Origin of the sequence: Mesorhizobium sp. B2-3-13, assembly GCF_006442195.1 — a bacterium.
GTDB classification, from domain to species: Bacteria; Pseudomonadota; Alphaproteobacteria; order Rhizobiales; family Rhizobiaceae; genus Mesorhizobium; species Mesorhizobium salmacidum.
In genome coordinates this window covers 112462-167154 of sequence record NZ_VFVQ01000012.1, presented here as the reverse complement: position 1 = coordinate 167154, position 54693 = coordinate 112462, and the positions used below count along the sequence as shown (strand labels likewise).

The following is a 54693-nucleotide window of genomic DNA, read 5'->3' as shown; positions in this document are numbered from 1 at the left end:
TTGTTCGGCCCAGATAGGGCCACCTGGGCTAAATACCAGACTGCACTCAGCCGACTATGGTGCGATCGCGGAAGACGCTTTCGGGTTGAGCCGGATGCGGGTCTGCCAAATATACGATCGCCGCCGGAATTGCTCTATCCCAGCAACAGCTTGCTCAGCCTGGCGCACTGGACGCGGATATCGGGAATGGCGTCGATCTCGAAGAAGGTGCCGCGCGTCAGCGGCCCGACGGCGAGGATTTTTCGCGAGACGGTGCCGTCGGCGGCGATAATCTCGCAATTGGCCGAGACGTCGAGGCCGATGCGCAGCGGATCGGGACGCGCCAGGCCGCGGTCGACCAGCGAGCGCACCACGCTGTTCGACGAGGTCGAGATGTCGCGCACGATGCCGGAGCAATCATAGATGCGGGCGACGTCGAATGTTTCGAGACGCTGTGTGTGGCGCGACTGGACCTCGACCGCGAAGCCGTCGCCCGGCGTGACGCCGACGACGCGCCCGGCGATCGGCCGGATGCGTCCCGATTGCACGGCCTCCGTCACCCTGGCGTAGACCTCGGGTGCCATGCGATGGCGATGGATGTCCCACCAGGCCTTGGTGTGTTCGACGAAGCGGCGCTTGGCCGAGGCGGGCCAGTTCTGCCAGATCTTCTGGTTGAAGGGGCGCAGGCCGTCGACGACGTCGCGCCAGTCGACGCCGGCCTTCTGGTTCTCGCGGATGAGGTCGCGGAACCAGCCGACGAAATAGGAGAGCTGGGTGCCGAGCGGGATATCGGCGACGTCGAGCTTGATCGGATTGCCCTTGCGGTGCGGCGAGGGCAGCAGGCCGCGCCGCGACACCGCGATGATGTCGCCGCGATGGCCGCGCTGCTCCAGGGAAAGGAAGGCATCGACCATGCTGAGCCCGGTGCCCAGCACCACGATCCGGCTGTCCGGATCGAGCGCGGTATCGGCCTCCGAGCCCAGCCGGATCGCATGGCCCTGCGCGGGCTGTTCGTCATGGCCGGTGGCGAGCACAGCAAGATGGGCAACCACGCTGGTGCCGTTGGCGAGCGCCACCTCGACGCCGGATCCGGTGGGCGAAATCGACAGGCTCTCCTCGCGGATCAGGCGCAGCCGGCCCGTCTCGCGCTCGCGCGTCTCCAGATCGTCGAGCAATTCCTTGAGATAGCGCGCATAGAGGCTGCGCGGCGCGTAGACCGGAGCCTGCTCCGGTGTCGCCAGCCCCCGTTCCAGCAGCCAGCGCCAGAAATTGCCGGGATCGTCGGCATAGGCGCTCATGCCGGCCGCACTGACATTCAGCACATGCGCCGACAGCAGCGTCGAATAGGCGATGCCCTGGCCGAAATGCGGGCGCTTTTCGATCAGTGTGACGCGCAGGTCCGGATTGGGCGATTTGAGCAGATGGGCGGCCAGCACGACGCCGCTGGCGCCGCCGCCGACGATGATGATGGAACTGGGGGTGATGGAAACGGTCTGCCCGGTCATGCGCAAGCGAGCCCCGTGCCAAGCGCCGGCTTCAGGCCTTGACCTTCACCACGACCGGCAGGTCGTTCCGCGCGACCGGGAGGTCGCTCATGCCCAACGCGATCGTAAGATCGTCGGCGTCCGACGCGATCGTAAGATCGTCGGCGTCCCTCGCGATCGTAAGATCGTCGGCGATGTCGCGCATCTCGGCGAGGCTGCGCTGGTCGAGCACCTCGGCGATCGCCTGCCGGACCTCGAGCATCAGATGTCGGACTTGGCATGTCGCCTCGTTGCAGTCTTCACAGCGCTGATATTGTGTGCGGCTGGCGCAGGGGATCGGGGCCAGCGGCCCGTCGAGGACGCGCACGACGTGGCCGACCCTGATCTCGTCGGCGGGCCGCGCCAGGCGGTAGCCGCCCTCCTTGCCCTTGCGGCTCTGGACGAAGCCGGCATTGCGCAACTCGCCGAGAATGGCGTCGAGAAACTTCTTCGGGATGTTGTTGCCGGTCGCGATATCGCCGACGAAGGCGAGCTGTCCGGCCGGCATCCGCGCGAGATGGACGAGCGCCTTGAGGCCGTACTTGCCTTTTTTGGTGAGCATGAACCGAACGTTTCTCTGTCATGCGATGGCCCTAGGCCATCCGTTGCGAAACGCCTGGCGTGCCTCCCCGCCGCGCCGAAGCATCCATAACACATAAATTCTAGTGACATGATATACAAGCTAATTGCGGTTGATCTTGCTTGGTTTTCAAGCCGTTGCGGTGACTTTAGGCCCGCCTTGTGACGCCAGGGACACAGAAGCGTGGCTTGCCTGCACGGAGGCTTGCAGCCGGGATCCGACGACGCCAGCAATTGCCCGATAGGCGGGGTGTGGCCTGTCATCGTCGATCACTCCTATGTCGATAAGGTTACTATACTTAATCATCGGCGCGCGGAACCTGATTCTGAATTCTCCCATATTTGAAGCATCGATTTGCTGGAGGAGGTGCCAAATCGGAATTCTCGTTCAGGTCGGGTTGACCGGCATCGCTTCCGGCTCGGAAGCAAGGCAACGCGCGCTCGGCATTCTAGGCGAGGTTGGCCTCGCCGACCGAGCCGATGAATGGCCCTCGGTGCTGTCCGGCGGCCAGAAGCAGCGCGTGGCGCTGGCCCGCGCTGGTCGGTCCCCCGCAGGTCCTGGCGCTCGACGAGCCGCTCGGGGCGCTCGACGCGCTGACCCGTATCGAGATGCAGCAATTGCTTGAGCGTATCTGGATTGCCCAGAAATTCACCGCCGTGCTGGTCACGCATGATGTTGCCGAAGCGGTTGCGCTCGCCGACCGGGTGGTGGTGGTCAGCGGCGGCAAGATCGCGCTCGATCTGGATGTGCCGGTGGAACGGCCGCGCCGCCGCGGTTCCGCCGAGCTTGCGCGTCTCGAAGGCAGGATTCTCGACCAGCTGTTCGGTTAAGGTCATTTCGGAAAAGTATGAAACGACTTTTCCGTCGGGATCGCGCCAAACAAGAATTTCAGGGCGAACGGTTCGCCCACACCAGCCCGGCCAGGCCGGCCAGCATGGCGGCGAGACCGATATAGAGCCATTGCGACTGGCCGGTCATGAAGCTGCCGCCGACCAAGCCGCTGCCTTGCAGAGACCACAGGGCGCCCATGGCCAGAACGATCATGGCCAGCAGATTTTTGGTCAGTCTCATTGTTGGATCCCGTTTTTCAAGTCGATCGATTGCGGCGCTATCGCCGTGATGAAAGAGCCGAAGGAAGTGGCCAGATCGTGCAGACTTCTATTTGGAGATCAACGCTGGATCTTGTCATAAAAGTCCTTCGTGCCGATCAAAACATGATCGAAACTGGTTTCGGCGCGCCAAAAAGTCCCTGACAGACTGTTACCCGATGACTCCAAACGTGTGATCTTGCCATGGAACCGCCAAATCACCGCCGCATTTCGTGCCTTATTCTTTTCCTAACGGCTGGGGTCTGTCAAAAAACGGAGCCATCCCCCAAATATGAAGACCCCAAAACAGACTGCGCTTGTCGCGGTAACGATCGCTGTTGGCCTGATGGTCGGCGCCTCCGCCACTTCGGCAACCGCCGCCACCGGTCAGTGTGGCCGCGCTTCCTGGTACGCGCTGCACTCGAAAACCGCATCGGGCGAGCGTATGAACCCCTCGGGGCTGACCGCCGCCCATCGCACGCTGCCTTTCGGCACCAAATTGCGGGTCACCAACAAGAACAACGGCCGCAGCGTCGTGGTGCGCATCAACGATCGTGGTCCCTTCATCAAGGGCCGCGTGCTCGACCTGTCGAAGGGCGCCGCCGGCCAGCTCGGCTTCATCGGCTCCGGTCAGACTTCCGTCTGCATGGCGCGCGTCTGATCTGATCTTCTCCTGACCATGATCTCTCCCGCACCGCGGGCCAGCGGAGCAAAACGGGAACTCTCGGGATCATGGTCGGTATCCGGTGCGAAGGCCTGACACATATCCTACACATTTCGGCACTGCACATTGAGCCGGCTGTGCCGTCTGGCGCCGGTTTTCAAGGCTTTGGACGAAATTAGCATTAGTCACGCCACGTGACGTATTGCATCGCAGCAATTAGTTGTTAACTTCCCCGCGAGACATCTAGGGATCGGCGCTGTTCGTCATCTCTTCGGTCGCGGGGTAACGGATGTTCTACCAGCTCTACGAAATGAACCATGCCGCCCTGCAGCCGGCGCGGCTCTATGCCGACGCGGTCCGGTTGTTCTATTCCAATCCGCTCAACCCGGTTTCGCATACGCATTGGGGCCGTTCGGTCGCGGCAGGCGCCGAACTGTTCGAGCGCACCACGCGCCGCTACAGCAAGCCGCAATTCGGCCTGGACAAGACCGTGGTCGACTGGAAGAGCGTCGCTGTCACCGAAAAGACAGTCTGGTCGAAGCCGTTCTGCAATCTCGTCCGTTTCGAGCGCGCCGTTCCAGCCGGACGCAAGGCCGACCCGAAGCTTTTGATCGTGGCGCCGATGTCGGGCCATTACGCGACGCTGCTGCGCGGCACGGTCGAGGCGATGCTGCCCTATGCCGATGTCCATATCACCGACTGGGTCGATGCCCGCATGGTGCCGCTGGCCGATGGCAGCTTCGATCTCGACGACTATATCGACTACGTCATCGACATGCTGCACACGCTGGGTCCGGACACGCATGTGATGGCCGTGTGCCAGCCTTCCGTGCCGGTGCTTGCGGCTGTGGCGCTGATGGAGGCGAAGGGCGACCCTTTCGTCCCTTCGACGATGACCCTGATGGGCGGGCCGATCGACACCCGCCGCAACCCGACCGCCGTCAATCTGCTGGCCAAGGAAAAGGGCATCGACTGGTTCCGCGACAACGTCGTCATGCGCGCGCCTTGGCCGGTGCCGGGCTTCGGCCGCGAGGTTTATCCCGGTTTCCTGCAGCTTTCGGGTTTCATGAGCATGAATCTCGACCGCCACATCATCGCTCACAAGGAGTTCTTCATGCACCTTGTGAAGCACGATGGCGACAACGCCGAAAAGCACCGTGACTTCTATGACGAATATCTGGCGGTGATGGACCTGACGGCGGAGTTCTACCTGCAGACCGTCGACACCGTCTTCGTGCGCCATGCCCTGCCCAAGGGCGAGATGACGCATCGCGGCACCAGGATCGATCCGTCGGTTATCCGCAACGTCGCCCTGTTCACGGTCGAGGGCGAGAACGACGACATTTCGGGCCTTGGCCAGACCAAGGCGGCGCAGGACCTGTGCGTCAACATCCCCGCCGACAAGAAGGCGCACTATGTGCAGCCGGCGGTCGGCCATTACGGCGTCTTCAACGGCTCGCGCTTCCGCTCGGAGATCGTGCCGCGCATCGTCGACTTCATCACCAGCTATGGCCGCCAGACCCGGGTGGCGGTGAAGCCAAAACTGGTCCGCACCGCCAAGCGGTAGGCGTTTTGAAACAGGGCCGGCCGCGGATCCGATTCTGTTGCGTAAGTGCCGCTGTCGCTCCCCGCGGGTAACCATGCCGCAAATCAACTCGATGTCTTAATTGACACGGAGTGTAAATCGCCCTTAACGTTTCGTTAACAACAGGGCGAGCGGGGACAATGAATTCCTCAATCACGCGAAGGCTGCGCGTATGCGCGGCAGCCGGGCTGGCGTTAACGGGGGGCTGGATGACACCGGCCCGGGCTTCGGACGCGATGGCGACCGGGGGCCTCACCTCGCAGCCGATCGGCCATTACGATTTCTGCAAGCAGCGGCCAGGCGAATGCTCGATCCGCCCGGCCAATCTCGCGCCGGCGGTCCTGACCGACGGGTTGATGCGCAAGCTGGTCAACGTCACCGCCAGGGTCAATGCCGCCGTCAAGCCGATGAGCGACATGGACATCTACGGCAAGGACGAGGTCTGGGCCTATCCCGACAAGGGCGTCGGCGACTGCGAGGATTACGTGCTGGAGAAGCGGCGCCAGCTGTCCCGCATGGGCATGTCGCTCGCCGATCTCTTGATGACCGTGGTGCGCAAGCCCGACGGGGAAGGCCACGCCGTGCTGACCGTGCGCACCGACGGCGGCGACTATGTGCTCGACAATCTGACCGACAAGGTCAAGCTCTGGGACGAGACCGGCTACCGCTTCCTCAAGCGCCAGGCGATCGACAACACCGGCCGCTGGGTCTCGATCCGCGGCGGCCAGCAGGTTCTGGTGGGCTCGCTACAGTAGGGGAAAGCCGCCCGGTTAGGGCTGCGCACTCTCAGCGCTTCGTCATCCTCGGGTCTACGCGTCCGCTTCGCTCCCGCTCCGCCCGTGGATGACGAAGACGAGGAGGCTCCGCCGCGCACCTCCGTCCAAAAAATTCGCACCTCTCCGTGAACCATTTCCGTTCGCCCGGCGACACACAGCCGTGGACGATAGAAACCCAACCATGGAGACCTCGAATGACTGCTTTTCTGCGCAACCCCCTTCTCGCCGCCGCTGCCGTTTCGGCCCTGACCGGATCCGCTCTGGCCGGCCAGACCATTCCAACCTGCGCCAACACCAACCTCAACGACCTGTGGGCCGGCCGCTGTTGCGGCGTCGCCGGCGCATCGGACTGCCTGGGCGGCGGACATGGCGGCCAGAATCATGGCGATCATGGCCGTGGCGGCAATGGCGGCAGCACGGCCGGCAAGAAATGATCTCACCACGGCTGCCCGCCGGCTGCTCGCCGGCGGGCGCTGTTTGCTATCGGGCGATCGCCCGGCCGCCGTAAAGTCCGGGCGCAAACCCGCTTCTAGGATCGCCGGCCGAGTGCCGCGCGGATCGACGCGGTGATGCGCAGAAGCGCGGCCTCATCCAGCTTTTCGATGTTCTCGGCCAGAAGATTGGCAAGTTCGGTGGCGGCGGGGGAAAGACCCGACGTATCGAGTTTCACGCGCGGATGCGAGGTTTCGGCCAGCCGCGCCAGTTCCTCGGCGTCGTCCCAGATGATGTTGAAATAGCCGATGATCTTCTGGATCAGCGTCCAGGTCGGCGCGCCGCGCCTGCCATGCTCGAGCGCCGACAGATAGGCGGCGCTGACGCCGATCGCCGCCGCCATGTCTTTCTGGCTGACGCCGCGTTCGGCCCTCAGCGCGCGCAGCTTCTCGCCGAACGGCGTCATGCGCCCGGCCTCCTGAGAGCCCTCATGAGCGTGCCCGCCGCAGCCTGATATAGAGCGCGCCCGAGCCGCCATGGTTGCGGGCGGCATGGTCGTGGCTGGAGACCAGCGGCCGGAACGCCGGTGTCGACAGCCAGGCCGGCACGGCGCGCCGCAGGACGCCATCGCCGCCCGAGGACGACCCCTTGCCGGTGATGACCAGCACATAGCGGACGCCGCCGGCATGCGCCCGGTGCAGAAACGAGAACAGCAGCGAATAGGCCTCGTCCTGCGTCATGCCATGCAGGTCGACGCGGCCCTCGATCGGCAGCCGGCCTTTTTGCAACTTGTCCAGCGTCGGCTCGTCGAGCCGGTGCGTGACATGCTGGACCTTCGGCTTTGCCGCGCCCGACGCGTTGGCAACGGGCTGGGCCGGTTGCGAGGGCGTTGGCCTGGCATCGACGGCCAAATCTGGAATGTCGACGGCGGCGCGGCCCTTGAGCGGCTTGGCGGTGCGCGCCACCAGGCTCCACAGCACCCGGTCATCCTCGCTGAGTTTATCCGGGCGCTTGCTCATTTTGCGCCCCCGGCCAGCGCGCGTGGCACCAGCGCGTAAAAATCGGCGGCGTTGCGCACCACCCCCGCGATCTCGCCAGCGGCATCGCCCGAGCCGGCGAACAGGTCGCCGCGCGCCGGCCCGGTGATGGCCGAGCCGGTGTCCTGCGCGATCATCAGCCGCCGGAACGGGCTTTTGTCGAAGGCGGCAAGCGTCGGCGCGTCGATGTAAAAAGGCGTGCCGAATGTATGCAGCAGCCGGTCGACGGCCATCGAGCGGCCCGGCGTCAGCGGCACCTTGGCGGCCGCGATCGGCCCCAGCGCGGCGTCGTCCACCGCGGCCTCGCGAAAGAAGATATAGGAGCGGTTCTGCCACAGGATCTCGTCGACCCGCTCCGGATGCGCGTTGAACCAGGCGCGGATCGACTGCATCGTCACGTCGGCGAGCGGAATTTCGCGCAGCTCGCTCAGGATTTTGCCCGGCCCGGTGAAACGCTGGCCGGATTTGGCGGCGTAGGTGACGCGGCAAAGCCGGCCATCGGTCATGGCAAGCCGCGCCGCGCCTTGCACATGGATGAAGAAGGCGTCGACCTTGTCGGCCAGCCAGGCGATCTCCAGCCCCTGGCCGGCGAGCGCGCCGCGCTCGATCGCGCCACGGTCGGGATATTCGGTCAGCCCGTCGGCGGTCCGGCGGGCGAAGGCAAGGTAAGGATCCATCCCGGCGGACCGGTTGGCGTCGTCGACATCGACGAGGTCGGCCGGACGCGACAGCAGCGGCACGGCAAAATGCTCGCTCCGTACCGGCGAGGCCTCGACTTGAGGCTCGTAGAAGCCGGTGACGAGGCCGGCGCCGGTCTCCGGCCGGACCAGCATGGGCACGAAATGGCGTTCGAAGAAGGCGCGGGCCTCGGATCGGTTCGCCGGCGCGGCGCCGCGCGCTTGCGCATAGGCCTCGGCGAAGGCGCCGAAATCGACACCCAGCGCACCGCTGCGATAGGCTTTTACCGGCACATGGAAGGCGGAGCGGGCAAAGGCCTCGAAGGCCGGCAGATGGTCGTCGTCACCCCAACCGGGCAGGTCGCCGAAGGACCTTTCAACAAGGAGGGGCGACAGCGACACCGGAGCCCGCCTGTTCCGGACTCAGTCTTCTTCTTCGGTGGCGACGAGCTTCCAGTTCGGATCGCGTGAGCGCGTGTCGCGGGCGAAGGTCCAGACATCCTTGACCTCGGCCACCGTTTCGGGGTCGCCGTCGATGACCGTGCCGGCCTGGTCGCGCGTCGCCGAGATCAGTTCGCTGATGATGCGCAGCGTCACATGCGCCTCGCCGCCCTTCATCTCGGCCGAGACGATGTCGGCCTTGTCGATGCCGACGAAGGAGGACTGGATTTTTTCCGACTTGGCCTCGCGCTCGCCGATCGCAGCGACGAAGCCGTCATATACCTCGCGCGACAGAAGGTTCTTCAGCGTTTTGCGGTCGCCGTCGGCATAGGCCATGACGATCATCTCATAGGCCATCTTGGCGCCGTCGACGAACCCCTTGGGGTCGAAGGACGGATCATTGTCCTTGATCGCGCGCAGGCCTTTGTTGAGATCGGTGTCGGGCTTGGCGAAGGCGTCGATGGCCGTATAGGTGTCTGCCGGCACCGGCTCCCCGGGCGCCCGCTTGCGCGGCAGCGAAACCACGTTTTCGGGCTTCTGCGTGGCGTCCTTGTCGGTGCGCGCCGCCGTATATGGATCGAAGGGCGGCCGCTCGCTACCGGTCCGACGGCCCAGCACGTTGCGCAGCTGGAAGAAGATCACCACCGCCGCGATCAGGAAGAAAATCGTGCCGAAGTCGAAGAAGCCCATATTTTCCGCCAATCAATCCCTGCCTCTAGGCCGGACCGTCCCAGCCGGCAGGCCGCGGTCGCATAGCGTTCACCATTCAAAGCATATAGAACGCAAGGCGCAATCATTCAAATCAAAGGCAGGCATACCTATCTAACAGCCTCCGTGCCAGCGGCGATTGGTCGCCGGCGGGACAAAACAATCGAATGGTCGGTAAAGACTTGCGCATTTCGCTGCTTCCCTTCTTTCTCCTCGCGCTTCCGTTGCTGGAAATCGCCGGTTTCGTCGTCGTCGGCCGTGAGGTCGGCGCGCTGGCCACGGTCGGCCTGGTGCTGGCATCGAGCTTCGCCGGCGTGCTTTTGCTGCGCCACCAGGGTTTCGGCGTCATGACCCGCATCCGCGCCGAGATGGCTGCCGGCCGCGACCCCAGCGGCCAGCTCGCCCATGGCGCCATGATCGTGGTCGCGGCGATCCTTTTGATCATCCCCGGCTTCATCACCGACATCATCGGCCTGCTCCTGTTCCTGCCGCCGGTGCGCGACCTTGCCTGGAGCAGGCTGAAAGGCCGCATCGTCGTGGCCACCGATTTCTCCACCGGCGGCTTCCGTCGCCAGCGCGACAAGGTCATCGACCTCGAAGACGGCGACTATTCGCGCGAGGACGACCTGAAGCGCGGCCCGGACCACAACTCGCCGTGGCGGCGGCTGAAGGACGACTGAGGCTTCTCTTCGCCATCCTGGGGCGGAGCAAGGAGCGGAGCGACGCGGCGTAGACCCCAGGATCCATGCCGTGACATGGACGCGCTGCGACGGTGCAGAATTTTTGCTCTGCTTTAACTCGAAGTCCGTCGCAGCGAAGTCACTTGCAAGTTGTGCGTCGGCCATTCGGCTGCTTCGAGCCGCTGCATTCCTTGGCCGGTGTCGCGGCATGGATCCCAGGGTCTCCGCTACGCCGCTGCGCGCCTGCTTCGTCCGGGGATGACGACGCGACAAGCAAGGCGGCAAACCTTGTCTTGTCATGCCGGCCATGGTAGCGAACGCCCGATTTCAATTCGGTCAGCCCCGATTATTCGGTGAGCGAGACTGCACAGGGGAAAAAGGATATCGGCTCATGGCCAGCAATGATGACGCGCCGGTCGGCGCCAACGGCAACGGCAACGCGACGCAGCCCTCGCTCAACGTCCTGGCCCAGTATGTCAAGGACCTGTCCTTCGAAAGCCCCGGCGCGCCGAACTCGCTGCGCGGCCGCGACAAGGCGCCCGGCATCGCCATCAACGTCAACGTCAACGCCAACCCGCTCTCCGACAAGCAGTTCGACGTCAACCTGACGCTGAACGCCAAGGCTTCCTTCGACCAGGAAGTGCTGTTCAACGTCGAGCTGGTCTATGGCGGCGTCTTCGCCATTTCGGGCTTCCCGCAGGAGCACATGCTGCCGATCCTGTTCATCGAATGCCCGCGCCTTCTGTTCCCCTTCGCCCGCCAGATCATCGCCGAGGCGACGCGTAATGGCGGCTTCCCGCCGCTGATGCTCGACCCGATCGATTTCGCGCAGATGTTCCAGCAGAAGATCGCCGAGGACCAGGCCGCATCGCAGACCAAGGTGAGCTGAGGCTCGGCTTAAACGGATGTCTCGAAAAACCCGGCCTCGTGCCGGGTTTTTTGTTGGCGTAGGCTTGGCGTCGCCCTGGCGCCACCGCCTCTCTCTTCGTCATCCTATGGCGGAGCAAGGAGCGAAGCGACGCGGCGCAGACCATAGGATCCATGCCGGGACTCCCGAGCGTTGCCACGGTCCAGAAGCTGCTCCGCTGCACTCCACGGCTGAGGTCGCGGCATGGATCCTCGGGTCTGCGCGTCCGCTTCGCTACCGCTCCGCCCGTGGATGACGAAGGAGAGGCCGTGGAGCGTCCCCTGCCAGTCCTGCGGAGCGCCGCACAACTCCTGCGGATTCCAGAACATTTCCTCTCGTTACCCCGCTTTATCATTCCCTCTCGGCAATGGCGCCCCGGCGGTCGCAGCCGCCCCCGCATTGGCGAGCCTGTGATGACCGCCGGGCACTTGTGGGCGGCATGCACCAACAAAAGAGGGAACGACGATGAAATTCATGCTGACCGACCGCAAGCTTCACCCACGCGCCAAACCCGTCGCCGACGATTTCAGGACCGGCGGCATCAGCCGCCGCGAATATCTGGCGCTGATGGCCGGGCTCGGCGTCAGCGCCGCCGGCGCTTTTGCCCTCGGCGGCATCGCCGCGACCCCGGCCCGCGCCGCCGAGCCGAAGAAGGGCGGAACCTTGCGCGTCGCCATGAACGTCAAGGGTTTCAAGGACCCGCGCACCTTCGACGGCGTCGAAATGTCCAACGTCGCGCGCCACTGCAACGAATATCTGGTGCGCTGGAACACCGATTTTTCGTTCGAGCCCTGGCTGCTGGAAAAATGGGAGATGAGCGACGACGCCAGGACGCTGACGCTGCATGTGCGCAAGGGCGTCACCTGGTCGAACGGGGATGCCTTCAATGCCGACGATGTCGTCCACAACCTCACCCGCTGGTGCGAGGCCGGCGTTGCCGGCAATTCGGTCGCCGCGCGCATGGGCGCTTTGGTCAATGCCGACACCAAGAAGGTGGTCGATGGCGGCATCGAGAAGGTCGACGACTTCACCATAAAGCTCAATTTGCCAAAACCCGACATCTCGCTGATCGCCGGCATGGCCGACTATCCCGCGCTGATCATGCACCGCTCCTATGGTGGCGACGGCGACCCGATGAAGGCTCTGGCGATCACCACCGGTCCCTGCGAGCTGGTCAAATGGGACGCAGAGACGGGCGCCGAGGTGAAGCGCAAGGACAAGCCGTGGTGGAAGGGCGAATTCCACCTCGATGGCATCCAGTGGATTGACTACGGCTCCGACCCCAACGCCATGCTGTCGGCGTTCGAATCCGGCGAGATCGACACCGACCACGAGACCGCTTCCGACGCCGTCTCGCAGACCGACAAGATGGGGCTGAAGAACTCCGAGATCGCCACCGGCTCGACCATCGTCGCCCGCTTCAACGTCGGCAATGCGCCCTACGACGACATCAAGATCCGCCGCGCCGCCCAGCTCGCCGTCGACAATTCGGCCGTGCTGGCGCTCGGCCTCGGCGGCCGCGGCAAGCCCGCCGACAACCACCATGTCGGCCCCATGCACCCCGAATATGCCGATATCGGCCCGGCCAAGCGCGATGTGGAGCAGGCCAAGAAGCTGCTCGCCGAATCCGGCAAGGCGGACCATGAATACGAGCTGATCTCGGTCGACGTCGAATGGCAGAAGAACACGGGGGACGCCATCGCCGCGCAGATGCGCGAGGCCGGCCTGAAGATCAAGCGCACCGTGCTGCCCGCCGCCACCTTCTGGAACGACTGGAGCAAGTTCCCCTATTCCTGCACCGAATGGCTCGGCCGCCCGCTCGGCGTCCAGGTGCTGGCGCTGGCGTATAAATCCGGCGCCGCCTGGAACGAAAGCGCCTACGCCAGCAAGGAGTTCGACGAGCTGCTGGACAAGGCGCTGGCCATGCCCGACCCCAAGGCCCGCAAGGAAATCATGGCCAAGATCGAGAAGAATCTGCGCGACAGCGGCATCATCATCCAACCCTACTGGCGCTCGGTGTACCGCACCTACCGCAAAGGCATAGAAGGCTGCGAACAGCACCAGGCGCTCGAGCAGCACTTCGAGAAGGTGTGGATTGAAAGCTGAGGCGGGCGCGGCGCCAACCTTGGACGTCGCGCCGCCCCTCACTGTCCTGCCGGCGTTCGTCGCTCGAAAAGCCAAGCAGTTGGCTTTTCGTCCGCTATGCGGACCGCTCCTCAACTCCCAGTAAACGGGGCGAGAGGGGCTGGTCGCAACGCCGGCGCTATTTCTGCAAGCTTTGGCGATTGGCGAAAGCCGCGATGACAGCGTCCCTCGCCCCGTTTACGGGGAGAGGATGCCGGCAGGCAGGTGAGGGGCGGCGCCGACACTGTTCTTCCTGTCGCGGACGGGGGCTGATCTCGACGTACCAGCTGCCGCCTGGCCCTCGGCAGCGTCCAGATCCAACTGGCGCCAGATCCACTGGCGAAGGTCAGCACCGGGAATCCCGAGCGATGCGGAGCGCCCTTGGTTCACCTATCGTCCGGGGAAGATGGCCGGCGCGCATGCCGGTGAGACAATTGCCTGAGCCCCGCGCCGGCCACTAGCGACCTGATGAAGGTCCGCCGCCCGATTTGTGTACCGGGCCTATGCCGCGCGATCAACCGAGCCGGGCAGTTGGTATGAATTCGTACCAACCGGGATTTATCGCGCGACCGGCGGCGACAGGCTTACCCGTCCCGGGAAACGGCGAACGTCTTTAGTGTAGGCAGACCGACATTGGACACGCGACAGCCGTCACGGCCGAAAGCTTCTCGCGCTTGCTCAGCGCCCAATGGCGCGTGTGTGTAACTGATGTCAATACGGAGCGGACACGCTTCGTGGCGGTGAAGAGCGTTCTTCCCTTCTCCCCTTGTGGGGCCCGAAGGGCGGGCGAGGCCCGTGACTCGCCCAGGGCGGTGGCCTCGCGAAGCGAGGTCGGATGAGGGGTGTTCCAGCTTGGCGAGACGTCAAAGCCACTTAGTCAAAGCAGAAAAACACCACCCTCTCACTCGGTGCAGCACCCCTCAACCGTCTCGGCGCTGCGCGCCGATCCACCTTCCCCCACAAGGGGGAAGGAAGAGGCGCCGCGCCCGGTCCCGCTTACCGTTCAGGCTTCAGCAGCGTCCAGATCCAGCCGGCGAACGTCAGCACCAGGAACGGATAGCCTGCCGCCGGCAGCGGCGCCGAGGTCGGCAGGAAGGGCGCACCCCACAGCACCATGCCCACCGACACCAGGAACAGCACGGCGGCCACGAGCGCGGTCAGCCGCATCCACAGCGCGAAAGTGGTCGGAACGCTGACCATGATCAGCGCGGCCGCCCATAGCGAAATGCCGCCGACATAGGAAGGCACGCTGGCCTCGAGCCCCGCCGCATTGCCGGCCAAAAGCAGGCTCTCGCCGGCAAGGAAGGTCAGGAAGCCCGCGGCAACGCAATCATTGCCGAGACGCTGGTATTTCATGGTGAGCAGCGCGGTCGCCACCACCAGCGCCACGCCGTCGATCGCCCACAGCGTCTCGCGCAGCGCATCGCTCGCCACGAAGGTGCCAGCAAGGCCGAAGATGCCGCCGATGGCGAGGCCGAGAGCGGCGATGATGTCGGATGTGGTGCGTATCAAACCTCTCCCAAATCGCGCAAGAGTACGTCAAAATGGTATGTACTCAGAGTGAAACATGGAAGAGGGTTAGGTCGTGAACCCATAAATTGGGGATGACCGCGATGCTTGGCGAACTGCGATCAAGCTACAAGTATGTCGTCTAGCTCAACCGTCGCCACACCGTTGATCATTGTCACGGTGAGACGAAGCTCCAAATCGGATCGACCACCTTCATTTTGGCTCCAAAGCGGCGCTCGGACTGACCACTTCTCCTCGCCGACCGCTGTGTTGACAGCTATTACATCCCAAACGGCAAACGGCGGCGCAGAGAATGTTCGTCCATAATCCGATATAACGCGATCGACGTCGGCCGCTGAACAGTGCGACACATCCGCTTTGGTGACTGCACTCTGGCAGTCCCCTGCGGAGATGGAAATTATGATTTCACGGATCCTAGCTTCAGCGTCTGCGATTAGCATGGTGCCAAGGATGCAGCGTTGCCAAGCGATCCGTCAATATCTGCGGTTAAGCCGTTTTCCGACGGTCCACTTTCATGTCTCCACGAATTCTGATTCAGACTCTCTATGAGCCGATATGATTTGACCGACTTCGAGTGGCGCGTTATCGAACCGCTCTTGTCCAACAAGCCGCGAGGGGTGCCGCGCGTAGATGATCGGCGGGTGCTGAACGGCATCTTCTGGGTGCTGCGATCCGGTGCGCCATGGCGCGATCTGCCAGAGCGATACGGCCCACGCACCACCTGCTACAACCGCTTTGTCCGATGGCGGAGAGCAGGTGTGTGGGACCGCCTCATGGAGGCCATCACCAAATCCCACAACGGCAAGGTGCAGATGATCGACACCTCCATTGTTCGCGTCCATCAGCAGGGCGCGACGGCAAAAAGGGGGATCGAGATCACTGTCTCGGTCGCTCCCGAGGCGGATTAACAACCAAGATCCACGCACTTGTGGACGCCAAAGGCAGGCCGATCAAGCTGACGCTCACCGCGGGCGAGAAGAGCGACATCGCCTCGGCGCCGGACATGATCGCCGACTTGCCTGAGGGAGCCATGCTTCTGGCCGATAAGGGCTACGACGCCAACGCGCTACGCATGGCGGTCAAGGAACGAAAAGCATGGGCCAACATCCCGCCAAAAACCAACCGCAGGGACCCGATCTGCTTCAGCCCCTACCTCTACAAGGCACGCAATCTCGTCGAGCGCTTCTTTAACAAGGCCAAGCAGTTCCGCCGCATCGCCACCCGATACGAAAAGCTGGCCGAGAATTACCTCGCTGCCCTCAAGCTCGTCGCAATCCGCATCTGGCTACGCGATTATGAGTCTACGTCCTAGCAGAACCGCAGACGGGTTGCGGTCCCACATGCGAGCACTTCGCCGACCAACCGTTTCGCGCTCCCATGATGAGCAAGACTTCTTGCATTTCATTCGTGACATCGCTACGGAATCAATGACTGATGTTCCAAGCGTGTCCGTGTTTCCAGACACAGTTTCGTGGCGTATCAGATTTCCGAAACAATTGCGGGACAGTCATGACAATTGAATTGGATGCAAGATCGGCCGGTAAAATAACCGCGTTTATGGCCGATAAAGGCTATGGGTTTATATTTTCACCAGACCTGACCAATAGCTTATTCTTTCACATCAGCGCTGTCAGGTGTGACCCCATTATTAATTGTGAAGGGACTTTCCGTTACATTCTCAGTTGACAATTCTGGCGACAAGCCTCGCGCTCTTAATGTCGACCTCCTGCCAGAACTCAAGACAGCTAGCCCGCGAAAACGCCCAGTCAGCGTTCATTCGCCATACACTGGGCCAGCTTTCATTGTCGACAAAGATCAAACCATCAGAATCTTGAAGGAAATTAAAGACTGGAAGCTTGAAGCGAAGCTAGACGATATCAAACGATACTTTTTTAATATTAGACAACTTGATGAAATCGTCAGCGGCGACTCTTGTTATATAGTCGGACGCAAGGGCACCGGCAAGACTGCCCTTGTTCAATATATTTCAGAACTTGCCAGACCTCACAAATTTGCCACCAAACTCTCGTTTAAAAACTTTCCTTTTAATGAACTCTACAAACAAGAAAACTCTCAATTCACCCGCCCAAACCAATACATCACACTATGGAAGTTGATTATTTACTCATTCGTTTGCCGGATGATGGTCGCGGATGGATCACTCGACCCTCTGCTCCGAGATCGCATCCGGAAGGCATTCCCACCGGTCAATTCTGATAGTTTGAATGCCCTTATCGGACGATGGGTTGCTGGAGACGTCGGGATTTCCATATTTGGTACTGGGTTTAACTTTGGGAACTGGTTTCAAAAGAAAAATGCCTACTCGTTGGCGGATAAGGTGGAGAACCTTGAAGCGTTTCTTGAAAAAAACGTAGGAGATTCGTCATACTATGTTCTTTTTGACGAACTTGATGAAGACTACAAAAATATCTTTGAGGTCTATAAAGGTAGTGAATATATCGATCTGCTGACAAGTCTTTTCAAGGCAGTGCAGGATGTTAAGTCTCGCTTTGGGCATTCTACCCATGGAATACTTCCTATAATTTTCTTACGCGACGACATCTATGATATACTTCAGGACGCCGACAAAAATAAATGGAAAGATTTTGAGTTTGATCTCGAATGGAATAACTCTGACATACGGCAGATGCTAGCCTATCGCCTTTCGAAGGTCATAGGACAGGAGGAGACCGATTTCGAGAAGATTTGGTATTCGATCATGAGCAGGGACCCAGTCGAGTACGCAAACGGTCGCAAAAATGCACCGTCGTTTGAATACATATCTCGAAGCACTCATGGCCGCCCGAGAGACTACATCCGTTATCTCCAGGTGTGCGCTGAGATGCAACTTGATCGGGGAGGTGGAAATATCGAAGCGGACGTGATTCGAGACGCAGACAAGTCCTATTCAAACTACTTGAAGGACGAGCTTCTGGACGAGATCCACGGCCTCATTCCCGATATCAACACGATTTTTTCAATAATCTCTCAGATTCGAAAGTGGATTTTGGATGTCGATGAATTTAGGGGCGCTTATAGGAGCCATCTAAAATCGGGATCAGTGAAGACCAAGGATGTAAATTTCGTACTACAGACGTTGTTCTATTTCTCTGTGATTGGAAATGTTGCAAGGCAAGGGACGCATATATTTCGACACGCAAATCCCGACGCTAAACTGAATTTTACAGAAAAGATCGTTGTACACAGAGGGTTAATGAAGGCCCTGCAGATATTGTAGGGACCGACCTTAATCGCCCATCTTCAGCGCCTGAATAAACGCCTCCTGCGGAATATCCACCTTGCCGAACTGGCGCATCCGCTTCTTGCCCTCTTTCTGCTTGTCCAAGAGCTTGCGTTTGCGCGAGACGTCGCCGCCGTAGCATTTCGCCGTGACGTCCTTGCGCAAGGCCGAGATGGTTTCCCGCGCGATGACCTTGCCGCCGATGGCGGCCTGGATCGGGATCTTGAAGAGGTGGTGCGGGATCAGCTCCTTCAGCTTCTCGCACATCTGCCGGCCGCGCTTTTCCGCCGCCGTGCGGTGCACCAGCATCGACAGCGCGTCGACCGGCTCCTCGTTGACCAGGATCGACATCTTCACCAGGTCGCCCTCGCGGTAGTCGGTCAGGTGATAGTCGAACGAGGCGTAGCCCTTTGAGATCGACTTCAGCCGGTCGTAGAAATCGAAGACGACTTCGTTGAGCGGCAGGTCGTAGGTCAGCATGGCGCGTTTTCCGACATAGGAGAGGTCGGCCTGGATCCCGCGCCGGTCCTGGCAGAGCTTCAATATGCCGCCGAGATAGTCGTCGGGGGTCAGGATGGTGGCGCGGATCCATGGCTCCTCGATCGCGGAGATCTTCACCACGTCGGGCATGTCGGCCGGGTTGTGCAGCTCCTTCACCGAGCCGTCATTGAGGAGCAGCCGGTAGACGACCGATGGCGCGGTGGCGATCAGGTCGAGGTTGAACTCGCGCTCCAGCCGCTCCTGGATGATTTCCAGATGCAAGAGGCCCAGGAAGCCGCAGCGATAGCCGAAACCGAGCGCCGCACTGGTTTCCATTTCATAGGAGAAGGAGGCGTCGTTGAGGCGCAGTTTGCCGACGGCGGCGCGCAGGTCCTCGAAATCGGCGGCGTCGACCGGGAACAGGCCGCAGAACACCACCGGCTGCGCCGGCTTGAAGCCGGGCAGGGCATGCGCGGTCTGCCGCTTGTCCTCGGTGATGGTGTCGCCGACGCGGGTGTCGGCCACTTCCTTGATCGAGCCGGTGAAGAAGCCGAACTCGCCGGGGCCGAGCTCCTCGACATTGATGCGGGCGGGCGTGAACACGCCGGTGCGCTCGACCAGGTATTTGGCGCCCGTGCCCATCATGCGGATGGTCTGGCCCTTCTTCAGCACGCCGTCGATGATGCGCACCAGCACGATGACGCCGAGATAGGCGTCATACCAGCTGTCGACCAGCATCGCCTTCAGGGGGGCTGCGGCATCGCCCTCGCGCGGCGGCGGCAATTGGTGGACGATGGCTTCCAGCACGTCGGGAATGCCGAGGCCTGTCTTGGCCGAGATCAGCACGGCGCCCGAGGCGTCGATGCCGATCACCTCCTCGACCTGCTCGCGGATGCGCTCGGGCTCGGCGGCGGGCAGGTCGACCTTGTTCAGCACCACGACGATCTCGTGGTTGTTGTCGATCGCCTGGTAGACATTGGCGAGCGTCTGCGCCTCGACGCCCTGGGAGGCGTCGACGACCAGCAGCGAGCCCTCGCAGGCGGCGAGCGACCGCGACACTTCATAGGCGAAGTCGACATGGCCGGGCGTGTCGATCAGGTTGAGGATATAGTCCTCGCCATTGTTGGCGCGGTATTTTAGCCGCACCGTCTGCGCCTTGATGGTGATGCCGCGCTCGCGCTCGATGTCCATCGAGTCCAGCACCTGCTCCTTCATGTCGCGCAGCTCCAGCCCGCCGGTGGACTGGATCAGGCGGTCGGCAAGCGTGGATTTGCCATGGTCGATATGGGCGACGATGGAAAAATTGCGGATGTGGTCGAGGGGCGTGCTCATGCCGCGCGCTTTAGCAGGGGCGGCAATCGGCGGCAAGGCTTGCGGCGCAAGGGCTGCCTCGCGGGTCACAAAGCGGTGACATCGGCCAAAAAACCGGGAAAACCGGCCCGCGGGCGAAGAATGCGTAAACTTTGATCGATCACATTAGACCTTGGTTTGCCGCCTGTGTGGCAAATGCTCGAACGCTAATGTCTGTTGGGGGTCGGAATGTTCAGGGTTTTGCGCGGCTTTGCCCGCTCCCGCAGCGGGTCGATGATGCCGCTCTTCCTGGTGATGCTGATGCCGCTGATCGCGGCCGTCGGCTTCTCGGTCGACTATACAAGCGCGGTCCAGACCAAGTCCAACCAGCAGCAGGCGCTGGATGCCGCGATCCTGACGATCACCACCATGGACACCACGGCGACACTTTCGCAGCGCCAGACGATGCTGCAGGATTCCTTCATCGCCAATGGCGGACAAGGCACCGCGACGCTGACCAATTTCGCGGGTGGCACCGCCACCACCGCCACCACCGCGCGGGCCACGGCAAGTTTCGCCATGCCGACCGTCTTCATGACCATCGCCAGGATTGACACCGTACCGATCGCCGTGGCCTCGGCGGTCAGCAAGCCGCCGGCGCTGGTCAAGGCGGACTTCAAGGTCACCGGAGTGTCGGGTTACTGGAACAAGACGATGACGCTCTACGGGACGCAATTCGGCGCCACGGTGGCCAAGCCGCTGATGACGATCGACTACGTCTATGGCAAGACCGGAGACCCGAAGGGCTATGGCACCACCACCACCAGCATCCTTACGACTGATTCAACCGGCAAGACCGTCAGCACGGTGGCCCAGACGCAGGTCTGCAAGCTCGCCGGCTCCAACCCGCCCGCTGGTGCGGTGATCCAGACAGACAAGTTTCTGACGAAATTTTACTGTGTCGACACGATGTATCCCGCCAATGGCACCGGCGCGTCCATCGATGTCAGCCAGATGGGTGGCCTCAGTTTGCAGATGTATGTGCCATCAGGGAACCCGCAATACCTCAAGACGAATGATCCGGCCACCTCCAACCGGCTCTACAGCGGGATCAAGGATCCACAGACCGGCAATACCAACTACACAGAAACCGCGACCGGCCAGGTCGTCGACATCTTCGGCCTCGTACCTTGCGGCTCGACAGCCTATCAGGCCTGGGAAGACGGTGGCAACTCGGTTCCGGCGCCTGTCGGCAACGCCGACTTCTTCTACAACGTCACCGGCAAATGCGACTTCAACAAGCGCCCCTCGGACACTGCGCTGACGCAGTGATGTAGACGCGTCTTCCTTCTCACAGGGGGAGAAGGGAAAAAGCGCTGGCGCTCTTCAATCACAAAGCGGTGAGCGCTGTAACGAAGCTCGTGGTGGCGGCGAAGTGGGGACATGACGGGCGCATCGTGGCGCCGTCCCCACGGAGCACGCCGATGTCGCCAGTCATATCCAGCAGGTTTCTCGCACTGTCCGGCTTCGCCGCGCTGGCGCTCGCCGCCTCGCTCGGCGCGGCAGCCGCCCAGCCGCTCACCGTGGTCGAGCTGTTCACCAGCCAGGGCTGCTCATCCTGCCCGCCGGCCAATGCCAATCTCATCAAGGTCAAGGACCGGGCCGGCGTGCTGGCGCTGTCCTTCAACGTCACCTATTGGGACTATCTCGGCTGGAAGGACACGTTCGGCAAGCAGGAGTTCACCCAGCGCCAGGTTTCCTACGAGCGCCCGCTCGGCCATGACGGGCCGTTCACGCCGCAAGTGGTGGTCAACGGCCATGCCGATGTCGTCGGCGCCGCGCCCGGCCAGATCGAACATCTGATCGCCGCGACGGCCAAGACCGGCGGTCCCTCGCTGTCGCTCGAGGGCGGCAAGGTCGCGATCGGCGCCGGTGCGGCACCGGGCGGCAAGGCCGATGTCTGGCTGGTGCACTACACCAAGGGTGTCGTCGAGGTGCCGGTGGCGCGCGGCGAAAACACCGGCCGCACCTTGCCGCACGCCAATGTCGTGCATGCGCTGACAAAACTCGGCAGCTGGAGCGGCGAGGCCAAGACGCTCGATTTGCCGGCAGCCTCGGGCGGCCTCAGCACCGCCGTGCTGGTGCAGTCGCCCGGCGGCGGGCCGATCCTGGCCGCCGCCGCCAACTAGATCGCGTCCAAGTAGAGATTTGCCAAGCAGAAATTTGCGTCGCCGCACGGGCAGCGGCGCAAGAGCCCGGCCGCCCGGAAAGGGCGTGCCATCAACCCCGCAAGGAAGCCTATCATGACCAATTTCTCCCGCCTGACGCTGCCGGCGCTCGCGCTCGCCCTCTGCTCGACGGCGCTGTCTGCCGGCGGCATCGCGCGCGCCGATGACGCCACCAATGCGATGAAGCCCGCCGCCAACGCCATGGCGCCGGCCGCGGACGCCATGAAACCGGCAACCGATGCGATGAAGCCGGCCGACCCGATGGCCACCAACTCCATGAAGCCCGCCGCCGATGCCATGAAGCCCGCGACGGACGCGATGAAACCGGCGACCGATGCGATGAAGCCGGCAACGGATGCCACGGCCAATTGATAGCCAATTGAGATTGGCGCGTGGCCTTCTGTCCCTGGCGGGCTCCCTGTCCAGCCGGGGACAGTTGCCGGAGCAATCCCGGAAAGCTTGAAGCGGTTATGCGCCGGGAATGACGTCAAGGCAAAAAGTCCGGGCCGCACGCGAATGTGAGCTTCCGCCGCAACTCGCGCATCGCGCCACGGTAGCCGATCCAATAGACTGATCCCCAATGGACCGATCCCAGGGGAAGCCATGAGGAGTGCAACCATGACCAATATCAACAATCGTTCGACCGGCTTTGTCCGCGGCGGGCTCGCCGCACTCGCCCTTGCCGTCGCGGGCGCCGCCTTCTGGCTGACGCCGGCCATCTCCGCAGAGGACGCGGTGAAAATCCCGCCGCCGGCAATCGACGAAAAGGCGGCCCCAGGCAGCGAGAAGGCCATCTTCGCCGGCGGCTGCTTCTGGGGCGTGCAGGGCGTGTTCCAGCACGTCAAGGGCGTCAGCAAGGCGGTCTCGGGCTATACTGGCGGCGCCAAGGACGACGCCGTCTACGAGACGGTCGGCACCGGCCGAACCGGCCACGCCGAATCCGTCGAGATCACCTATGATCCGTCCAAGGTGACGTATGGCCAGCTGCTGCAGGTCTATTTCTCGGTCGCCCACAATCCGACCCAGCTCAACTACCAGGGTCCGGACTCGGGCACGCAGTACCGCTCGACGATCTTTGCCGAAAACGACGCCCAGAAGAAGATCGCGCAGAGCTATATCGCCCAGCTCGACAAGGCCAAGGTGTTTTCCGAACCCATCGTCACCACGCTGGAGACCGGCAAGACCTTCTACCCGGCCGAAAACTACCACCAGGATTTCCTGACGCTGAACCCGACCTACCCCTACATCGTCTACAACGACTTGCCCAAGGTGGCGAATTTGAAGACGCTGTTCCCGTCGCTGTACAGCGAAAAGCCGGTGCTGGTGCTGTCGGCTTCGAACTGACTTTGCCGCGACGTCCCGGGGGCGAGTGTCCCCCGGGACCAATCGGCTCCGGCCCGCCCCGCCTGGGTGGGCACTGGATGCCGCTACATGCCGTCGGCCTTCATTGCATCGCACGACACGTCAGGGTTCATGTCGGCAAAGGTCCCGGTCGGGTTCTTCTTCCACGCCCAGACATGCAGTTCGTAGAAAGCCCCCAAACCATAGCGGTTGGGAGCGCTGTTGAAGTTGAACAGCTGCCCTGCCAGCGAGGCTGGACCTTTCGAGGTGATGTATTCGACGGCAACAAGCCTGAGCTTGCCGTCGGCCGTCGGCTCGTACATCACCGCCTCCGGCTTGCCGACATCGACCGTGTCGTCTTTCAGATAGGCGGCATTGACGTAGTGGATGCCCATGGCGCCCCCGGTGATGCCACTGGCGCACGGGATCGGCGCATAGCCTTCGGCGGTCGCCATCGCCACATTCTCGAAGCGGCCATTGGCTGCCCGCACCTTCTCGTCCAGCGCGCCTGTATCATGGGCATTCGCCCCCGTGGCCGCGATCGACAGGATCGACAAGTTGATGAGATGTTTGGCCCATGGATGGATGTTCATATTCTCTCCTCGTTTTGATGTGCGCGGGAGCAGCCGCTCCTCGCAGCGAAGCCGGACGGCCGGACGTATCGGTGGCTATAGCCGGGTGAAGTCCCAGTAGTGGGGCAGCTCCTCGCGCTCCGGCAGGCCGATGTCGCGCCTCAGATAGTCGCCTTCCGGTGGCCGGCGCCTCCCCGGCAATTGCGCGGAAAGCGCCGACACGATCCGCCACAGGCGGCGGGGCAAGCCCCACGCCCGGCGGCCATCTCCCATGGCAGGTGTCGTGTCGCTGGCCGGCATGTCGGACATGTCGCCGTTGCGCTGGCTGATCGGACTTTCATGGGCGGTAAAAGTAAGGGTCAAGAACCCGTACCTCCGTGATCTTGTCGACAGGCAGGGAGTTCTTCTGGGCAGTGCTGCGGATCGCCTCCGGCGAAGGCGCGTCATAGATGCAGAAGCTCTGCTTCTTGTCGGGCGACACGAAGGACTGCACCCAGGTGACGCCCTTCTCCGCATTGCGCATGATCACTCCGGCCAGTGCATCGGCGCCGGCATCGTTCATCGGCACGCTGAGGCCGTCAGGAAATGTACGTTCAACCACATAGCGGGGCATATCGAGGTTCCCTTTTCCATTGGACACGCTCGAATTGAGCGCGGCTGGACATGATCACGCCCGTCAACGGCGCGCATCGGAACCTTTCCCTATGTTTGGCGGGACGATTCCCCATGTTAACGGCGTTTAGTCCAGGAGCCACACAGCAGATACCGAGCCCGGCTACCCTGGCGGCCGGGCTGGGCTGCGGCGGCCGCAGCCAGGATCACATGAGCCAATGACGATGCTTCTGGAACGGCAGGAACAGCTGGCGCAATTGGACGGCTTGCTGGCGCAGGCAGGTCGCGGCCGCGGTCACGTGGCGGCGTTGTCGGGCGAAGCGGGCGCCGGCAAGTCGGCCCTTGTCGAAGCCTTCATCGGCGAAACCGGTGCGCGGGCCCAGATCTTCCGCAGCGCCTGCGAAGACCTGTCGATTCCCGATCCGCTCGGGCCGCTCTACGACCTTGCACGCGAGGCGCAATGGGCAATGCCGCAGGCGGTCGACGCGCGGCGGGGAGAGCGGCTGCCGCTGTTTTCCGATGCACTGGATGTCTTCGAGGCGAGAACGGGCGCGACCCTTCTGGTGATCGAGGACCTGCACTGGGCCGATGACGCGACGCTCGACTTCGTCCGCTTTCTCGGCCGCCGCATCGCCAACACCCACATCCTGCTGCTGCTGACGGCGCGCACGGACCGCAGCGAGGGCCAGATGCGCGTGCGCCGCGCGCTGGGTGAAATCCCGGCCGCAAGCGTCGCACGCATCGACGTGCCGCTTTTGAGCGAAGCGGCGGTGCTGTCGCTCGCCGGTGCCGCCGGCCGAGACGGCGATGCCATCTACCGGGCGACCGCCGGCAACGCCTTTTTCGTCACCGAACTGTTGAGCTGCGAATGCGAAACGGCGCTGCCGGCCAGCGTGCGCGACGCGGTGCTCGCGCGCGCCGAACGTCTGTCGGCCGGTGCCCGTTCGATGCTTGACGCCGTCTCGGTATTTCCCCGGCGCGCCGACGCCTGGGCCCTGGCGGGCCTGTGCGGCGTGGCCAGCGCCGGCCAGCTGGCGGAATGCGTATCCAACGGTTTGCTGGACGATCTGGGCGACGCCTATGCGTTTCGCCACGAGATCGCCCGCCACGCCATCGAGACCATGCTGACGACCAGCCACCGGCGGGCGTTCAACCAGCGCGCTCTGTCGGCGCTGCTCGAAAGGGGCGACGTCGCCACCGCGCGGCTGGTCCATCACGCGGTGGAGGCACACAATCTTGAGACGGTGCGCGCACTGGCGCCGGTCGCCGCACGCGAGGCCTCCCGGGTTGGCGCTCATCGCGACGCCGCCGGCTATTACGAGGTCGCCTTGCGCCAGGCCGACACCTTGCCCGCGCAAGAGCGCGCCGGGCTTTACGAGCAGTATGCCTTCGAGTGCCATTTGATCGCGCGCATCGACGAGGCCATCAAGGCGCAGGAGCAGGCGCGCGCACTGCGGCAGGCGCTCGGCGATAGTCTGAAGGAAGGCGACAGCCTCAGATGGCTGTCCCGCTTCGCCTATCTCCTGGGCGACCGACAGGCCGCCGACCGGTTCGGCGCCCAGGCGGTCGCGTTGCTGGAGGCCGTTGGGCCCAGTGCCGAACTTGCCATGGCCTATTCCAACCTTTCGCAGCTGGCGATGCTGGCCGAAAGACTGCACGAGGCATTGTCGCTGGGCTCCAGGGCGATAGAGCTCGCCGAACGGTTGAACCGGCCGGATGTCGTCTGCCACGCGCTCAACAATGTCGGCGCCGCCGAGCAGTGGCTGGATCTGGCCAGCAGCCGGCGGCATCTTGCCCGCAGCCTCGAAATCGCGCTGCAGGAGAATTTTCAGGAGCACGCGGCACGCGCCTTCACCAATTGCGCTTGTGGCGGCATGAACCAGCTCGACTACCGCGAGGCTCAATCCTTCCTCGATCGCGGCATCGACTATTGCGTCGAGAACGATCTGGCGACATGGCGCGACTACATGCACGGCGTGCGCGCACAGTTGCGGCTGCGTCAGGGATGCTGGGATGAGGCGGCTTCCGAGGCGCTGGACGTGATCGGCAACGATCAGGCCACGGCCCTGGTGCGCTATCCCGCCTTGGTTGCGCTGGCCAAACTTCGCCTTCGGCGCGGCGACCCGTCGGCCGAGCCGCTTCTGGCGGAGATGAAGCGGTTTCTGGAAAAGGGGACCGAGCTGCAGCGGCTGCTGCCCTACGCGGCGGTGGTTGCCGAACAAGCCTGGCTCGGGCAGGCGGACAAGGAGGAGGCGCTGCGGTTCATCGGGCTTGCCGAAGGTCTGTCACCGACGCGGGCGGTCTTTGCCGAACTGGCCGTCTGGCGGCAGATGCTGGCGCCGGATGTCGATCCCGGAGACACGGCCAGCATGGCCTTGCCGTACAAGATGCTGCTCACCGGTGACTGGCGTGGCGCGGCCTCGGCCTGGGCCGAGCTCGACGCACCTTACGAACGGGCATTGGCGCTTGCCCAGGGCGACGAGGCCGCGCAGCGGATAGCACTGGAGACATTCGAGGCGCTCGGTGCCCGGCCGGTCGCCCAGCACGTGCGCGACATCATGCGCCGAAGCGGCGTCATTCACATCGCCCGTGGCCCGCGCCGCTCCACGCGCGCCAACCGCGCTGGCCTGACAGAGCGCCAGATGGAAGTGCTGCAGCTGATCGAGCGCGGCTTGTCCAACAAGCGCATCGCCGAGCATCTCGCCATTTCGCCCAAAACGGTCGACCACCATGTCTCGGCGGTGCTGGGCAAGCTCGAGGCCGTGTCGCGCGGTGAGGCCACCGCCGCCGCGCGAGACAGCGGGCTGATCTGAGCCGGCAGTTTGATCCGCCGCCCGTCCTACTCGTAGGTCAGAGCCTCAATCATACGTCAAATCCGTCGCCTTGCCGCCGAACACGCGGTAGGCGTAGAACGAATAGAAGATGATCACCGGCAGCACCACCACGGTGCCGGCCAGGATGATGGCCAGGCTTTCGGTCGCCGACGCCGCCTGCCAGATGGTCAGGCGATCGGGCACCACATAGGGATAGAACGACCAGGCAAGGCCGGCAAAGCCGAGCGCGAAGATGGCGGCGAGCGTCAGGAACGGCGTCAGCGAATGGCGGTCGTCGGGCCGCGGCAGGTGGAAGGTCTGCCGCCACAGCCAGAGGAACAGCAGCGCCGACAGGATCGGCAGCGGCGACAGATAGAGCATCCGCGGCCAATCGAACCATTTGGCGAAGATGCGCGGGCTGGCGAAGGGTGTCGCCAGCGACACGGCGGCCATGCCGAGCGCGGTCAGCACCAGCGCCGTGCGCAGCCAGAGCACCGCCTTCTTCTGCAACTCGCCCTCGGTCTTGTAGATCACCCAGGCAGCGCCCATCGCGGCATAAGCCGCGGCAAGACAGAACGCCACCAGCACGCCGAACGCCATGCCGCCCGGCCCGACATCGAGGCCGAGCACATAGACGCCCAGCATGTAGCCCTGCGCCAGCGAGGCGGTGAGCGAGCCCAGGAAGAAGATGCGGTTCCAGCGGTGCTTGCGGCCGGCCGGCACCTTGGCGCGGAAATCGAAGGCGACGCCGCGCAGGATCAGTCCGACCAGCAGCACGAAGACCGGAATGTAGAGCGCGGTGAGGATGACGCCATGCGCCAGCGGAAAGGCGACCAGCAGCAGGCCGACGGCCAGCACCAGCCAGGTCTCGTTGGCGTCCCAGAACGGGCCGATCGCGGCGATCATCGTGTCCTGCTCGGTGTCCTCGGCGGCGGCGAACAGCATGCCGATGCCGAGATCGAAGCCGTCGAGGATGACATAGATCAGAATGGCGAGGCCCATCAGGCCGGCGAAGATGAGGGGGAGCAGGGTTGGCCAGTCGTAGCTCATCTTTTCACTCCCCCGCCGCCGGTTGCGACATGGCCGTCTTCATCACACCCGGCAGCGGCGAGGTGTCGCCATCCTTGGCCGCCTTCAGCGCCAGGTGCACCAGCACGCCGAGATAGGCGATCAGCAAAAGCACGTAGAGGAGAAGGTAGACGGCGAGCGTCAGCGCGACATGGCCGCCTGCCACCGGACCGACGGCGTCGGCGGTCTTCAGCACGCCGGTCACCAGCCAGGGCTGGCGGCCGATCTCGGTCGTGTACCAGCCGGCCAGTGTCGCCAGCCAGCCCGACAGCGCCATCGGCACCATCAGCAGCGCGAGCGGCTTGGGCAGCGAATGCCGGCGCTTGAGGAAGAAGGCGGCCGACCACGAGACGGCGAGCATAAAAAGCCCGGTGCCGACCATGATGCGGAAACTCCAGAAGAGCGGAAAGACCGGCGGGTGGTTGCCCGGAAAATCGTTCAGCCCCGGCACGACACCGTCGATGCTGTGCCGCAGGATAAGACTGGCCCCATCTGGAATCGCGACCTCGAACTTGTTTTCCCTGGCCGCCTCGTCGGGCAGCGCGAACAGCACCAGCGGCACGTTGGGGCCGGTGTTCCAGTTGGCCTCCATGGCGGCGATCTTCTGCGGCTGGTGCTCCAGCGTGTTCAGCCCATGTTGGTCGCCGGCCAGGATCTGGATCGGGATCAGGATGGCGGCGGTGAAGACGCCGGTGCGCAGCGCCTTCCACATCGATTCCGAACGGTCGCCCTTGAGGTAGCGCAGCGCCGACAGGCCAGCGATCAGGAACGACACCGTCAGCCCCGAGGCGAGCAGCATGTGCACCAGACGGTAGGGCATGGACGGGTTGAAGACGATGGCCCACCAGTCGACGGCGTGCGCGACGCCGTCGCGCATTTCGAAACCCGCCGGGGTCTGCATCCAGGAATTGAGCGCGATGATCCAGAAGGCCGATAGGGTGGTGCCGCCGGCGACCAGCACCGTCGCCAGCGTGTGGACGCGGTTGGAAACGCGGCGGAAGCCGAACAGCATAATGCCGAGGAAGGCCGCTTCAAGGAAGAAGGCGGTGAGTATCTCGTAGGCGAGCAGCGGTCCCGCGATGTTGCCGACATGCTGCATATAGCCCGGCCAGTTGGTGCCGAACTGGAAGCTCATGGTGACGCCCGAAACCACGCCCATGGCAAAGGACAGCGCGAATACCTTCACCCAGGTGAAATAGGCGCGCATCCAGGCGGAATCATTGGTCGCGTTGTAGCGAAGCTTGAAGAACAGCAGCACCCAGCCAAGGGCAATGGTGATCGTCGGAAACAGGATATGGAACGAGATATTCGCGCCGAACTGCATGCGCGAGAGAATAAGCGGGTCCATGGCGGGCTCCGGCTGCTATTATTTATTTTGCCGCAATTCCCTAGGGAAAGCGTATGCGCCTTTCCCGGGAAAACCGCTTCACACTTTTCCTGGAATTGCTCCAATACTGGCGAAGGATAAGCCCGAAGCTGGGTCAGGTCAAAGCGGCGTCCCGCCGCGAGGCTGAACGCCACAGGACAATTTGACCGAATAGAAGCCACCCATTTCCAACCGGCCCCCGGCTTCAATGTCGAGAACTGGCAGCAGGGCATTGACTTGCAGTTGCACTGGGCGACAACAGGCCTATATCAAGTCACCTCTTTCAAGCAGCCGTTTTCAGCCATGCCCTCCATTCTTTCCATTTCCGGGGTCTCCAAGACCTACGCCACCGGCTTCACCGCGCTCAAGGAAGTCAGCCTCGACATAGCGCGCGGCGAGATCTTCGCGCTGCTCGGTCCCAACGGCGCCGGCAAGACGACGCTGATCTCGATCGTCTGCGGCATCGTCAACCGCTCGTCGGGCACCGTCACCGTCGACGGCCACGACATCAACAAGGACTATCGCGCCGCGCGCAGCCTGATCGGGCTGGTGCCGCAGGAACTCACCATCGACGCCTTCGAGAGCGTCTGGGCAACCGTCAATTACAGCCGCGGCCTGTTCGGCAGGCCGACCAATCCGGCCTTTGTCGAGAAGGTGCTGCGCGATCTGTCGCTGTGGGACAAGAAGGACGCCAAGGCGATCACGCTTTCGGGCGGCATGAAGCGGCGGCTGATGATCGCCAAGGCGCTGTCGCACGAGCCGCGCGTCCTGTTTCTTGACGAGCCGACCGCCGGCGTCGACGTCGAACTGCGCCAGGACATGTGGGCGATGGTGCGCCGGCTGCGCGAGGATGGCGTCACCATTATCCTCACCACGCACTATATCGAGGAAGCCGAGGCCATGGCCGACCGCGTCGGCGTCATCAACCGCGGCGAGATCATCCTGGTCGAGGACAAGGCCGAACTGATGCTCAAGCTCGGCCGCAAGGAGATGAGGCTGGAGCTGCGCGCGCCACTCGGCAGCGTGCCCGAGGGCCTCTCGAACTACGCGCTCGAACTGTCGCCGGACGGCAACCAGCTCACCTATACCTATGACAACCAGAGCGACCGGCCGGGCGTCGCCTCGCTGATCCGCGATCTCGAGGCGGCCGGTATTCAATTCCGCGATCTCGACACCAAGAACAGTTCGCTCGAAGAGATCTTCGTCAACCTCCTGAGGCAAGAGCCATGAACCCGCGCGCGGCCATGAATCTACGTGCGGTGTGGGCAATCTATCGGGTCGAGATGGCGCGTGCGTTCCGCACCGTGCTGCAGAGCATCATCTCGCCGGTCATCTCGACATCGCTTTATTTCGTCGTCTTCGGCTCGGCCATCGGCTCGCGCATCACCGAGATCGATGGCATCAGCTACGGCGCCTTCATCGTGCCGGGACTGATCATGCTGTCGCTCTTGACGCAGTCGATCTCCAACGCCTCCTTCGCCATCTATTTCCCGAAATTCGTCGGCTCGATCTACGAGCTTCTGTCGGCGCCGGTCTCCTATCTGGAGATCGTCATCGCCTATGTCGGCGGCGCGGCCACCAAGTCGATCATCCTCGGCCTGATCATCCTGGCCACGGCCTCGCTGTTCGTGCCGCTGCACATCGAACATCCGTTCTGGATGCTCGCCTTCCTGATCCTGACGGCGGTGACCTTCAGCCTGTTCGGCTTCATCATCGGCATCTGGGCGAAAAGCTTCGAGCAGCTGCAGTTGGTGCCGCTGCTGATCGTCACCCCGCTGACCTTCCTCGGCGGCAGCTTCTATTCGATCCACATGCTGCCCGGCATCTGGAAGACGATCACGCTGTTCAACCCGGTGGTCTACCTGATCAGCGGTTTCCGCTGGAGTTTCTACGGCAAGGCCGACGTCTCGGTCGGCATCAGCCTCGGCATGACGCTGGTGTTCCTGGCCGTCTGCATCGCGATCGTCGCCTGGATCTTCCAGACCGGCTACCGGCTGCGGAACTGATCGGCTGGGACTTGGTTCCTCTCCCCGCTCCGCGGGGCGAGGAAAGGGCAGATCTCAAATCGCCTTGACCAGCCGCAGCAATCCCAGCATCTCGATGTAGGTCCCCTCGCGAAAGGCGATGTAGACCGGCTCCTCGACGCCGTGGAAGCGGCGCTTGAATGCCGCCTGGCCCTGCAGGTTGAACCTGCGGCGGTTGACCCAGGGCGAATCGTAGGCGCGCTGGAAGGTGTTGCGCCAGAAGTCGCTTTCGGCAAATCCGCTGGGACCCACATCGACGAGCGGCGACAGGCCGAGTGTCACCACCGAAATCCCTTCCTCGCGAAACCGGTCGACGGCGAATTTGGTCAGGCCGATCTCGGCATGCGGCGAGGCATCGATATGCTTGCGCTTGAAGGCGGTGGTGTAGCCGATCACCTTGCCGCCAGCGAACATCGGATCGAAGTCGAGCAGGGCGACCAGGTCGCCATCGGGACCGTGCAGCACGAAACGGCGCATGTCGCTGCCGAGCTGATTGTAAAACGGACGGTTGAGGAAACCCATCTCCCATCGCTTGACGATGCGGTCGCCGCGCCAATTCTGGGAGAGCCGGGAGATCTCGTCGAGGTTGATCGTGCGTTTGTCCTCCTCGAACGAAAAGCCTTTCTTCAGCAGCCAGCGCTCGGAATAGCGCACCGTCTCGTTTCGCTTGCCGGAGAAATCATGGTCGGGCAGCGGCAGGCGGGTATCGATGCCCAGCCGGTTGACCTTGTAGCCGAGGCCGGCAAGGACCTGGGCGGTCTGTTCGCCGATCTGCACGAACCATGGGCCGCCGGCACTCTCGACGAAGCGTCTGATATAATCGGGCCGCTGCGCCGGCGCCGCCACCGGATCGCCGAGCGCGAAATGATGCTTCATCTTGGTGCCGAAGGCGATGTAGCCGTCGGCGTCGCCAAAATAGGAAAGTTTGTGCTGCACGGCGGTGGAATAGGCGAGCGAGAAGTCGCCATGGCGGCGAACCAGCGCCAGCCGCTCGACATGCGCCAGCGCCTGGCGCTCGACCTTGGGCGAGGCCCGCTCGAGGATGTTGTCGAAATAGATCCGCAAGGAGGGCATGGTCGAGATTCCGCGTGCCGTTTGTGGCGCGACGTGCCGGTCGACACGCAAGACGCGCCACGGCGTCTTGATTTCTCGCGGGTAGCCGAAATCGATTGCCGGTTTCGAATGCCCACGTCTGTGACGAGATCCCCAGCCCCCGGACCTCGAATCAATCACTTTGCCGCGACCTGATTATCGCCGATGCCGCCGATATGCCATATAGGGCTGGATGTATTCGGACAGAAGCGGGTAATCCGCTCCTGTCGTTGTTTTGGCCGCGGTACCGCGACCGGCAGTTTCCACCGGGCGGTGGAATGCTCCGGAGCGAGATCGCGCCTCGGCGCGGGGCCTTCGAAGATCGGCATCGAGTTGCCGTTCGGGACCTGCACGCGATCAAACTGTTACAACGGCCTGCGAGCCTTTCGGGGTTGCCGCAAGGGCGAACGGGATTCGAGAGTGAATGGCTGATACGACACCCGGGACGATGATGGAGCAGATAGTAGCGATCGAGCCGGCGATCGTCATTGGCGCCGGCGTCGCCGGGCTGGCTGTCGCGCGGGCTTTGATGAAGGCCGGCGTGGCGACGGCGGTCCTCGAGAAGGAAAGCCGGCTCGCCGAGCCCTGGCGCCGGCGCCACGAGCAGCTGCACCTCAACACCCACCGCGATCTCTCGGCGCTGCCCGGCCTTGCCTATCCCAAGGGGACCCCCGCCTTTCCGCACCGGGATGTCGTCATCCGCCATATGAACGATTTCCATGAGGCGAACCGTTTGCCGGTCGAGTTTGGCGTTTCCGCCGAGGCCATCATGTTCGCGGGCGACCACTGGATCGTGCGCACCAGCGCCGGCTCGCGCCTGGCGCGTCACGTCGTTGTCGCCACCGGCCGCGACAGGGAGCCCTACACGCCGCAATGGAAGGGCATGCGGGCGTTCGCGGGCCGCATCATCCATTCGGCGGATTTTGGCGACGCCCGGGCCTATGCAGGCAAGAAGGTCCTGGTCGTCGGCGCCGGCAATTCGGGCTTCGACGCCCTCAATCACCTGGCGGGCGTCGACACCGCCGCTGTCTGGCTGTCGGCTCGCAACGGTCCCGCCCTTTTGCCCAAGCGCGTCGGCAAGATCGCCGTACACCGCCTCTCGCCGCTCATGGCTCGCTTGCCGCTGCGCGTCGCCGATGCGGTTATGGCGGTGACGCAGCGCCTGGTTTTCGGCGATCTCACAAAATTCGGCATGCCGCCGGCACCCGCCGGCGGCGCCAGCCGCCTGACTTCGGACTATACCGCGATCGCCGCGGACGACGGCGCCGTCGATGCCATCAAATCGGGCAGGATCGTGGTCGTGCCGGCGATACGGGAGTTCACCCGCGATGGCGTCATCCTGGCCAATGGCAGCATGGTTGCTCCCGACATCGTCATAGCCGCGACGGGCTACCGTACCGGGCTGGAGCGCATGGTGGGCGATCTCGGCGTGCTCAACGAAAAGGGCGTTCCGCTCTTCAACGGCGGCCAGGCCGACCCGAAATGGCCCGGCCTGTGGTTCACCGGCATGCGGCCGAGCATCCGCGGCTGCTTCGCCAATGCCGCCATATTGGCCAGGGCGATAGCTGGGCGGATCGCCGGTCCCGGTCAACCGGGCACCTCACGCTGATTTCGGCTCCAGCCGCCGGAAACCGACAGCCTCGGTCAGCATCTCCTCGTCGACCATGCCGGCATTGTAGAGGGCGAGCAAGGTGAGAGCCAATTCACGCGCCTTGGCGGATTCGGGATGCGCTTCGCGTCGGCGGCAGGCCTCATCGAAGACACGTTGCAAGGTGGCCACTTCGTCAGGTTTGAGCAGGCCACGGTCGTAGATCGACTTGGGCATGGCGATGATCTCCTGGTCGCGATCTAGGGCGCCACGTGTAAATTGCCAATCTTTCCCGAGGCTTGAAGACAGTGCCACACAAAAAGAGGGGCTTCGGATGCCCGGAGCCTCTCTCGTTTGTCTCGCCCGACGTCAGATGGCGATCTTGCCGCCGCCCTGTTTGGTGATCGCCACGACCGCCGGCCGCACCGGCATGTCCGGCTTGAAATCGGGCCAGCGGGTCGACGGGTCCTCGTAGTAGGAGGGCCGGCCGAACGCATCCCAGTCCTCGCCGCCGTCACCCGGATGCTGGACGGCGACGAAAGCGGTCTGGTCGTCCGGCGCGAACAGCGGGCCGCACATTTCGGCGCCGATCGGCACCCGGAAGAACAGTTTCGAGGTCGCCCGCGCCGATCCTTCCGTGTCCACCGCCCACAGGCCGTCGGTGCGGCCGGTGGCCTTCGGGCCCTGGCCGTCGGTGGCGACCCACAGGCGCCCGGCCGAATCGATCGCGCAATTGTCGGGCATGCCGAACCAGCCATGGGCCGTCGTCGCGGTGGAGAAGGTGGCGCCGACATCGGCCACCGCCGGATCGCCGCATTTCAGCAGCACTTCCCACTTGCCCTTCGTGGCGGCGAAATCGCCGCCGTCCTCGACGATCTCGATGATGTGGCCGAAGGCATTCCCGGCGCGCGGGTTGGCGGCGTCGACCTGATCGGCCTTGCGCTTGGAATTGTTGGTCAGCATGACATAGACCTTGCCGTTGCCGGCATTGGGCTGGATGTCTTCCGGCCGGTCCATCTTGGTGGCGCCAAGCAGGTCGGCGGCGCGGCGCGTCTCGATCAGCACGTCGGCCTGGCCGGCAAAACCGTTTTCCGCCGTCAGCGGACCCTGCCCGAACACGATCGGCATCCATTCGACCGAGCCGTCCTCGGCGAATTTGGCGACATGCAGCGTGCCGTCGTCGAGCAGGTCCTTGTTGGCCGCGCGGTCGCCGGCGTTGAACATGCCCTTGGTGACGAACTTGTAGACATAGTCGAAGCGCTCGTCGTCGCCGAGATAGAAGACGACGCGGCCGTCCTTGGCGACGATCGATTCTGCACCCTCATGCTTGAAACGGCCCATGGCAGTACGCTTGCGCGGTACCGAATTCGGGTCGTTGACATCGACCTCGACGATCCAGCCGAAGCGGTTGGGCTCGTTCGGCTCCTTGGCGAGGTTGAAGCGGTCATAATGCGCGCCCCATTCATAGGCGCCTTCCGGTATGCCGAGGCGCTTGTAGTTGGCGGCTTCCTTGTGGCCCTCCGGCAGCTCGCCGGAGAAATAGCCGTGGATGTTCTCCTCGGCCATAACATAGGTGCCCCAGGGCGTGACGCCGCCGGCGCAGTTGTTGATCGTGCCGAAGACTTTCGTTCCGGACGGATCGGCATTGGTCTTGACGCGGTCATGGCCGGCGACCGGGCCGGACAGCGCCATCTCGGTGTTGGAGGTGATGCGGCGGTTGAGCTTGCCGTCACGCACCACCTGCCATTTGCCGCCGTCCTTGCGGATCTCGACGATGGTGCCGCCATGGGCGGCCATCTCGACATCGACCTGCTCCTTCGAGAGCGGCGCCACCTCGGCCGACTTCTTGCCGTCCTTCTCGACGATCTTGACGATGCCCGGGAACATCAGATGCGGGTTGGTGTATTCGTGGTTCACGACCAGCAGGCCGTGTTCCGCCGAGCCGTCGATCGCGACATAGCCGACATAGTCGTTGTTATAGCCGAACTGCCTGGCCTGGGCTTGCGCCGACTGCCTGGTCGGGTCGAATTCCGGCGAATCGGCAAACAGCGGATCGCCCCAGCGCAACAACACGTCGGCGTCGTAGCCCGGCGCGACATGGTGCTTGTCGTCGGTACCGGCCTCCAGCTCGTCGAATGTGAAGGCGGAGCCTTCCGCGGCGCGAGCATCGTCGGCGGCGATCATCGCCAGCGGGCTGACGGTGGCGGCGATCGCCGAGACGGCAAGCGAACCCTTGAGGAAGCCACGGCGCGAGAACCGCGCGGCGATAATCTCGCCCATCGTGCGGTTTTCGCTGGGATTGTTGGCTGGGCCTTCGTTTTCCTCGAGCAGGCTGGTGCGGAATCGGGCATCAGTGGAGCGATGTTCGGTCATGGGAGCCTCTGGCTGGATTTGGCTGGATTTTGTTGCCTGTTCGACCGCCTTACAGTCGACCGATCACATTTTCGTGACATCGTATGCGTGCTGCCGCTCCCTCACGATACCGGTTTTCACGCCGGGGCCTTGGGACTTTAGTCCAATCTTGCGCCTGCAAAGGTCCTGGGGGACAAACGCAACGGTCGGAGGCTGCTTTCGGTCACCACGTCTTTCGGCGATGTTGGTTGCACTGCAACGTTGGGGTGAGCGCGCCGGCTCAATCGACGGAGATCAGTATGCACGGATCGATTACGGCCCGTTGTTGTCGCCTGGCTCTGAGATCGGCGGCGCTTCTGGCGCTGACCGTCGCTCCCTATGGAATTGCCTTCCATGGATTCGTGCCTGGAATCGATGCCGCGACCGCACATGCCAAGGGTGGCGGAGACGGTGGCAATGGTGGCGGCAACGGCGGTAATGGCGGCAATGGTGGCAACGGTGGTGGCAGCGGGAATAGTGGGAATAGCGGGAACAGTAACGGGAATAGCGGCAGCGGGAACAACGGAAATGGCAAGGGCCAGCGCGACAAGAGCAGCGACAAGGGCAGCCATGTCAACGCCACCACCGGCGACGAGGTCGACGTGGACGGCAACAAGATTACAGTTCAGCACCCCGACGGTATGACGGAAAACATCGAGAACGGCCGTTTCAGGATGAAGGATGCGCTCGGCCGCACCATCATCGACCGCCCGGCCACACCGGCCGATGTCAGCCGTCTCAAGGCGCTGTGAATTTCGGCCCTGTGAATTCGGCCTTATGAATTTCGGCCTTGTGAAGCTGGTCAACAGGCAACGACCAGTTTCACACGTCACCTCCGCCGCCCCCCGGCGGAGGTGACCTCCTTTGCGCGGCGTTCCAAATGCTCCGAGGGCGTATTCCAGGAAAAAACGGTTTTCCCGCGAAAAGCGCGCAGCGCTTTCTCCTGGCGGAATTACGTATTTCGACAAAGGTGGCATATACCACTAAATCGATCAATCGGCTTGCCGGCAAACCGAGAGGCCATGCCTGCGATGCCTCGGCTAGGTCGAAGCAACAATTTGAGATAGAAGGAACAGGATTATGAGTGGACAGACAAAACAAGCAGACGCTGAACCGCTCTATGAGCGGTCCGCCTCGCGGTCGCGAAACTCGCGCATCATGAGGGCTGCTTCCGTGCGGTTTCGCACGCTGAGTTTCGACAGCACCCCCGTCATGTGGTGCTTCACGGTCTTCTCCTGCAGTTCCAGGCGCAAGGCAACTTCCTTGTTGCTCAGTCCCTCCGCCACCAGCCGCAGGATTTCGGTCTGCCGGCCGGTGAGTTGCCGCAGCCGGTCCGCCACGCCGTTGGCAGGCTGCAGGGACTGCACATCGGAAAGCAGCCGGGCCGACAACATCGGTGAAAGATAGCTTTCGCCAGCCGCCACGTTGCGCAGGATATCGGCAAGCGAGCGCGACCCAACGCCTTTGAGGACATAGCCGCGCACGCCAGCATTCAGGGCCTTGGTGACATCGCCATTGGCCTCTGAAACGGTCAATAGGACGATCTTCTGGGCGGGATGGTCGGCAAGGATGCTTGCAACCGCGGCCAGGCCGCCGCCCGGCATCGAAATATCGAGCAGCAATATGTCGGGCTGCATGGTCGAGACGATGCGTTCCGCGTCCTGCGCGGTCGCACCTTCTCCGGCTATCTCGAAGCCTCCGATCTCCGACAGGCTGCGGGTCACGCCTTCGCGGAACAGCGGATGGTCGTCGACAATGGCGATGCGAATGGCGTCCATTATGCTTGCTCCTCGACTGAAAGACGGATCACCAGCTTTGTGCCTTTCGGCCCGGTCAGGGTTTCGAACTGTCCGCCGATGCTTTCAACGCGCTCCCTGAGGCCGGCCAGCCCCAACCCCTCGGCCCGCGCCGGATCGAAGCCCGGCCCGCCATCCGACACCTCAACGAAAAGCCTGCCGTTTTTCATTCCTGCATGCACCGCCTGATCCTTGCCCCGCCCGTGGCGGTAGGCATTGTTCAGCCCCTCCTGCACGAAGCGATAGATGCTGATCTTCTCAGAAGCGCCGGGTTCGGGCAAATGTCCGGGCAGGGTGAGCCTCACCGACGTGCCCGTCCGGTGCTCATGTTCCTCGACGGCCAGCCGCAACACGTCCGCGGCCGCCGCCGTTTCTATCTGCGGCAGCACCAGGCCGGTGCAGATGCCGCGTATTTCGCGCATCGCGTCCTCCAGCGTCTTGCGGATCATGGCGACCTCGGTCGAGCGGCCTTCGCTGCTATGGCCGTCGCCGGTGAACACCGGACTGTCCATGCGCAGCGCCGCCAGGGCCACGAGCTGGGCCGGGCCGTCATGCAGGTCGGCGCCGATCCGGCGCAGGTATCTTTCGTTGAGTGCGGTGGCGCGGCGGGACGCCCGCTGCACGCGTTGCCGCAAGGCGCTGTTCTGCGTCACCAGTCCTTGCAGCTCCGATACCTGGCGGCGCAGCGCCCCGCGCTGGTCGTCGATGGTGCGGCTGGCGCGCAGGACGATGCTCGACAGAAGCAGGAATGCCGTCAAGGTGGTGCCGGCCACCACCAGCCAGCTCGACAGCAGGGCGGAAGCCAGGGTGGCTTTGAAATCGCTGGCGATCTCGTAGAATTCGGTGACGGCGACCACGTCGCCGGACCAGGGTTCGCGCACGGGATTGTAGATCTCGAGCAACGGCACGCCCGCGGCCCGCTCCTTCTCTTCGTTCTCGTCGAACGTATCGAACTGGGCAACGACACTGCCCTGGAAGGCGGAACGCAGATTTTTGTTCAGGTCGAAGCGGCGGCCGATCAAATCCGCGTCCTTCGCGTAGAGCACCGTGCCGTCGCGACGCCAGAGCCTGAACGATGCCAGGCGTTTGCCGAGAGCGCCCTGGCCGAGCGTCTCGTCGAGCGCCTGTTTGACGGATGCGCTAAGCTCCTCGCTCTTGCGCAGGTCGGGCAGTAGCGGCGCAATCACGCTGTCGACATAAAGGGCCGTCGTGGCAGCCGAATTGCGAGTGATGCCGTCCCGGATCTGCGTCGTCACCCAGGTCCCTACGACCAGCATGACGACCAGAAGCCCAAAGCCGCCGGCAACGACGAATTGCAGGGCAAGGGAAAGCTCGCTCCAGCGCCGCGCCAAGTTCTGAAGAATACGAATCATGGTCCCCTGACCGCCCTTCTATCGACATGCCGGGCGATTCCAGCACATTGAGCTTCAGTCTCGCCGTTGCCAAGACCTTCGTTGGAGACGACGTCGCTTGACGTCCCGACGCGCTTCGGAAACATGGTCCGCGACATCAGGCGAAAGCCGCTTCGAGGGGGACGGACGTTGAGTTTTTCGGGACTGCTGCAGCTTGGCCTTTCGACGGTGATCTTCCTGTTGGCGGCGACCGCCGCCAAGCAATGGGGCCTGGCACCGAGCCTGGGCAAGATCCTGCTGACGCTCGCGCTCTATTCGCTGGGCAATCTGATCATGCTGCGGCTGATCCGCGAGTTCGGCATGTCGGTGTCTTTCAGCCTCTCGGCGGTGATCCAGCTGGTCTCGGTCAACGTCGTGGCGCTGGTGTTCTTCGGCGAGCGCGTCAACGCGCTGCAGGCCGCCGGCATCGCGCTGGCGATCGCCGCCGTGGCGCTGATCACCCTTGGACCCTATCTGCAAGGGCGGTTGTAACGGTGCCGATGAAGAACGCTGCGAAAGCTATGCTCAACCGGGTCGAATTCCCGGTGCTGCTGGCCGGCCTGGTCATCGCCGGTGGGCTGTGGGCGTTCGAGGAATTGATGGAGGTGGCACGGGCCACCACGCCGCACGCCTTCGATACCGAAATCCTGCTTGCCTTCCGCCAGCCGGGCCAGCCCGGCGTTCCCATCGGCTCGCCATGGCTGGAAGGGGCGATGCGCGACATCACCAGCCTTGGCAGTACCAGCGTGCTGGTGCTGATCACCACGGCGACGATCATCTATCTGCTGTTGATCCGCCGCCCGGCGACGGCGCTTCTCATCTTCGTTGCGGTAGCGGGCGGTCAAGTGCTGTCGAGCCTGCTGAAAGTCGGCGTCGACCGGCCACGCCCGGAACTGGTTTCGCATCTGGTCAACGAGACCTCGCTTTCCTTCCCGAGCGGCCATGCCATGCTGTCGGCGGTGACCTATCTCACGCTCGGTTCGCTCGCGGCGCGCTTCCTGCCGGGCCGGACGACCAAGGTCTATATCTTGTTCCTGGCGGTTCTGACGACGGTGCTGGTCGGCGTCAGCCGTATCTATCTCGGCGTCCACTGGCCGTCGGACGTGCTGGCGGGCTGGTGCGCCGGCTTCGCCTGGGCGATGCTATGCTGGTTGGTGGCGAGGCTTCTGCAACGGCGCCAGGCGGTGAGCGACGACGCCTGACCTCGCTGTCAGATCAATCTGTTGATGAGGTGCCCACCACAGCCCGCCAGCGCCAAAAACATCGACAGCAAGCACGCCGATGTCATCAAAGTCTTGAAAATGGTCAACCGCGTCTACCCCTCCCGGATGCACGCCACCCTAGCTTGAAATTCTCGCGCAGTATCGAAGAAAATGGGCAATCAGGCGACAACGATTATGTCTAACACATTTACAATGATGCTTGAAACATCACAATGATGGTATTACACATTATCTCCGCAGACTCAGACATGGGTTCCGGCCGATGATCACTGCCGCGCAAATGCGTGCCGCAAGGGCGTTGGCCGGCATCGACCAGAAGACGCTCGCCGAGCGCGCCGGCGTCTCGCTTCCGACCATCCAGCGCATGGAAGCGAGCGACGGCGTGGTCAGGGGCGTGGTCGATACGCTGATGAAGGTCATCCAGGCTCTCGATGGTGCCGGGGTGGAACTGATCGGCGAGAACCAGCCCAGCGAGCGCGGCGGCAGGGGCGTGCGTCTCAAGCCCGTCGTGCCGCCGGATCCCTAGGCTGAGCCGGCATAAGTCGCGACGGCGACCGCCGACAGTCCTGCCGACGATCCCGCCGCCTTTGCAGGTGCGGAAGGCAGCCCATGGATCAAGCGCGTCAGGCAGTGCATCAACCGGCCCATCAGCCGGTGAAGCCGACATTTTCCGAATTGTTCACGCCGAAGCTGGCGACAGTCTGGCGGGAGGGCTACCACCTGCCGCAATTCAAGGCCGACTTCATGTCCGGCCTGACCGTCGCCATCGTCGCGCTGCCGCTGTCGATGGCAATCGCGATCGCGTCGGGCGTGACGCCGGAACGCGGCCTCTACACCTCCATCGTCGGCGGCTTCATCATCTCGGCCTTGGGCGGCAGCCGCTTCCAGATCGGCGGCCCGGCCGGCGCCTTCATCGTGCTGGTGGCGGCAACGGTCGCGCGGGTCGGCGTCGATGGCCTGCTGCTGGCGACGATGATGGCGGGCTTCTTCCTGCTTGCGATCGGGTACCTCCGCCTCGGCACCTACATCAAATTCATTCCCTATCCGGTGACCGTCGGCTTCACCGCCGGCATTGCCGTCATCATCTTCTCCGGCCAGATCGTCGAACTGTTCGGGCTGACCCTGCCGGGCAGGGAACCCGGACCGTTCGTGCCCAAGTTGATCGCGCTTGGCGAAGCGGCCGGCACGATCAACCCCGCCGCGACCTTGGTGGCGGTGCTGACCATCGCAACCATCGTTTTCCTGAAGCGCTGGCGGCCGAAATGGCCTTCCATGCTGATCGCCATCGGGCTAGCCTCGCTCGTCGTGGCGCTGTTTGCGCTGCCGGCCGAGACGATCGGCACGCGCTACGGCGGCATCCCGCGCAGCCTGCAATGGCCTGGCCTGCCACCGGTCAGCTTCGGCAGGATGCTCGACGTCTTGCCGGACGCGATCGCCTTCGCGCTGCTCGGCGCCATCGAATCGCTGCTGTCGGCCGTTGTCGCCGACGGCATGACTGGCCGGCGGCACCGCTCGAATTGCGAGCTGGTGGCGCAAGGCTTCGCCAACATCGCGTCCGCCCTGTTCGGCGGCATCTGCGCCACCGGCACCATCGCCCGCACTGCCACCAACGTGCGGGCCGGCGCGCACGGCCCGGTTTCGGGCATCGTCCATTCGGCCATCCTGCTGGTGCTGATGCTGGTGGCGGCGCCGTTAGCCAGCTACATCCCGCTCTCGGCCCTTGCCGGCGTGCTGGCGGTGGTCTGCTGGAACATGTTCGAGAAACAGGCCTTCGCCACGCTGCTCAGGGCGTCGCGCGGCGATGCGCTGGTGCTGCTGGCGACCTTCCTGATCGTCGTCTTCCGCGATTTGACCGAAGGCATCGTCGTCGGCTTCGCGCTCGGCTCGATCCTGTTCATCGACCGCATGGCGAAGTCCGTCGCCGTCGAGGCGGATCTGGCGCAGGACGATGTCGCCGACAGCGTCGACGGCGCCCGTGCCTATGATTCCAGCGAGGCCGCCGACGCCGACACCGTCGTCTACCGGATCTCGGGCGCCTTCTTCTTCGGCGCCGCGTCCACCGTCGGCAGCGTGCTCGACCGCATCGCCGACCAGCGCCGCAACTTCATCCTCGACTGTTCGGCCGTGCCGCTTTTTGATTCGACGGCGGCCAATGTCATCGAAAGCGCGGCTCGCAAGGCGAGGCGCGCCGGCGTGCGCTTCATCATTTCGGGCGCCTCGCCGCGGATACGGCGCATGCTGATCAACCACGGCGTCAAGCGGCCGCTGGTGACCTATGCCGCTTCGATCCGCGACGCTCGGGCGCAGCTGGCGGGAAAACAAGAGGTGGAGCAGCCGTCCCTCACCGGTTGAGCGATGCCGGGCCGCTGACGAACGGGCTTCCCACGAGATAAAATCGCAGCAGGCGCTCCGAGTCCTTCGAAATGCCGATCCTGATGCTCTGCCCGATCGCGCCGGTTTCAGTGCCATCCCGAGCGAGCCATAGCGGGCCTTCCCGGCAAAGGTCGAGCCCGTCGAGCGATCGATCGATCCGCAATGCCGCGGCCAGCCGTCCCGGCCCGCGCGCCAGGTCGCGCAGGCGCTCGACGCCACGGTTCAGCCGCATGATCGCGATGCCTTCCAGCGGCTCCAGCGCCCGGATCAGCACGCCGGTCCCGGTGCCTTGCGTGTCGCCCGAAACGTTCAGCATGAACGAGATGCCATAGGCGAGATAGACATAGGCGTGCCCGCGCTCGAGAAACAGCGACCGGTTGCGCGGCGTCATTCCCCGAAAGCCATGCCCGGCGGCATCGCCGACGACATAGGCCTCGGTCTCGACGATGCGGCCGCTGACCCTGCCTTCAGGCAAGTCACGCACCACCAGCTTGCCGATGAGATAGCGGGCGAGGGCGGCCGTATCGTCGGGCAGTTCTTCTCGCGCGAGGGGCGGATGATCGTCGCTGTGGCTCACGATATCCGCTCGACCCATTGCGCGCGCGAAGGTCCGGGTTCGAACGGATCGCCGAAATACTGGGTCTCGCGGGCCACCTTGCCGTCGAGGAACTCCATGATGCTGACGGTATAGGATGGCCGGCCGTCATAGGTCAGGACATATTCGGTGACCCAGAGGTCACCGGTGCCGGTGATGCGGCGCACGGTGAAGCGCTTGCGGTTCGGCTGCGCGGCGCGCGATGACTTGATCTTGCGCCGCCCATTTATGCGCTCGCCCGATTGCGGATAGTCGAGCACCGCATCCTCCCGGTAGATCTGGTGCTCCATCTCGAAGTCGCTGGCGTCGGAGGCGGCCCAGTGGCGATCCAGGGCCGCTCTGATCTCCCGGTCGTCCATGGCAAACCTCCTTGACCATCGCCGTGTGAACCGTCCTACCACGGTCCATCCACGGCTGTCAGCGAAGGTCGCGCGGATCGGCGTCGGGACGCCGGCTCTCAGTCGAGCTTCAGCGCCGCCACTTCGCCCTCGTTCATCAGCGGCACATAGAGGATCGACTTGCCGTCGGTACCGATGTCGGCGCTGCCGGGCTTGAACCGCGCCACCGCTTCCGGCGTGCCGCCGGTCCTGTATCGGTAGAGCGTGCCGGCCATGTAGGCGGTGGCATAGATGGTGTCGCCAATGGCGACGACGCCGTCGAGATCGGCGAACCTTTGGGCGCCCGCCAACGGCGTCACCGCCTTGCTGGCGAGGTCGACCGCCAGCAGCCCGCCCGGCTCGGCGGTGCTGAAGTCGGCCTTGATGCCCTTACCCCATGAGGCGACGATCAGCCTGGTGCCATCGGCGAAGACGCCGTTGGGCGAAGCGAGCAACGCATCCTTCACGAACAGCTCCGGCCTGTCGCCATCGATGCGATAGATCGTGTCGGCCAGCATGTCGGTGACATAGACCTTGCCGGACTGGTCCGATGTCATGTCGTTCAGGAAGACCGCCTTCGGCACGGCGATGCTTGCGATGAGCTTGCCGCTGGCGAGGTCGACGACACGGACCTTGGTGATGTCGGCGACATAGAGCTTGCCGCCCGATATCGCCATGCCCTTGGGCGCGTCCATACCGTCGGTCCAGTGTTGCGTTACGACCTTGCCGTCGAGGGACAGCACGCTGAGATAACCATTGCCGTCGGCGTCGCCCGGATTGCCGACGATGTTGGAAACGATGATGCGGTTATTGGCGGCGTCGAACAGCGCCGATTCCGGCTGCTCGAGGCCCCTTGCGCGCCAGAGCTCGCCGGCCTGGGCGGGAGCCGCGATGCCGATGGCGGCGATGAAGGCTGAGGTGATGAGGCGTTTCATGTCCGGTCTCCTGTGATGATGGCGTAGACCTATGGTTTTCGATACTTTTCCGGAAGAGCGATTGGCCCTAGTATCGAATATCGATACGAAACTGCCGGAATGAGGTGCATGCTATGAACGGCCCGATCTTCGAGGCGCTGAAACGGACACTGAAGGCGAAGGGGGTCACCTATCGCGAGCTTGGCGAGCGGATGGGCGTTTCCGAGCCGACGGTGAAGCGCATCTTCCACGAGAAGAACTGCAAGCTCGACCGGCTGGTGGAGATCTGCGCCGCCGCCGGCGTCGAGCTGGAAAACGTGCTCGGCTCGATGAACCGGGGGCCGGGGCCGGTCAACCACATCGCGCCGGAGATCGAGCGCAGGCTCGCCGGCCGGCCGGCGCTGCTCTTCGTCTTCGTCATGCTGTCGGAAAAGTTCACGCCGCAAGGCGTCATGCGCTCGCAGGGACTGAGCGAGGCCTCGATGTTCCTCTATCTGCGCGACCTCGAGGAACTCGGCCTGATCGCGCTCGGTCGTGGCCTGTCGGCGAAATTGCTGGTCGAAACGCCCATCCAGTGGAATTTCGAGGGGCCGCTCAGGCCGCTGTTCGAGATGACCAACAAGAATTTCATCGGCTGGGCGATCACCCATCTCGAGCGGGAGGCGACCTTCGTGAGCTTCTCCAGGCGGATGCGGCCGGAGACGGCGGAGATGGTGCGGCGCGAGGCGGAGGAGCTTGCCGACCGCGCGAAACTGCTGGCCCATCACGACCAGCACACCACGCCCGAGAACGGACTGGTAGGCTACAAATGGACGTTTGCCTTTGGCGCGACGCCGTTCGAGGCGATCATGCCGATTGGCCCACACCCGCGCGACGCCGGCGCGCGGATGAAGGATCAGGCGTCCGAGGCAAAAAGGCGACCGCCGCTACCCGCTTAGCGCAATGGCGATCGGCGAAGTCTTCCGCCGTCAACCGGCCGCGGCGGCCAGATCGTCGGCGGGCGAGGCGCCGGCGAGATCGTCGCGGGCCTTGCGGGCAAGCCTCTTCGTCGAGCGCTTCGGGCTGTCGCCGAACAGTTCGGCCGCGTCGGCAAGGCACGCCTTCCTCAGGCTCTTTTCCGAGCGCTTGAGCAGCTTGCCGATAAGTTTCGTGTCCTCGGGCGGCCCAAGCGGCTCGCTGTCCGCCTCGAGCAGCGCGCGCATGACGAACACGTCATGCAGTTCGCCGAGCTGCTCGCCCAGTTCATCGACAGCCTTGCGCCGCGCCTTGATCGGGGTCGGCCACAGCCTGCCCAGCAGCGACAGGTGCATGCCATGCGTCTTGGCCGCCTTGCGCAGGTCGTGGAAATCGTCGGCCTTGCCGTGGGCGCCGGCCCTGTCGAGCGCCTTCCTGGCACGGCGCAAGGTGACGCGGGCGCCCTCGGCGAGCACGTCTGCGGCCTGTTCCGGCTGGTCGGGCAAGGCAAGGGCTTCGATGCGCTTCATGCCGTCTTCGCACGCGGCGGTCGCCGCGCCGATCGCCGCCTGCAGCCCGGCGCCTTCGTGCAAATCATGCTGGCGCGCGATCAGCCTGTCGCGCACGGCATCGAGCCCGCCATCGGCGCTCTCCTTCGCGAAACGCGCCGCCAGCCGGTCGATGGTCTCGATCAGCGCCGTCGCCTCACGCGGGCCGGCTAGCAGCGCCGCCACGTTGCGGTAGCACTGATTCTCGATCGCGCAGAATGTTTCGTCTCCGGGACGAACGAGGCGCAGCAAGGCACGCGCGCTCTTCAGCCGCTTGCGGCACTTGTGCAGGCCCTGTTCCGGCCGGGCGCGTGCCGCATCCAGATGCAACAGGGCCTTGCCGATCTCCTCGGCAAGGATGCGTCTGACCTCGCCGGTCAGCGGCATGCGCGGGTCTATGCGAAAGCTCATGCGGCGATCTCCGGTATCCCCCCGAGGGCGAGCGACGCGTTGTAGAACTTCTGATCGCCGGTGACTTCATGGCCGAGCCAGTCCGGCAGCATTTCATCCGGAACGTCTTGCGGAGTCTCGAGTTCGGCCACCACAAGTCCCGCCAGTGCACCGCCAAAGACATCGACTTCATAGAGATAGCCGCGATGCCTAACATGGTGACGTGTCTTCTCGATGACACGTCCGATGGCGAAGTCCAGCATCTCCACCGCCTCCGCGAGCGGGATCGGATATTCGAATTCGTCGCGCTCGCGCGCGCTGCTGCCGAATTTGAGCGTCAGCTTGGCCGAGGCTCCGTCGCTGATGCGGATGCGGACGGTTCGTCCGGGTGCCATGGCGAGATAGAACTGGAGAATGCGGATATCCGCTTCCACCAGATCCCGCCATGCTGTGCTGGAGACCAGGAACTTACGCTCGACTTCCTTGCCCATGGCCGCGCACTAAAGCGTTTGCCGCGCGCGATGGCAAGACGGAGCGCGCGGAAGTTGACTTTAATCAATCGATTGATTAAAGTCTTCGACATGATCAAATCGCCAGATGCCAAGACGCCCCGCCGTGAGACATCCCCTGCAGAGCTGACGCGCGCCGCGCTCGTCCGGGCGGCGCTGAAACTGTTCGGGCGGCAAGGCTTCGACGGCACCTCGACGCGCGAGATCGCGGCCGAGGCGGGGGCCAATATCGGCTCGATCGCCTATCATTTCGGCGGCAAGGAAGGTCTTCGCGCAGCTGCCGCCGACTTTATCGTCGAGACCATTCAGGCCGTCGCCGGTGAGGCGCTCAATGAACAGGCCGCGACGGCTGGCGATCCGGAGGCGGCGCGCGCGCAGCTCTTCGCGGCCCTGGAACGGATGGTCGGCTTTGTCGTTGCCAGTCCGCAGGCCGGAGAGATCGTGCAGTTCGTGCTGCGCGAGCTGTCGTATCCGACGGCGGCGCTCGACCGCATCTATGAAGGCGTCTTCGATCCGGCGCATCGTCGTTTGTGTCTGCTCTGGGAGCAGGCCACCGGCGAGCCGGCCGAGAGCGAACGCACCCGGCTCACCGTGTTCACGTTGATCGGCCAGGTCATCTATTTCCGCATCGGCCGCGAGGCGGTGATGCGCCGCATGGGCTGGCACGAAATCGGTGCCGCCGAGGCCGCCAAGGTGGTGGCGGTCACCACGGACAACCTCGGCGCCATACTGGCCGCCCGAAAGAGGCAGGGATGAAGGGATCAAGACAATGAGCATTTTGTGTTCGCTGCCGCTCGCTGCCCAACTGTTCGCTGCCTGCGCCCCGGCGGCACCGCTCGCCGTCGGCTATGTCGAGGGCGATTATGTGCTCCTGGCGCCGATCGAAGTGGCGCAGGTCGAGACGGTGACCGTGAAGCGCGGCGATCGCGTCACGCCGGGAGCCACCGTGGTGACACTCGAAAATGCCGACGCCAAGATCGCGGTGGCGCAAGCGCAGGCGGCCCTTGCACAGGCGCAGGCGCAGTTTGCCGACCTCCAGGTCGGCAAACGGCCGGAAGAGATCGCCGTGCTGAAGGCCGAGGTCGACATGGCCAAGGCACAGGCCGCCGACGCCAAGCGAAAAAACGACCGCGCCTCCGATCTGTTCAAGCGCGGTACCGGCACCCAAGCGGACTATGACACCGCCTCGGCGACGCTGGAAACCGCCAATGCCCAGGTTGGCCAGGCCGAGGCCAATCTCGCCGTCGGCGGCCTGCCGGCGCGGCCCGAGACGATCAAGGCCGCCGACAACCAGGTCAAGCAGGCGCAGGCGGAACTGGAACAGGCGCGATGGCGCCTGTCCAAGCGCACGCTCGCAGCCCCTTCGCCCGGCCGCGTTAACGACGTCATCCGCAATCCCGGCGACACGGCGGGCCCGACCGCGCCTGTCATCTCGGTGCTTCCCGACGGCGCGGTGAAGCTCAGCGTCTATATTCCGGAAAGCGCGTTCTCCTCGGTCAAGGTCGGCAGCCTGCTCAGCGTCCGTTGCGACGGCTGCGGCCCGGACGTGAAGGCGCGCGTCAGTTACGTTTCGCCCGATCCCGAATTCACCCCGCCGGTGATCTATTCGCTCGAGAACCGGCAGAAGCTGGTCTACCTCGTCGAGGCGCGGCCGGAGGGCGATGCGGGGCCGCTTCAGCCCGGCCAGATCGTCGATGTCGATCTCGCGGATATGGGAAAATGAACGCCATCAACGTTCACGGCCTGGTCAAGCGCTTCGGCGACAAGACCGTCGTCGATCATGTGACGATGTCGGTCGCCGAGGGCGAGATCGTCGGCTTCCTCGGCCCCAACGGCTCGGGCAAGACCACCACCATCCGCATCATGTGCGGCCTGCTGACGCCGGACGAGGGCGAAGGCACGGTGCTGGGCTTCAACATCCGCACCGATGCGCTCAGGATCAAGCGTGAAGTCGGCTATATGACGCAGAAATTCTCGTTCTACGAGGATCTGACGATCGGCGAGAACCTGGAATTCGTGGCGCGGCTCTACCGGCTGAAGCCGGTCGAGGAATATGTCTCGCGCACGCTGGAGGATCTCGGCCTGGCGACGCGCCGCAACCAGCTGGCCGGCACCTTGTCCGGCGGCTGGAAGCAGCGTCTGGCGCTGGCCGCCTGTATCATGCATAAGCCGAAACTGCTTCTGCTCGACGAGCCGACGGCCGGCGTCGACCCGAAGGCGCGGCGCGAGTTCTGGGACGAGATCCATCGCCTGGCCAGCGGCGGGCTCACCGTGCTGGTTTCCACTCATTACATGGACGAGGCCGAGCGCTGCCACCGCATCAGCTACATCTCCTACGGCAAGATGCTAGCCACCGGTACCGTCGCCGAGGTGGTGAAGAATGCGGGCCTGACCACTTTCGTGCTGCAGGGTCCGCGGCTCGACGACGTGGCGCAAACGCTGCAAGGCCGTCCCGGCGTCGACCAGGTGGCACCGTTCGGCGCGACGCTGCATGTCGTCGGTTCCGACCGCAAGAAGCTTGAGGCTGCCCTTGCCGATGTTGAGAGAGAGCACAAAGGGGTGACCATGAAACCCGGCGAAACCAGCCTGGAGGACGTCTTCATTCAGTTCATGTCGGGATCGAAGGACAATATGGCATGAACAACGTCTTTTCCTTCGCCAGGCTCGGCGCCCTGCTGATCAAGGAGTTCATCCAGATGCGGCGCGACCGCATCACCTTCGCCATGATGCTGGGCGTGCCGCTGATACAGCTCGTCCTGTTCGGCTACGCCATCAACAACGACCCGAAAAGCCTGCCGGCGGCGCTGGTGGCGACCAGCAGCGACCCCTACACCCGCGCCATGGTCTCGGCGTTGCAGACCACCGGCTACTACCGCTTCGACAATGTCGCGCAAAGCGCTGACGAGGCCGAGTTCCTGATGGCGCGCGGCGACGTCGCCTTCGTCGTCACCATCCCCGCCGATTTCGCCCGGCGCGTCGAGCGCGGTGACAAGCCGCAGATCCTGATCGAGGCCGACGCCACCGATCCGGCGGTCGCCAGCGGCGCGATATCGACGCTCGGCACCATCGCCGGCCAGGCGCTGCTGAGAGCGCAGGGCATGCAGGAAGCCGCCGCCGAGGCCGCCAGGGGCCAACTCGATGTCGTCGTGCACCGGCGCTACAATCCCGAAGGCATCTCGCAATACAACATCGTGCCCGGCCTGCTCGGCGTCATCCTGCAGATGACCATGGTGATGATGACCTCGATCGCGCTGACGCGCGAGACCGAGCGTGGCACGATGGAGAATCTCCTGGCGATGCCATCGAGCCCGCTGGAGATCATGATGGGCAAGGTGCTGCCCTATCTGGCGGTCGGCGCGGTGCAGGTGGTGGTGGTGCTGGCGGCGTCGAAGCTTCTGTTCGCCATCCCTTTCACCGGCTCGATGACGCTGCTTTTGTCGGCGGTGCTGGTGTTCGTGCTGTCCCTGGTGCTGCTCGGCTACACGATCTCGACGATCGCGCGCACGCAGATGCAGGCGCTTCAGCTCACCTTCTTCTTCTTCCTGCCCTCAATCATGCTGTCGGGCTTCATGTTTCCCTATCGCGGCATGCCGGGCTGGGCGCAGACCTTCGGCGAGATTTTTCCGCTGACGCATTTCCTGCGCATCACCCGCGCGGTGATGTTGAAGAGCGCCCAGCTGCCGGCGGTGGCGACCGAGATCGGCTGGCTGGCGGCGTTCGTGGCGCTGTTCGCCGGCGTGGCGCTGGTACGGTTCAGGCGCACGTTGGACTAAAGTTTCGAGCGCCCTCTCACATCATCGCTCAGCCGCCGCACGATCTCGGTCGTCCTGCGTATATCCGGTTCGCTGAGCGCGACGCCCATGGTGGTTGCGATCGAAAGGAGCTGGGTGTTGAGTTCGCGGTAGCGCGCGTCGCCTATGGGCGTCAGCTGCACGAGCTTGGAGCGCCGGTGCTTCGGATTGTGGATGAATTTGACGAGCCCCTCGGCCGCAAGCTCATCCGCCAGCCGCTGCATCCGCTGGCGGCTGGTGGGTCTCATCTGAGCGATCTGCGGCACGGTCAGGGGACCAAGCAGCGCGAGACTTCGCATGAAGCCGAACGCACCGCCGCCCCAGCTGGTGATGAGCCCCGTCTTCTGACCCAGGGCCCGTATTCTGAAGAAGCACTGGGCCACTTCGAGCATCAGCTCGGCGATTGCCTCGCCCTTGCTGTCGACGATTGGTCCGATCCCGTCCTTCGGCATGCCTCGGTCCTGTGTCGTGCCGCTGCCATGCGCATCCACTCCGCTGACCTCGCCTGTTTCCTGATTGACACGCCGATTGTCAAGTATAGAATGACACCTTAGTTGTCATTTTGAAGGCGACCTCCCCTGCGTAGCCTCCAGGATCTGCAGGAGCAGCCACGGGTATGGACACAGATGGGCAACAAGTGGCCGCGACAGCAGGCGTCGCTGGGCGACCGATCCTTTTCTTTCCTGCCGCTGTTCTGGTCGGTCTCACCTTGGATCGGGTGCTGCCTTTGCCGTTCCCGGTGCCGGGGATCGACCTGGTCCACCGGATCATCGGCGGGTCGCTGATCCTGATAGGTTTGGCGCTTTTTGCCGCGGGGGTCCGCCGCTTCTCCAGCGCTGCGACGCCTTTGCCCACGAACCAGCCCGCCCGCGTGCTCGTGACGACAGGCATTTACCGCTGGACCCGCAATCCCATCTATCTTGGGTTTTTTCTCATGTACGGCGGCATCGGCGTCGCGACACAAAGCTCGTGGGTTCTGATCCTAACACTGCCGCTTGTGTTCATGGTCCGCTATGGCGTCGTCGCGCGCGAGGAGGCTTACCTGGAAAGGCGGTTCGGCGACATCTACCGGGGCTACAAGGCCCGCGTGCGCCGCTGGCTGTGACAGTTGGACAAGAGCGCCGGCCTGCAGCGCCGGCGCCATTTGCGGCAGCCAACTGATTTGGCTTTGACCCTAGAGTGCCGCGCGTCCAATTGGCCAGCGCATGATCCCGCAGATCAATTACAACCTTTATGCGGCCCCCATGATTTCCGCATAGGTGCCGAAATCGACATTGCCGCCGGACAGCACCACGGCAACGCATTTGCCGGACAGTTCGATCTCGCCCGATGACAGCGCCGCGAGCGCAACGCAGCCGCCGGGCTCGACCACCAGCTTGAGATGGGCCATGGCGTCGCGCATCGCCTGAGCCGTCGCCTTGTCGGAAACCGCGATGGCGCCGGCGAGGTTGCGGCGGTTGATTTCGAAGGTGATGACGCCCGGCTCGGCGGTCAGGATGGCGTCGCAGATCGAACTGTGGCCCGGCTCGTTCGAAACCCTGGCGCCCGCCGCCAGCGAGCGGCGAGTGTCGTCGAAATGCTCGGGTTCGACCGCCCAGATCGCGGTGCCGGGCGAGGCATCCTTGACCGCGACGGAAATGCCGCTGGTCAGGCCGCCGCCGCCACAGGGGATGACGACCGCGTCGAGCGATACACCGAGCGCCCGCGTCTGCTTCACCAGCTCCAATCCGATCGTGCCCTGGCCGGCGATGATAGCCGGGTCGTCGAAGGGCGGCACCAACGCCATGCCCCTGTCGAGGTAAGGGCGAATCACCGTCATGCGGTCGTCCTTGAAACGGTCGAAGGGCACCACCTCGGCGCCCATCTTGCGGACATTGGCGATCTTCATGTCAGGTGCATCCGCTGGCATGGCGATGACCGCTTTGACGCCGAACATGGCGGCCGAAGCCGCCACGCCTTGCGCATGGTTGCCCGAGGAGAAAGCGACGACGCCACGGCTGCGTTCCGCCTCGCTCAGCGAGGACAGCTTGTTGTAGGCGCCGCGGAACTTGAACGAGCCGGTGCGCTGCAGTGTCTCCGGCTTGAACAGGATGCGGCCGCCGAAGCGCCTGTTCAGCTCCTGCGATTCGATCAGCGGTGTCTCGACGATCAGCCCCGAAAGGCGCGCGGCGGCGGCGTGGATGTCGGCAATGCCGGGAGGGGTGGTCATGGCGGGTCCTGTGGTGATGCGATCCGGCCATGGTGCACGGAAAGGCTCGCGCGATGCCAACGAAAAGATGTGACCGGGACAAAATTTGCGATTGTGATCAAGTACAAATGTAGCCCGCGTTGCGGCCGCCAGCGTATCGCAATTCACCCCAGCAACGTCCGCTGCCTTTTTGTCCCGCCCAGCTTGCGCCAGCTGTTGAACCGATGCGTGGCGGCGGCGAACGAGATCTTCATCTGCTGGGCCACCGAATAGCGCGACTTGCCTTCGTCGAACATGCGGTAGCAGCACTCGACGCCTTCCTCGGTCAGCTTGCCGTCCGGCGCCTTGTTGTGCGGATTGGCAGGGTCGAATTTCTCGACCTGCTGTTCGACAAGGCCTTTCAGGCGCTGCAGGTCGGCCTCGATGCTGGCGATGAGATCGAGGACCGGTTTCGGGTCATAGGCGTGCGGAGGCGTCTTTGCCGTCATCAGCTCGTTCCTTTTTATGGCTTGGTGCCACATATAGGTGAACATTCGGCAATAATGAAGGACGATGCCAAGGCCGGGCTTCAACTATTGTTGACCGCGGCCAAGCGCGCGATTGACCACCGACGCCGTAAACCCTAGTTTAGAACAATTCTAAACTAGGGTGATTTCCTCATGCTTTCCCGTGTTTTCGGCTTCGGCCGCCGCTCCTTCGAATCGCTCTCCGAACAAGAGATCCTGGCGCTGGCCATTTCATCGGAAGAAGATGATGGCCGCATCTACCGCGCCTACGCGGATGGACTGGCCGAGACTTTCCCGCAAT

Annotated in this window: 56 protein-coding genes and 2 pseudogenes (1 of these 58 only partly in view); 30 read left to right on the top strand and 28 right to left on the bottom strand. The window is 63.6% G+C overall.

Going from position 1 to position 54693, the window contains the following annotated elements; translation table 11 throughout:
• Positions 1-134: 134 nt before the first annotated feature.
• Together FJ941_RS16500 and FJ941_RS16495 are read right to left on the bottom strand one after the other, a co-directional pair.
• Positions 135-1484, bottom strand: coding sequence for an FAD/NAD(P)-binding protein (locus FJ941_RS16500; protein ID WP_140507154.1), 1350 nt, complete (start codon positions 1482-1484; stop codon positions 135-137).
• A gap of 175 nt (positions 1485-1659) precedes the next feature.
• A pseudogene (locus tag FJ941_RS16495) lies at positions 1660-2064 on the bottom strand (Rrf2 family transcriptional regulator); the annotation flags it as partial.
• Positions 2065-2467: 403 nt separating this feature from the next.
• On the opposite strand from FJ941_RS16495, the pseudogene FJ941_RS16490 reads away from it, so the two are divergent.
• Positions 2468-2912 (top strand): annotated as a pseudogene (locus FJ941_RS16490) (ATP-binding cassette domain-containing protein); the annotation flags it as partial.
• Between the two features lie 58 nt (positions 2913-2970).
• Here FJ941_RS16490 and FJ941_RS29000 read toward each other — a convergent pair.
• On the bottom strand, positions 2971-3153 hold the full coding sequence (locus tag FJ941_RS29000) for a hypothetical protein (RefSeq protein WP_181169829.1): 183 nt from the start codon (positions 3151-3153) through the stop codon (positions 2971-2973).
• Between the two features lie 309 nt (positions 3154-3462).
• Between FJ941_RS29000 and FJ941_RS16480 the strand changes: the two genes are divergently transcribed.
• The 4 genes from FJ941_RS16480 (at position 3463) to FJ941_RS16465 (ending at position 6629) form a co-directional block, all read left to right on the top strand.
• Positions 3463-3831 carry a septal ring lytic transglycosylase RlpA family protein gene (locus FJ941_RS16480; RefSeq protein ID WP_140507150.1) on the top strand — a complete coding sequence of 123 codons (369 nt, stop codon included), beginning with the start codon at positions 3463-3465 and terminating at the stop codon, positions 3829-3831.
• Between the two features lie 292 nt (positions 3832-4123).
• Positions 4124-5401, top strand: a complete 1278-nt coding sequence (locus FJ941_RS16475) for a polyhydroxyalkanoate depolymerase (protein WP_140507148.1) — start codon at positions 4124-4126, stop codon at positions 5399-5401.
• Between the two features lie 158 nt (positions 5402-5559).
• On the top strand, positions 5560-6174 hold the full coding sequence (locus FJ941_RS16470) for a transglutaminase-like cysteine peptidase (RefSeq protein WP_140507146.1): 615 nt from the start codon (positions 5560-5562) through the stop codon (positions 6172-6174).
• A 215-nt stretch (positions 6175-6389) separates the two neighbouring features.
• Positions 6390-6629, top strand: coding sequence for a hypothetical protein (locus FJ941_RS16465; protein ID WP_140507144.1), 240 nt, complete (start codon positions 6390-6392; stop codon positions 6627-6629).
• Positions 6630-6724: 95 nt separating this feature from the next.
• On the opposite strand, the gene FJ941_RS16460 is transcribed toward FJ941_RS16465, so the two are convergent.
• Genes FJ941_RS16460 through FJ941_RS16445 form a run of 4 tightly spaced genes read right to left on the bottom strand, consistent with a single transcriptional unit; the run spans position 6725 to position 9472 of the window.
• Entirely contained in the window at positions 6725-7093 is a 369-nt protein-coding gene (locus tag FJ941_RS16460) for a helix-turn-helix transcriptional regulator (RefSeq protein ID WP_140507142.1), read from the bottom strand.
• Positions 7094-7115: 22 nt separating this feature from the next.
• The gene (locus FJ941_RS16455) at positions 7116-7646 is read right to left on the bottom strand and encodes a Smr/MutS family protein (RefSeq protein WP_140507140.1); all 531 of its coding nucleotides are present in this window, start codon (positions 7644-7646) and stop codon (positions 7116-7118) included.
• Positions 7643-8743, bottom strand: coding sequence for a murein transglycosylase A (locus FJ941_RS16450; RefSeq protein ID WP_140507138.1), 1101 nt, complete (start codon positions 8741-8743; stop codon positions 7643-7645). The genes FJ941_RS16455 and FJ941_RS16450 overlap by 4 nt, the downstream gene beginning before the upstream one ends.
• A 21-nt stretch (positions 8744-8764) precedes the next feature.
• The gene (locus tag FJ941_RS16445) at positions 8765-9472 is read right to left on the bottom strand and encodes a Tim44/TimA family putative adaptor protein (protein ID WP_140507136.1); all 708 of its coding nucleotides are present in this window, start codon (positions 9470-9472) and stop codon (positions 8765-8767) included.
• Positions 9473-9672: 200 nt separating this feature from the next.
• Between FJ941_RS16445 and FJ941_RS16440 the strand changes: the two genes are divergently transcribed.
• The 3 genes from FJ941_RS16440 to FJ941_RS16430 all read left to right on the top strand — a co-directional run bounded on the left by FJ941_RS16440 (position 9673) and on the right by FJ941_RS16430 (position 13183).
• Positions 9673-10170, top strand: coding sequence for an FxsA family protein (locus tag FJ941_RS16440; RefSeq protein WP_027145706.1), 498 nt, complete (start codon positions 9673-9675; stop codon positions 10168-10170).
• A 391-nt stretch (positions 10171-10561) separates the two neighbouring features.
• The gene (gene secB / locus FJ941_RS16435; protein WP_027145705.1) at positions 10562-11059 is read left to right on the top strand and encodes a protein-export chaperone SecB; all 498 of its coding nucleotides are present in this window, start codon (positions 10562-10564) and stop codon (positions 11057-11059) included.
• A gap of 483 nt (positions 11060-11542) precedes the next feature.
• Positions 11543-13183 carry an ABC transporter substrate-binding protein gene (locus FJ941_RS16430; RefSeq protein WP_140507134.1) on the top strand — a complete coding sequence of 547 codons (1641 nt, stop codon included), beginning with the start codon at positions 11543-11545 and terminating at the stop codon, positions 13181-13183.
• Positions 13184-14197: 1014 nt separating this feature from the next.
• On the opposite strand, the gene FJ941_RS28995 is transcribed toward FJ941_RS16430, so the two are convergent.
• Positions 14198-14713: a hypothetical protein gene (locus FJ941_RS28995; protein ID WP_246673848.1), complete on the bottom strand. Its 516-nt coding sequence runs from the start codon at positions 14711-14713 to the stop codon at positions 14198-14200.
• 563 nt (positions 14714-15276) lie between these two features.
• Between FJ941_RS28995 and FJ941_RS16415 the strand changes: the two genes are divergently transcribed.
• Positions 15277-16043, top strand: a protein-coding gene (locus tag FJ941_RS16415) for an IS5 family transposase (protein ID WP_140507132.1) whose coding sequence is annotated in 2 segments (ribosomal slippage) — positions 15277-15589 and positions 15589-16043 — 768 coding nt in all. Because the reading frame shifts where the segments join, the coding sequence is not laid out codon by codon here.
• 342 nt (positions 16044-16385) lie between these two features.
• Positions 16386-17969 carry a hypothetical protein gene (locus tag FJ941_RS16405; protein ID WP_140507128.1) on the top strand — a complete coding sequence of 528 codons (1584 nt, stop codon included), beginning with the start codon at positions 16386-16388 and terminating at the stop codon, positions 17967-17969.
• A 9-nt stretch (positions 17970-17978) separates the two neighbouring features.
• Here FJ941_RS16405 and lepA read toward each other — a convergent pair whose 3' ends face one another.
• Positions 17979-19784 (bottom strand): translation elongation factor 4, encoded by a 1806-nt coding sequence (gene lepA / locus FJ941_RS16400; RefSeq protein ID WP_140507126.1) that lies wholly within the window; start codon positions 19782-19784, stop codon positions 17979-17981.
• A 207-nt stretch (positions 19785-19991) separates the two neighbouring features.
• On the opposite strand from lepA, the gene FJ941_RS16395 reads away from it, so the two are divergent.
• The 4 genes from FJ941_RS16395 (at position 19992) to msrA (ending at position 23314) form a co-directional block, all read left to right on the top strand.
• Positions 19992-21074, top strand: coding sequence for a TadE/TadG family type IV pilus assembly protein (locus FJ941_RS16395; RefSeq protein ID WP_140507124.1), 1083 nt, complete (start codon positions 19992-19994; stop codon positions 21072-21074).
• 152 nt (positions 21075-21226) lie between these two features.
• On the top strand, positions 21227-21931 hold the full coding sequence (locus tag FJ941_RS16390) for a DUF1223 domain-containing protein (RefSeq protein WP_140507122.1): 705 nt from the start codon (positions 21227-21229) through the stop codon (positions 21929-21931).
• A gap of 114 nt (positions 21932-22045) precedes the next feature.
• Positions 22046-22342: a hypothetical protein gene (locus FJ941_RS16385; RefSeq protein ID WP_140507120.1), complete on the top strand. Its 297-nt coding sequence runs from the start codon at positions 22046-22048 to the stop codon at positions 22340-22342.
• 246 nt (positions 22343-22588) lie between these two features.
• On the top strand, positions 22589-23314 hold the full coding sequence (msrA, locus tag FJ941_RS16380; protein WP_140507118.1) for a peptide-methionine (S)-S-oxide reductase MsrA: 726 nt from the start codon (positions 22589-22591) through the stop codon (positions 23312-23314).
• Between the two features lie 83 nt (positions 23315-23397).
• Here the strand turns inward: msrA and FJ941_RS16375 are convergent, their stop codons facing one another.
• The 3 genes from FJ941_RS16375 to FJ941_RS16365 form a co-directional block, all read right to left on the bottom strand.
• The gene (locus FJ941_RS16375; protein WP_140507116.1) at positions 23398-23904 is read right to left on the bottom strand and encodes a hypothetical protein; all 507 of its coding nucleotides are present in this window, start codon (positions 23902-23904) and stop codon (positions 23398-23400) included.
• A gap of 75 nt (positions 23905-23979) precedes the next feature.
• Positions 23980-24246 carry a hypothetical protein gene (locus tag FJ941_RS16370; RefSeq protein ID WP_140507114.1) on the bottom strand — a complete coding sequence of 89 codons (267 nt, stop codon included), beginning with the start codon at positions 24244-24246 and terminating at the stop codon, positions 23980-23982.
• On the bottom strand, positions 24221-24496 hold the full coding sequence (locus FJ941_RS16365) for a DUF4242 domain-containing protein (protein WP_140507112.1): 276 nt from the start codon (positions 24494-24496) through the stop codon (positions 24221-24223). The genes FJ941_RS16370 and FJ941_RS16365 overlap by 26 nt, the downstream gene beginning before the upstream one ends.
• A gap of 223 nt (positions 24497-24719) precedes the next feature.
• Here FJ941_RS16365 and FJ941_RS16360 point away from each other — a divergent pair, with 223 nt between their 5' ends.
• Positions 24720-27308 carry an AAA family ATPase gene (locus tag FJ941_RS16360; RefSeq protein ID WP_140507218.1) on the top strand — a complete coding sequence of 863 codons (2589 nt, stop codon included), beginning with the start codon at positions 24720-24722 and terminating at the stop codon, positions 27306-27308.
• Between the two features lie 45 nt (positions 27309-27353).
• Here the strand turns inward: FJ941_RS16360 and FJ941_RS16355 are convergent, their stop codons facing one another.
• Together FJ941_RS16355 and FJ941_RS16350 are read right to left on the bottom strand one after the other, a co-directional pair.
• Positions 27354-28358 (bottom strand): cytochrome d ubiquinol oxidase subunit II, encoded by a 1005-nt coding sequence (locus tag FJ941_RS16355; RefSeq protein ID WP_140507110.1) that lies wholly within the window; start codon positions 28356-28358, stop codon positions 27354-27356.
• Positions 28359-28362: 4 nt separating this feature from the next.
• The gene (locus FJ941_RS16350) at positions 28363-29724 is read right to left on the bottom strand and encodes a cytochrome ubiquinol oxidase subunit I (protein ID WP_140507108.1); all 1362 of its coding nucleotides are present in this window, start codon (positions 29722-29724) and stop codon (positions 28363-28365) included.
• Between the two features lie 321 nt (positions 29725-30045).
• On the opposite strand from FJ941_RS16350, the gene FJ941_RS16345 reads away from it, so the two are divergent.
• The gene (locus tag FJ941_RS16345) at positions 30046-30972 is read left to right on the top strand and encodes an ABC transporter ATP-binding protein (RefSeq protein ID WP_140507106.1); all 927 of its coding nucleotides are present in this window, start codon (positions 30046-30048) and stop codon (positions 30970-30972) included.
• Positions 30973-30986: 14 nt separating this feature from the next.
• Positions 30987-31748, top strand: coding sequence for an ABC transporter permease (locus tag FJ941_RS16340; RefSeq protein ID WP_140507217.1), 762 nt, complete (start codon positions 30987-30989; stop codon positions 31746-31748).
• Positions 31749-31802: 54 nt separating this feature from the next.
• Here FJ941_RS16340 and FJ941_RS16335 read toward each other — a convergent pair whose 3' ends face one another.
• Together FJ941_RS16335 and FJ941_RS29210 are read right to left on the bottom strand one after the other, a co-directional pair.
• Complete coding sequence (locus tag FJ941_RS16335) at positions 31803-32840, bottom strand: phosphatidylglycerol lysyltransferase domain-containing protein (RefSeq protein ID WP_140507104.1); 1038 nt, start codon at positions 32838-32840, stop codon at positions 31803-31805.
• 155 nt (positions 32841-32995) lie between these two features.
• Complete coding sequence (locus tag FJ941_RS29210) at positions 32996-33187, bottom strand: hypothetical protein (RefSeq protein WP_140507102.1); 192 nt, start codon at positions 33185-33187, stop codon at positions 32996-32998.
• A 95-nt stretch (positions 33188-33282) separates the two neighbouring features.
• Here FJ941_RS29210 and FJ941_RS16325 point away from each other — a divergent pair, with 95 nt between their 5' ends.
• On the top strand, positions 33283-34467 hold the full coding sequence (locus FJ941_RS16325) for an NAD(P)/FAD-dependent oxidoreductase (protein ID WP_140507100.1): 1185 nt from the start codon (positions 33283-33285) through the stop codon (positions 34465-34467).
• Here FJ941_RS16325 and FJ941_RS16320 read toward each other — a convergent pair.
• On the bottom strand, positions 34459-34683 hold the full coding sequence (locus tag FJ941_RS16320) for a hypothetical protein (protein WP_140507098.1): 225 nt from the start codon (positions 34681-34683) through the stop codon (positions 34459-34461). The genes FJ941_RS16325 and FJ941_RS16320 overlap by 9 nt on opposite strands.
• 132 nt (positions 34684-34815) lie before the next feature.
• The gene (locus tag FJ941_RS16315; RefSeq protein ID WP_140507096.1) at positions 34816-36819 is read right to left on the bottom strand and encodes a PhoX family phosphatase; all 2004 of its coding nucleotides are present in this window, start codon (positions 36817-36819) and stop codon (positions 34816-34818) included.
• A gap of 278 nt (positions 36820-37097) precedes the next feature.
• Between FJ941_RS16315 and FJ941_RS28990 the strand changes: the two genes are divergently transcribed.
• The gene (locus FJ941_RS28990; RefSeq protein ID WP_181169825.1) at positions 37098-37589 is read left to right on the top strand and encodes a hypothetical protein; all 492 of its coding nucleotides are present in this window, start codon (positions 37098-37100) and stop codon (positions 37587-37589) included.
• A gap of 366 nt (positions 37590-37955) precedes the next feature.
• Here FJ941_RS28990 and FJ941_RS16305 read toward each other — a convergent pair whose 3' ends face one another.
• Together FJ941_RS16305 and FJ941_RS16300 are read right to left on the bottom strand one after the other, a co-directional pair.
• Positions 37956-38618, bottom strand: coding sequence for a response regulator transcription factor (locus FJ941_RS16305; RefSeq protein WP_140507092.1), 663 nt, complete (start codon positions 38616-38618; stop codon positions 37956-37958).
• Positions 38615-40006 carry a sensor histidine kinase gene (locus tag FJ941_RS16300; RefSeq protein ID WP_140507090.1) on the bottom strand — a complete coding sequence of 464 codons (1392 nt, stop codon included), beginning with the start codon at positions 40004-40006 and terminating at the stop codon, positions 38615-38617. The genes FJ941_RS16305 and FJ941_RS16300 overlap by 4 nt, the downstream gene beginning before the upstream one ends.
• Before the next feature lie 168 nt (positions 40007-40174).
• Here FJ941_RS16300 and FJ941_RS16295 point away from each other — a divergent pair, with 168 nt between their 5' ends.
• From FJ941_RS16295 to FJ941_RS16280, 4 genes are all read left to right on the top strand, one after another.
• Complete coding sequence (locus FJ941_RS16295; protein WP_027146446.1) at positions 40175-40516, top strand: hypothetical protein; 342 nt, start codon at positions 40175-40177, stop codon at positions 40514-40516.
• An 8-nt stretch (positions 40517-40524) separates the two neighbouring features.
• Complete coding sequence (locus FJ941_RS16290) at positions 40525-41226, top strand: phosphatase PAP2 family protein (protein ID WP_140507088.1); 702 nt, start codon at positions 40525-40527, stop codon at positions 41224-41226.
• A gap of 283 nt (positions 41227-41509) precedes the next feature.
• A complete protein-coding gene (locus tag FJ941_RS16285; RefSeq protein WP_140507086.1) occupies positions 41510-41773 on the top strand; it encodes a helix-turn-helix transcriptional regulator in 264 nt (87 codons plus the stop codon).
• An 83-nt stretch (positions 41774-41856) separates the two neighbouring features.
• Positions 41857-43599: a SulP family inorganic anion transporter gene (locus FJ941_RS16280; protein ID WP_140507084.1), complete on the top strand. Its 1743-nt coding sequence runs from the start codon at positions 41857-41859 to the stop codon at positions 43597-43599.
• Here the strand turns inward: FJ941_RS16280 and FJ941_RS16275 are convergent.
• The 3 genes from FJ941_RS16275 to FJ941_RS16265 form a co-directional block, all read right to left on the bottom strand.
• Positions 43589-44215, bottom strand: a complete 627-nt coding sequence (locus tag FJ941_RS16275) for a DNA-3-methyladenine glycosylase (protein ID WP_140507082.1) — start codon at positions 44213-44215, stop codon at positions 43589-43591. The two genes, FJ941_RS16280 and FJ941_RS16275, sit on opposite strands and share 11 nt — an antisense overlap.
• Positions 44194-44574 (bottom strand): nuclear transport factor 2 family protein, encoded by a 381-nt coding sequence (locus tag FJ941_RS16270; RefSeq protein WP_140507080.1) that lies wholly within the window; start codon positions 44572-44574, stop codon positions 44194-44196. The genes FJ941_RS16275 and FJ941_RS16270 overlap by 22 nt, the downstream gene beginning before the upstream one ends.
• Before the next feature lie 98 nt (positions 44575-44672).
• Positions 44673-45527 carry an ATP/GTP-binding protein gene (locus FJ941_RS16265; RefSeq protein WP_140507078.1) on the bottom strand — a complete coding sequence of 285 codons (855 nt, stop codon included), beginning with the start codon at positions 45525-45527 and terminating at the stop codon, positions 44673-44675.
• 113 nt (positions 45528-45640) lie between these two features.
• Here FJ941_RS16265 and FJ941_RS16260 point away from each other — a divergent pair, with 113 nt between their 5' ends.
• Positions 45641-46444, top strand: coding sequence for a helix-turn-helix transcriptional regulator (locus tag FJ941_RS16260; protein WP_140507076.1), 804 nt, complete (start codon positions 45641-45643; stop codon positions 46442-46444).
• A gap of 30 nt (positions 46445-46474) precedes the next feature.
• Here FJ941_RS16260 and FJ941_RS16255 read toward each other — a convergent pair whose 3' ends face one another.
• Together FJ941_RS16255 and FJ941_RS16250 are read right to left on the bottom strand one after the other, a co-directional pair.
• Positions 46475-47419, bottom strand: a complete 945-nt coding sequence (locus FJ941_RS16255; protein WP_140507074.1) for a CHAD domain-containing protein — start codon at positions 47417-47419, stop codon at positions 46475-46477.
• Positions 47416-47889, bottom strand: a complete 474-nt coding sequence (locus tag FJ941_RS16250; protein ID WP_140507072.1) for a CYTH domain-containing protein — start codon at positions 47887-47889, stop codon at positions 47416-47418. Before FJ941_RS16250 ends, FJ941_RS16255 begins: the two co-directional genes overlap by 4 nt.
• 90 nt (positions 47890-47979) lie before the next feature.
• Here FJ941_RS16250 and FJ941_RS16245 point away from each other — a divergent pair, with 90 nt between their 5' ends.
• From FJ941_RS16245 to FJ941_RS16230, 4 genes are read left to right on the top strand one after another with little or no spacing between them, the layout of a single operon-like run.
• Positions 47980-48663: a CerR family C-terminal domain-containing protein gene (locus FJ941_RS16245; RefSeq protein WP_140507215.1), complete on the top strand. Its 684-nt coding sequence runs from the start codon at positions 47980-47982 to the stop codon at positions 48661-48663.
• A gap of 13 nt (positions 48664-48676) precedes the next feature.
• Positions 48677-49630, top strand: a complete 954-nt coding sequence (locus FJ941_RS16240) for an HlyD family efflux transporter periplasmic adaptor subunit (RefSeq protein ID WP_140507070.1) — start codon at positions 48677-48679, stop codon at positions 49628-49630.
• On the top strand, positions 49627-50547 hold the full coding sequence (locus FJ941_RS16235) for an ABC transporter ATP-binding protein (protein ID WP_140507068.1): 921 nt from the start codon (positions 49627-49629) through the stop codon (positions 50545-50547). The genes FJ941_RS16240 and FJ941_RS16235 overlap by 4 nt, the downstream gene beginning before the upstream one ends.
• The gene (locus FJ941_RS16230) at positions 50544-51680 is read left to right on the top strand and encodes an ABC transporter permease (RefSeq protein ID WP_140507066.1); all 1137 of its coding nucleotides are present in this window, start codon (positions 50544-50546) and stop codon (positions 51678-51680) included. Before FJ941_RS16235 ends, FJ941_RS16230 begins: the two co-directional genes overlap by 4 nt.
• Here FJ941_RS16230 and FJ941_RS16225 read toward each other — a convergent pair.
• Entirely contained in the window at positions 51677-52150 is a 474-nt protein-coding gene (locus FJ941_RS16225) for a MarR family transcriptional regulator (RefSeq protein WP_140507064.1), read from the bottom strand. The genes FJ941_RS16230 and FJ941_RS16225 overlap by 4 nt on opposite strands.
• Before the next feature lie 164 nt (positions 52151-52314).
• Between FJ941_RS16225 and FJ941_RS16220 the strand changes: the two genes are divergently transcribed.
• Positions 52315-52803, top strand: coding sequence for an isoprenylcysteine carboxylmethyltransferase family protein (locus FJ941_RS16220; RefSeq protein WP_140507062.1), 489 nt, complete (start codon positions 52315-52317; stop codon positions 52801-52803).
• Between the two features lie 126 nt (positions 52804-52929).
• Here FJ941_RS16220 and FJ941_RS16215 read toward each other — a convergent pair whose 3' ends face one another.
• On the bottom strand, positions 52930-53907 hold the full coding sequence (locus tag FJ941_RS16215; protein WP_140507060.1) for a threonine/serine dehydratase: 978 nt from the start codon (positions 53905-53907) through the stop codon (positions 52930-52932).
• A gap of 143 nt (positions 53908-54050) precedes the next feature.
• Positions 54051-54374: a hypothetical protein gene (locus tag FJ941_RS16210; protein WP_027146459.1), complete on the bottom strand. Its 324-nt coding sequence runs from the start codon at positions 54372-54374 to the stop codon at positions 54051-54053.
• Between the two features lie 171 nt (positions 54375-54545).
• On the opposite strand from FJ941_RS16210, the gene mbfA reads away from it, so the two are divergent.
• On the top strand, positions 54546-54693 hold the 5' end (the start) of the coding sequence (mbfA, locus tag FJ941_RS16205) for an iron exporter MbfA (protein WP_140507058.1). The gene runs 836 nt beyond the window's last position; 148 of the gene's 984 nt are visible here — the first part of the coding sequence; it begins with the start codon at positions 54546-54548; its stop codon lies off the right edge, out of view.

What these genes read in the sequence shown, in the direction of transcription:
- FJ941_RS16500 (WP_140507154.1), bottom strand. Translation starts at nt 1,484, where the DNA reads ATGACCGGGCAGACCGTTTCCATCACCCCCAGTTCCATCATCATCGTC.
- FJ941_RS29000 (WP_181169829.1), bottom strand. Translation starts at nt 3,153, where the DNA reads ATGAGACTGACCAAAAATCTGCTGGCCATGATCGTTCTGGCCATGGGC.
- FJ941_RS16480 (WP_140507150.1), top strand. Translation starts at nt 3,463, where the DNA reads ATGAAGACCCCAAAACAGACTGCGCTTGTCGCGGTAACGATCGCTGTT.
- FJ941_RS16475 (WP_140507148.1), top strand. Translation starts at nt 4,124, where the DNA reads ATGTTCTACCAGCTCTACGAAATGAACCATGCCGCCCTGCAGCCGGCG.
- FJ941_RS16470 (WP_140507146.1), top strand. Translation starts at nt 5,560, where the DNA reads ATGAATTCCTCAATCACGCGAAGGCTGCGCGTATGCGCGGCAGCCGGG.
- FJ941_RS16465 (WP_140507144.1), top strand. Translation starts at nt 6,390, where the DNA reads ATGACTGCTTTTCTGCGCAACCCCCTTCTCGCCGCCGCTGCCGTTTCG.
- FJ941_RS16460 (WP_140507142.1), bottom strand. Translation starts at nt 7,093, where the DNA reads ATGACGCCGTTCGGCGAGAAGCTGCGCGCGCTGAGGGCCGAACGCGGC.
- FJ941_RS16455 (WP_140507140.1), bottom strand. Translation starts at nt 7,646, where the DNA reads ATGAGCAAGCGCCCGGATAAACTCAGCGAGGATGACCGGGTGCTGTGG.
- FJ941_RS16445 (WP_140507136.1), bottom strand. Translation starts at nt 9,472, where the DNA reads ATGGGCTTCTTCGACTTCGGCACGATTTTCTTCCTGATCGCGGCGGTG.
- secB (WP_027145705.1), top strand. Translation starts at nt 10,562, where the DNA reads ATGGCCAGCAATGATGACGCGCCGGTCGGCGCCAACGGCAACGGCAAC.
- FJ941_RS16430 (WP_140507134.1), top strand. Translation starts at nt 11,543, where the DNA reads ATGAAATTCATGCTGACCGACCGCAAGCTTCACCCACGCGCCAAACCC.
- lepA (WP_140507126.1), bottom strand. Translation starts at nt 19,784, where the DNA reads ATGAGCACGCCCCTCGACCACATCCGCAATTTTTCCATCGTCGCCCAT.
- FJ941_RS16395 (WP_140507124.1), top strand. Translation starts at nt 19,992, where the DNA reads ATGTTCAGGGTTTTGCGCGGCTTTGCCCGCTCCCGCAGCGGGTCGATG.
- FJ941_RS16390 (WP_140507122.1), top strand. Translation starts at nt 21,227, where the DNA reads ATGTCGCCAGTCATATCCAGCAGGTTTCTCGCACTGTCCGGCTTCGCC.
- FJ941_RS16385 (WP_140507120.1), top strand. Translation starts at nt 22,046, where the DNA reads ATGACCAATTTCTCCCGCCTGACGCTGCCGGCGCTCGCGCTCGCCCTC.
- msrA (WP_140507118.1), top strand. Translation starts at nt 22,589, where the DNA reads ATGACCAATATCAACAATCGTTCGACCGGCTTTGTCCGCGGCGGGCTC.
- FJ941_RS16375 (WP_140507116.1), bottom strand. Translation starts at nt 23,904, where the DNA reads ATGAACATCCATCCATGGGCCAAACATCTCATCAACTTGTCGATCCTG.
- FJ941_RS16365 (WP_140507112.1), bottom strand. Translation starts at nt 24,496, where the DNA reads ATGCCCCGCTATGTGGTTGAACGTACATTTCCTGACGGCCTCAGCGTG.
- FJ941_RS16360 (WP_140507218.1), top strand. Translation starts at nt 24,720, where the DNA reads ATGCTTCTGGAACGGCAGGAACAGCTGGCGCAATTGGACGGCTTGCTG.
- FJ941_RS16355 (WP_140507110.1), bottom strand. Translation starts at nt 28,358, where the DNA reads ATGAGCTACGACTGGCCAACCCTGCTCCCCCTCATCTTCGCCGGCCTG.
- FJ941_RS16350 (WP_140507108.1), bottom strand. Translation starts at nt 29,724, where the DNA reads ATGGACCCGCTTATTCTCTCGCGCATGCAGTTCGGCGCGAATATCTCG.
- FJ941_RS16345 (WP_140507106.1), top strand. Translation starts at nt 30,046, where the DNA reads ATGCCCTCCATTCTTTCCATTTCCGGGGTCTCCAAGACCTACGCCACC.
- FJ941_RS16340 (WP_140507217.1), top strand. Translation starts at nt 30,987, where the DNA reads ATGAATCTACGTGCGGTGTGGGCAATCTATCGGGTCGAGATGGCGCGT.
- FJ941_RS16335 (WP_140507104.1), bottom strand. Translation starts at nt 32,840, where the DNA reads ATGCCCTCCTTGCGGATCTATTTCGACAACATCCTCGAGCGGGCCTCG.
- FJ941_RS29210 (WP_140507102.1), bottom strand. Translation starts at nt 33,187, where the DNA reads ATGCCGATCTTCGAAGGCCCCGCGCCGAGGCGCGATCTCGCTCCGGAG.
- FJ941_RS16325 (WP_140507100.1), top strand. Translation starts at nt 33,283, where the DNA reads ATGGCTGATACGACACCCGGGACGATGATGGAGCAGATAGTAGCGATC.
- FJ941_RS16320 (WP_140507098.1), bottom strand. Translation starts at nt 34,683, where the DNA reads ATGCCCAAGTCGATCTACGACCGTGGCCTGCTCAAACCTGACGAAGTG.
- FJ941_RS16315 (WP_140507096.1), bottom strand. Translation starts at nt 36,819, where the DNA reads ATGACCGAACATCGCTCCACTGATGCCCGATTCCGCACCAGCCTGCTC.
- FJ941_RS28990 (WP_181169825.1), top strand. Translation starts at nt 37,098, where the DNA reads ATGCACGGATCGATTACGGCCCGTTGTTGTCGCCTGGCTCTGAGATCG.
- FJ941_RS16300 (WP_140507090.1), bottom strand. Translation starts at nt 40,006, where the DNA reads ATGATTCGTATTCTTCAGAACTTGGCGCGGCGCTGGAGCGAGCTTTCC.
- FJ941_RS16290 (WP_140507088.1), top strand. Translation starts at nt 40,525, where the DNA reads ATGAAGAACGCTGCGAAAGCTATGCTCAACCGGGTCGAATTCCCGGTG.
- FJ941_RS16285 (WP_140507086.1), top strand. Translation starts at nt 41,510, where the DNA reads ATGATCACTGCCGCGCAAATGCGTGCCGCAAGGGCGTTGGCCGGCATC.
- FJ941_RS16280 (WP_140507084.1), top strand. Translation starts at nt 41,857, where the DNA reads ATGGATCAAGCGCGTCAGGCAGTGCATCAACCGGCCCATCAGCCGGTG.
- FJ941_RS16275 (WP_140507082.1), bottom strand. Translation starts at nt 44,215, where the DNA reads ATGGGTCGAGCGGATATCGTGAGCCACAGCGACGATCATCCGCCCCTC.
- FJ941_RS16270 (WP_140507080.1), bottom strand. Translation starts at nt 44,574, where the DNA reads ATGGACGACCGGGAGATCAGAGCGGCCCTGGATCGCCACTGGGCCGCC.
- FJ941_RS16265 (WP_140507078.1), bottom strand. Translation starts at nt 45,527, where the DNA reads ATGAAACGCCTCATCACCTCAGCCTTCATCGCCGCCATCGGCATCGCG.
- FJ941_RS16260 (WP_140507076.1), top strand. Translation starts at nt 45,641, where the DNA reads ATGAACGGCCCGATCTTCGAGGCGCTGAAACGGACACTGAAGGCGAAG.
- FJ941_RS16255 (WP_140507074.1), bottom strand. Translation starts at nt 47,419, where the DNA reads ATGAGCTTTCGCATAGACCCGCGCATGCCGCTGACCGGCGAGGTCAGA.
- FJ941_RS16250 (WP_140507072.1), bottom strand. Translation starts at nt 47,889, where the DNA reads ATGGGCAAGGAAGTCGAGCGTAAGTTCCTGGTCTCCAGCACAGCATGG.
- FJ941_RS16245 (WP_140507215.1), top strand. Translation starts at nt 47,980, where the DNA reads ATGATCAAATCGCCAGATGCCAAGACGCCCCGCCGTGAGACATCCCCT.
- FJ941_RS16240 (WP_140507070.1), top strand. Translation starts at nt 48,677, where the DNA reads ATGAGCATTTTGTGTTCGCTGCCGCTCGCTGCCCAACTGTTCGCTGCC.
- FJ941_RS16235 (WP_140507068.1), top strand. Translation starts at nt 49,627, where the DNA reads ATGAACGCCATCAACGTTCACGGCCTGGTCAAGCGCTTCGGCGACAAG.
- FJ941_RS16230 (WP_140507066.1), top strand. Translation starts at nt 50,544, where the DNA reads ATGAACAACGTCTTTTCCTTCGCCAGGCTCGGCGCCCTGCTGATCAAG.
- FJ941_RS16225 (WP_140507064.1), bottom strand. Translation starts at nt 52,150, where the DNA reads ATGCCGAAGGACGGGATCGGACCAATCGTCGACAGCAAGGGCGAGGCA.
- FJ941_RS16220 (WP_140507062.1), top strand. Translation starts at nt 52,315, where the DNA reads ATGGACACAGATGGGCAACAAGTGGCCGCGACAGCAGGCGTCGCTGGG.
- FJ941_RS16215 (WP_140507060.1), bottom strand. Translation starts at nt 53,907, where the DNA reads ATGACCACCCCTCCCGGCATTGCCGACATCCACGCCGCCGCCGCGCGC.
- FJ941_RS16210 (WP_027146459.1), bottom strand. Translation starts at nt 54,374, where the DNA reads ATGACGGCAAAGACGCCTCCGCACGCCTATGACCCGAAACCGGTCCTC.